The sequence below is a fragment of the Rhizobium mesoamericanum STM3625 genome (genome assembly GCF_000312665.1).
GTDB classification, from domain to species: Bacteria; Pseudomonadota; Alphaproteobacteria; order Rhizobiales; family Rhizobiaceae; genus Rhizobium; species Rhizobium mesoamericanum.
Genome location: NZ_HF536772.1, coordinates 395,264 through 446,885, shown reverse-complemented (window position 1 = coordinate 446,885; position 51,622 = coordinate 395,264). Strand labels below are relative to the sequence as shown.

The window sequence follows — 51,622 nt, the reverse complement described above, 5'->3', positions numbered from 1 at the left end:
CGATCGTCTGCAGACCGCCATCGACCTCGCGTGTCACCTGGGCTTTGCCGTCACCGATCTCGATCTTCGAGGCGAAGGTCGCCTGGGCGGATCCGAGCAGTGCTGCCAGCATCTGGCCGGTCTGGTTCGAGTCGTCATCGATCGCCTGCTTGCCGACGATGATCAATCCCGGCTTTTCCGCATCGGCGACGCCCTTGAGGATCTTGGCGACGGCGAGCGGTTCGACAGCATCGTCGGTCTCGACCAGGATCGCCCGGTCGGCACCCATGGCAAGCGCCGTGCGCAGCGTCTCCTCCGCCTTGGCCGGGCCGATCGAGACGACCACCACCTCCTCGGCTTTGCCGGCTTCCTTCAGCCGCAGCGCTTCCTCGACGGAAATCTCGTCGAACGGGTTCATCGACATCTTCACATTCGCGAGCTCGACGCCTGTGCCATCCGGCTTCACGCGGATCTTCACGTTGTAATCAACCACCCGCTTCACGGGGACGAGAATTTTCATGGGGGTCCTTCCTTCAACTCTTTCGCCAAGAAAATGCGCGTTTCGGCGCTGCTCCGATTGTCGAATGGCGACATGGATACGCGTTTTTCCTCCAAACACAACGCTTCCATGACGCAGATAGGCAAATTGGGCTCGTCAATATATAACGTTTACGTTCACGTCAACATTGCGTTATTACCTCCTCCAGGGAAGGCGCGTGCGTAACTGCTGGTCAGGTGCCACGGCCATCGCAGGGTTCGGCGTCGACCGGACCCTGACTGCCCTTGGAGTAACAACTTCCCGATCGAATAAAGGCACGCCATGGCGGCGCATAACGAGGACCAGCAGGCCACCGGCGACGATGCCGCCGACATGGGCGCCCCAGGAGATGCTGCCATCCGGTTCCAGGACCAGCATCAGGAATTGCTGGCCTACCCAGAGAAGGAGCGGGACGAAGGCCGGCAATGGCAGTGGCACGCGCATCAATACCAGCACCCAGACCTTCACGCGAGGATGCAAGACGACGTAGGCCATGACCACACCCGAAATCGCGCCGGAGGCTCCTACAAGGGGTGCTTCCGAAGTTGTCCCCACGAGACCATGGACGAGAGCGCCTGCCGCCGCGCAGAGCAAATAGAAGAAAAGAAAGCGGAGGTGCCCCATCGCGTCCTCGACATTATCGCCGAAGACCCAAAGGAAGAGCATGTTCGGCGCAAGATGCCAGAAACCGGAATGCACGAAGGAGTAGGTGACGTAGGTGAGCGGTTCCGGGACGAGGGCCAACGCCGGTTCCAGCCTCGCGTGGTGAAAGGCAACCGCGGGAATGTAACCCAGGCCGACAATTGTCGCCTGCGACACGGATTGGCTGGCAACAACCCCGGTGAACAACCAAACCGCAAGATCCACCGCGATCAGCCCTATGGTGACCCATTGGACCTTGATATGCTTCAGCGTATTGGCGTCATGCAGCGGTATGAACATGAAGCCTGCCCTGGCGTTCGCGTCACATGGTTGAGGAGGAATCTACCTGTTTTTCCCGGGAACCCAAAGCACATCGGCATGGCCGCGGTCATTGGCGTGACGGGCGGCGACGAAAAGGAAGTCCGAAACCCGATTGACGTATTTCAATGCGGCGTCGCTGACGACCTCACCATCTGCCCGGGCAAGCTCGACCATCAGTCGCTCGGCGCGGCGTGCGATCGTGCGGGCGAGATGAAGGTGAGCAGCGGCTGAGTGCCCTCCGGGAAGCACGAAGGATTTCAAGGGCTGAAGATCAGCGTTCAACTCGTCAATGTCGCTCTCGATCCGCGCGACCTGGCTATCGACGATGCGCAGCGGCTCGTGTGTCGGCGGCTTACCGTCATCGGGCGTCGCAAGATCGGCGCCGAGGTCGAAGAGGTCATTTTGGATGAGCGTCAGCATCCTCTCGAGAACGGGCATGCCCTGCATATGAAGCCGCGCGACGCCAATGGCGGAGTTGGCTTCGTCGATCGTGCCATAGGCCTCGACGCGCAGATCGTATTTCAGCCGACGTGGCCCGGAAACGAGTGCGGTTGTGCCGTCGTCGCCGGTTTTCGTGTAGATCTTGTTGAGCCTGACCATACCTGCCCTCTCTCTTCCCCGTCTTAGCTAGGGCGGCCGCCGCCAGTCAACCAGAGCGTCAGCATGATCAGAAGCACGGCGATCGCCTGCAGCAGGACGCGCAACTGCATCAGCTTGTTGGAAAGGTTCGGGTTGCCGCCCTTCATCATGTTGAAAAGGCCGCGGATCAGCACCAGGGCGACGACGCCCATGACGATGATCGCGAGGATGTAGGTGACCGTGGACATGCTGGCTTGGCTTTCCTGATTAGTCGACCCAGCGCATCAGGCGGTAGAAAAGGTCCGCGGGCAGCAGCCTTTTCAGCACCATGCCCTGCTTTGCCGGCGTGGTTACGGGGTAATGTGGTTTCGGACTGTTTGAGTTCAATGCGTGCTTCAGCACGGCATAGACAGCGTCCGGACCGAGCTTATGTCGATTGGGACGGCCAGATCCGTCAAGCCGCGCAAGCTGACGGCGGTAATCTGCGGCATGCACCGAGTTCTTTATGTCGATATGCTCGTTGATCTTTACGAGCGCGTTTGCGGTGAAGCGGGAGGTAATCGGACCCGGCTCGATCAGGCTTACGTGGATGCCACTACCCTGAAGCTCCATGCGAAGGCTGATGCTTAGACCTTCGAGAGCGAATTTGGAGGCGGTATAGGCACCGCGGAAACGGTACGGCACGACACCGAGGATCGACGAGCACTGGACGATCCGACCATGGCCGCGCTTGCGCATCAGTGGCACGACCTGCCGCGTCAGTTCGTGCCAACCGAAGACGTTCGTTTCGAACTGAGCGCGCAGAGCGTCGGTAGGAAGGTCCTCAACCGCGCCGGGTTGCCCGTAGGCGCCGTTGTTGAACAGCGCGTCGATCCGTCCGCCTGTCAGTGCGGCCACATCCCGCACGAAGTCAGAGATTGTGTCGGGGCGGGTATAGTCCATACGGAAAACTTCGATGCCGTCGGCTTCGAGTGGTGCCAGATCATCAAATTTGCGTACTGTGGCAAAGACCCGCCAGCCGTCGGCCTTCAGCGCTCGGGCGCAATGCGCGCCGATCCCGGAGGAGCATCCGGTCACCATGATTGTGCGCTGATCCGACATAGAATGATTCCTGTACAAAATGGGAGTGGTTTCCCATATTCGAACGGGCGACACAACGACCAAAGCCGGGAGACGGAATGCCGAAGATAATGCGCATCTTCTATGATGTGGCCTACGATGCTGTCTGCCACCTTATTGAAGACGACGGCTTCGCGATGGCGAGCCACGTCGCATTGTCCACCCTGCTTGCGGTCTTTCCGTTTCTGATCTTCGGGACCACACTCGCCACGTTTCTCGGTGCCGACCAGTTCTCTTCCACCGCAATTCACCTGATATTCGATACCTGGCCGGAGGTAATCGCCAAGCCGCTTGCCGACCAGGTCTTGGAAGTTCTGACGATTCCACGCGGCGGACTCCTAACTGTCTCGGTGCTGGCAGCCGCCTACTTCGCGTCCAACGGCGTAGAGGCGTTGCGCATCTCGCTCAACCGTGCTTACCGCGTCCAGGAGACCCGGCCTTGGTATATCACACGCCTGGTCAGCCTCGGTTATGTACTTATCGCGGTTGGGGTGTTTGCCGCCATAAGCATCGTGCTGGTTTCAGGGATACCGCTCGCGCTGGACTATGCGCGCGCATGGTCGCCGCTGATTGCGGGCATACTCGACGTTGTGTTTAGCTGGCGTGTCTACGGCACACTCTTTGTCCTAACCGTGGCGCTGTTCGTTGTGCATCTCTGGCTGCCGGCAGGCCGACGGCGCGTTCTAGATGTCGTACCCGGCGTGTTCCTGACACTGATGCTTTGGTTGGGCGGAGCGCTCATCTTCGCCTACTATCTTTCGACTTTCGCCAACTACACGGCGACCTATGCGGGTCTGGCGTCCGTGATGATCGTTCTAATCTTTCTGTATATGGTTGGCGTTATCTTCATCGTCGGCGCCGAGATCAATGCCGCTCTTTTGAAGTTTCGCGTGCGCGCGATATTCAAGAACAATTTTCTGGGCGGCGGGCCGGGCAAGACCCTAAAGCCCGACAAGACGAAGGATATCCGCCGGTAGCAGACCGCGTTCGCGAAGCTCGGCAAGTCCTGTGTCGCTTCGACTTTTCGAAAGCTTGCGGCCGTCCTCGTCGGTAATCAAACGATGGTGGTGGTAGACGGGCGCGGGTAGGCCAAGAAGGGTCTGGAGCAATCGATGCACCGACGTCGAATGAAAGAGATCGAGCCCGCGGACCACATGGGTGACCTCCTGCAGGGCATCATCGAGGACGACCGAGAGATGGTAGCTCGAGGGCGCATCCGATCGCGAGAGGATTACATCTCCCCAGGCCTGGGGATTTGCGGCGATCAGGCCACGGTTGCCGTCGCCGGTTTCCACCCAAGAAAGAGGGGTGCCCGCTGCCTCCAAGGCCTTTCCCATGTCGAGACGCCAAGCGTGCTTTACGCCCGATGCAAGCAGTTTCTGCCGGTCGGATTCGGCGCGCTCGCGATCATCTGGAGGATAAACCGGCGAGCCATCGGGGTCTCGCGGCCAGGGGACGCCATTTGCTTCGGCGGCGACAACCCGTGTTTTTGTCTCACCTCGCGTCATGAACGCGGGATAGGCGAGGCCGAGCCCGATCAACCGCTGAAGGGCTGCCTGGTAATCCGCGAAATGCTCCGACTGCCGTCGTACGGGTCGTTCCCATTCTATGGCAAGCCATTCGAGGTCGACATAAATGCCGGCCTCGAATTCGGGTGTACAGCGTGTCAGGTCGATGTCTTCGATGCGCAGCAGAAAGCGTCCCCCCGCCGATGCCGCCATGTCCCGGTTTAGAATGGCTGAGAGCGCGTGGCCGAGATGGAGCGGGCCATTGGGGCTCGGCGCAAAACGAAAGACAGTCTTTTGACGAGGAATCGCGATCATGCTTTCTTCTGCCACGGATTCGTTGGGATCGCGAGGAAGCGTGTTGATCATTCGCAGCGATGATGATGTGACGGAAGGGTTGGAGAACCTGCTTCGATTAGACCCGCGGCTTGCTGCCATTGCAGCTGAAACCGGACCGCTTCCCTTGCGGCTGCGTGAACCGGGTTTCGAGGGGCTTGCCCACATTATCGTGTCGCAAATGGTATCGCGCGCCAGCGCCGAAGCAATCTGGAGACGGATGCAGCCGGCCGAAGGATTGCTGACGGCGGAGAACTATGTGCTCCTCCATCCCGAGGCTTGGCGAGAGTTTGGCCTGTCACGTGCCAAGGCGGACACGCTCTCGCGCATCGCCGAAGCTGTTGCCTCAAGTCGCCTCGATCTTCTGGCGCTCTGCGCGCTGCCACCCGAGGAGGCGCTGGCTGAGCTTACGGCACTCAAGGGTGTCGGTCCCTGGACAGCCGAGGTTTATCTGATGTTCTGTGGTGGCCACGCGGACGTCTTTCCTTCCGGTGACGTTGCGCTACAAAACGCGGTAGCTGCGGCATTCGGTCTCGCTACTCGCCCGCAAGCGCGCGAACTAGCGTCCTTGGCCGGCGCTTGGTCGCCGTGGCGGTCGATCGCGGCCAGGCTTTTCTGGGCCTACTACGCCGTCAAGCTCGGACGTGGCATGCTGCCGATCGACTAGGCAGCAGTGCCGTAAATAACTGGATTGATGCCTGAATTTATTAGACTTCACAATGCCGTCACAACCGGCCTAATATAAGAGGGCAGATGCCGAATCGATCAGGAGAGTCCCTTGACGATTGCAGTCTCCCCACAGGCCCTGCCAGCGCTCGTCCTGAACGCTGACTATAGGCCCCTGAGTTACTATCCCTTGTCGCTGTGGTCCTGGCAGGACGCGATCAAGGCGGTGTTTCTCGACCGCGTGAATATCATTGCTGAATACGAACATTCGGTATCTTCACCGAGCTTTTCAATGCGGCTTCCAAGTGTTGTCTGCCTGAAGACATACGTCCAGCCTTCCCGCAATCCGGCCTTTACCCGCTTCAACGTATTCCTGCGTGACAAGTTCGAATGCCAGTATTGCGGCGAGCATGATGATCTGACCTTCGACCATGTCATTCCACGGGCCCATGGGGGAGAGACAACATGGGAAAACGTCGTTGCGGCCTGCTCTCCCTGCAATCTCAGAAAAGGCAGCAAGCTACCGAAGCAGGCTGGCATGTTCCCCAATCAGAAACCTTACCAGCCGACGGTGCAGGACCTGCACAACAACGGCCGGCTTTTCCCGCCGAACTATCTGCACGACAGCTGGCTCGACTATCTTTACTGGGATAGCGAACTGCAGCCCTGATCAGGCCGTCTTGCGGACGCCGATAAAGGCGAAGACCGCGAGGACAAGGCTTGTGATGACGTTCCAGCCGGCGAAGGACAGGCCGAGGACGCGCAGCGCCGCGTCGGTGCAGGACGGCCCCTTGATGGTGTTCAATTCACTCAGCAGGTCGCCGGCATTCTGCGTCATGCTGCCGGCTGTTGTCGAGCAGGTCGCCGGCCCTTCCCAGAAATGCCACTCGACACCTGCATGATAGACACCCATGCCGGCACCGACGACCATCAGGATGCCGGCGGCGAGCAGGAATGCGCGGCCGATCCAGCTGGGGAGGCCGACTGCGGAAGCGACCGCGCCGATGAGCGCGATCGGAATGCCATAATAGTAGGGCTGGCGCTGCAGCAGGCAAAGGGCGCAGGGGATGTAGCCCCCAAGATACTGGAAGCCGAGCGCGGTGCCGACTACCACCGCCATGCCTAAGGCGAGCACCAGCGAATAACCGACGACCGGGCGAGCAATGGAAAACGAGGCAGGCATGAACGGACTCCGCGCAGATGGCTCAGTGGGCAAGTAGTTTATAGGCAATCCCGAGGGCGATCGCGACGGCGGCAACTATGCCCGCCACCTGCCCGAGGCGCTTTTCGATGAAATGACGAATCGACTCGCCGTAACGGCGCAGCAACCAGGCCAGGAAGAAGAAGCGCGCGCCGCGGGCCACGATCGCCGAGATGATGAAGAAGCCGAGACTCATGTGAATGACGCCGGCAAGGATCGTTACGACCTTGATCGGCGGCAGATGCGCCAGGCCTGAGGTCACGAGCAGCAGCAGCAGGATTTCCCACTCGTCGTGGATATAAAGCCTGAGCTGCTCGAAGGCGTCGAGCTTTCCGTAGAATTCCAGAACCGGGCGGGCGATCGCGTCATAGGCGTAATAGCCGAGCATCCAACCGGCGATGCCACCGAGGACGGAAGCAACGGTCGCGATCAGCGCGTAGCGGTAGGCGCGCTCTGGCTTTGCGAGCGCCATCGGTAGGTAGAGAACGTCGGCGGGAACGAGAAAGATGGAACTTTCGACGAAGGCGATAACGGCGAGCCAGACTTCGGCCGATTTCCGGCCCGCGAGAGACATGGTCCAGTCGTAGAGTCTGCGGAGCATTCCAATCCTTTCGCGTCGAGCGCATGAGCTTTATGGGGCGTCGGTGCGGCTGTAAATGGTCGCTGTGTCCTTCGTAGGGTGACGCGCCAAAAAATCTTCGTGATCAAACCGAGCGCGGCGCTCACGAGTCGACGCTGGAAGGCTGGTCGTGTTTTTGCCGCATGACATTCATTTCCGTTCGTTCGCGCGCCATTTCGCTCACGGCCTGGCGCAGAACGGGATGCTTTGCCGTGAACATGTTGAAATCGCGCCGTTCCAGCACAAAGAACTGACAGAAATCCACAGCGACGACGTCTGCCGTGCGGCGCCCGCCGCTAAGGAGCGCCATCTCGCCAAAAAAGGCACCGGGCTCCAGACGGATCGGTTCGCCCGGTAGCTGTACTTCCACCGCTCCTGACGACAGGAAATACATGCCATCGCCTCGGCCGCCCTTGCGGACAACGCGTTCGCCGGGCAAGGCGGTTTTCGGCCGAAAGAGGAGCAGCAATTCCTCCTGAGAATCTTCGTCTACCTTAGCAAACAATGGAAAGGTTTCGATAAGCTCCTGCATCTCAAGCTGGTGCTTGCGCTCGCGTGCTTCGTTGATCGCCCGAATTTTCTCAAGCTCGCGGCCGAGTACCTCATGCCGGCGGCGACCGAAGTGATTGCTGAGCGTCGGCCATCTGGCGTGGACCTCGGTGTGCAGCGCTTCGGCACCCATGCAGACGAGTGGATTGAGGGTGATCGAGATAATAGCTGACGCCAGGATGATATCCTGCCCGTCCTCCGGCAGTAATCCGAGAGAAATGCCGAGACTGGCAAGAATGAACGAGAATTCGCCGATCTGTGCCAGTCCACCCGAGACGGTCAGGGCCATTCCGACCGGATAGCGGAGCATGACCACGATGAGGAAGGAAATGATCGTCTTGCCGACGATGATCAGCGCCAACGCGCTGATTACGGCCATCGGCTGGCGCACCAGGATCGAAGGGTCAAACAGCATGCCGACGGATACGAAGAACAGCACCGAAAAGGCGTTCTGAAGCGGGAGCGAATCGGCAGCCGCCCGATGGCTGAGGTTGGATTCGCTCATCACGACGCCGGCGAAAAAGGCACCGAGAGCGAAGGAGACGCCGAAGATTTTCGCCGAGCCGAACGCGATGCCAAGGGCTATGGCGAGGACCGTCAGGGTGAAGAGTTCGCGTGAACCGGTTCGGGCGACCAACGTCAAAAGCCATGGGACTATCTTTGGTCCAAGAAAGACAGCCATGACTGCGAACGCGCCAACTTTGAGCAACGTCAGCACGATTGTCAGGGGGAGCGAAAGCCCGGCGCTTTGTGCAAGGCCGCCGCTGGCCGCATGACCGCCGAGCAATTCGGCGAGGGCGGGAAGAAGCACCAATGCCAGAACCGTGGCAAGGTCTTCGACGATCAGCCAGCCAACGGCCACACGGCCGCTGGCCGAGTTGAGCAGGTTCCGCTCCTCCAAGGCTTTCAACAGCACAACCGTGCTCGCGACCGATAGGCTGAGGCCGAAGACGATCCCCGCGCCAAGCCCCCAGCCCCACCATTGGACGAGGAGGACACCGAGCAGGGTAACGATGACGATGCGCGCGATTGCGCCTGGCACGGCGATGCCGCGCACCGCGAGCAGATCGGCGGTGGAAAAATGCAAGCCAACGCCAAACATCAGCAGGATGACGCCCATCTCTGCCAATTGACTGGCAAGCCCGGCGTCGGCAACGAAGCCGGGTGTCATCGGCCCCATGGCGATACCAGCCAACAAATATCCGACAAGCGGCGGCAGACGGACTCGATCGGCGAGATAGCCGAGTATCGCCGCACCGACGAAACTCACGGCAACTGTAGCAATAAGCGATACTTCCTGATGCACGCGTGCGCTTTCCCTATTGGCGGGCGCAGTTTGGCCGAAACAGCCAAGAAATTAAACAGTTGATTTGTAACGTCCAGCCAATCGCTGGAGCACGATTGAGGCACCAATGCCGTAACTCCAGACGGGCAAGCGTTGCGCTGACGCAACACTTGCCTTCGGAAGAATGCTGGCAAGTCCTCGAAACTGCACGTGAGGCGCTATACAGTCTGTCAGAGGAACTGCATATTTCCCTTGCTGAATTTCCGTCCAATCCGAGCGAGTGTGGGTTCCGAATTGACTGATACTGCCAATGGTTCATACGTTTCCATCCGGCGCGACCCGCGGCTGAACGCGCTCCTGCCGGTACTTTTGCTGTCAACATATTTCACTGCCAGCTTCATTCTTAGGCTCTTGCGTGGCGGTGATCTGGCGTCCGACGAGGCGCAACAGGTTGCGTTCTCGCACGCGCTGCAGCTCGGCTATGGGAACCAGCCGCCGCTCTACAATTGGCTGTTTTACTGTTTCAGCAGGCTCTTTGGCGTGTCAGTCGCTACACTTGCCTTCGTGAAGAATGCCACGCTGCTGGCGACCTGTATCTTTCTCGGATTGGCGGCCCGCAAAATCGTAACGGAGCGCGAAACCGCCTGGATCTCTGTCCTCGGTTTCCTCAGCCTGCCTGCGGTCTTTCTGCTGTCTCAGCGGGATTTGACTCACAGCGTTGGTGCCTTCGCCGTCGTTGCGATCTTCCTGTACGTGCTGGTGCTGATGGCAGAACGCCCATCGAGCGGCAGCTATGCGCTTCTCGGAGCCGTAGCCGGTATGGGATTCCTTGCAAAGTACAACTTCGCGATCATTCCTTTCGCAACCGCTGTTGCGCTTCTGCTCGAACCCGGGCTTCGGCGATTGGTTCTCAACTGGCGGCTGGCCGTTACCATTGCAGTTGGTCTGATCGTCGCCGGTCCGCATGTCTATTGGGCCACAACCCATCTGGATGCAGCGACTGGCAATACGTTGATGGAGATGCGGGCTGCAGCGAGAAGCGCGATTCCCGGCCAGCTGAACGCTGCCTGGCAGTTGGTCGCATCGATTATCAAATGCTCCGCATTGACGCTTGCCATTTTTGCCGCCGCCTATCGGGGGCATATCCGCACGATCTTTAGCGCGAGCAGCGAATGGACACGGGTTATCGGCCGAATGCTCGTCATCAGCATGATTCTGGTCTTCGTGATCATGCTCTCCCTTGATGCCACGTTGATGCGCCCGAAGTGGATCTCAATCTTTTTTGTGGCTTTCCCACTCTATCTGGCATTGAAGGTCGATGCGGCAGGGATTCACGTCCCCGAGGCAATCACGAGGTTTACCATGGTCGTGGGGACGGTGATTTTTATCTCACTAGGCGTCGTGTTCGCTGGAAGTTTTCACTGAGGGCTCCATGTGACGCCCCTATCCCAGCTGAAGGAGTGAAAACGCGATCAGATCGGGGATGCTGTCGGTGGTGCCCCATGCCGGAGTCGAACCAGCACTTCTTTCGAAACTCGATTTTGAGTCGAGCGCGTCTACCAATTCCGCCAATGGGGCAACGGATACCGACGAGGCGGGTGTCTAGCATGCGTTCGCCCGCGCGCGCAAGACGGCGGACGAAGTTCTCGGTTTGATTTATTGGAGTTTCCGGCAGGAGGCTGCTGCCGGAGAACGACATCAATGTGCAGTGGCGGTGGCGGGCTGGTGGAGGCCGGACTTCTTCAACGTGATCGCGAGGATCGAGGCGAGCAGGCAGAAGGCGCCAGCGATGAAGAAGGCCGGTAGATAGCTCTGGAGTTCCGTGCGCGACCAACCGGCGCCATACGCTGCGGTCGCAGCTCCAAGCTGATGGCCGGCGAAGACCCAGCCAAAGACGAGGCCGGCCTTTTCGCGGCCGAAGCGATCGGCGGCGATCTTGACGGTCGGCGGCACGGTGGCAATCCAATCAAGGCCATAGAAAACCGCGAAGATCGATAGGCCGTAGAAGCTGAAATTGCTGAAAGGCAGGAACAGTAGTGAGAGGCCACGCAGACCATAGTACCAGAAGAGCAGCCAGCGATTATCGAAGCGATCCGAAAGCCAGCCGGAGCCAATCGTGCCAAAGAAATCGAAAATGCCCATAACGGCAAGGACGCTCGCGGCAGCCACAGGCACAATGCCGAAATCGCCGCAGAGTGTGACGAAATGCGTCTGAATCAGGCCATTGGTACTAAGGCCACAGATGAAGAAGGTGGCAAACAGGATCCAGAAGGTCGAGGTCGTAGCGATTTCCTTGAGAACCGTGATTGGGGTTGCCAGCATTGCCAGCAGGCCACCTTGGGGCGGCAGGTGCGGCGTGACATGTTCGTCGCCGAAGGCCGGCAGGTTGAGGTCGGAGGGACGGTCCCGCATGAAGGCGAGCACCAATAGCGCGGCAAGCATGATCATGCCGCAGACGAAAAATACCGTTCCGCGCCATCCGTAGCGTTCAGTCAGTTCCGCCATCAGCGGCAGGAAGACCAACTGCCCGGTCGCCGAGCTCGCCGATAGCATGCCGACCACAAGGCCACGATGCTTGGTGAACCAGCGGGCCGACACAGTCGCGGCAAGCACCATGGCGGTCAGCCCAGTGCCGAAGCCGACGACAATGCCCCAGAGCAGAAGCAACTGCCAGAGCTCGGTCATGAAGAGAGAACCGACGAAGCCGCTACCGATCAGGGCCATGGCGAAGACGATGACCTTGCGAACGCCGAAATAGTTCATGAAAGCGGCCGAGAACGGTCCCATGAGCCCGAAGAGAATCAGTCGGACGGCAAGTGCGGAGGATATTTGTGAGGTCTCCCAGCCGAACTCGTCCTGAAGCGGCCTGATAAGGACGCCGGGGGCACCCATGGCACCGGCGGTCACCAGCATGGTGAGGAAGGTTGTCGCGACGACCACCCATCCGTAATGGATGTTGCGCCGCGCGAGCGATGAGGCAAGTACAGTCGATACCATGGGGACCCGTTCCGTGTGGGGGGTTGTCGCAGACTATCGGAGGCTTTTAGATGATAACCATCATAATTATTGCGTATTGATGATGGACGTCATATAATTTGTCAAGCTACCAATTGCGGAGAAGCGAATGCGGGTCAGCCGAGAAAAATTTGCGGAAAATCGCGAGAAGATTCTGCAGGTCGCCGGTGTATTGTTTCGCGAAAGGGGCTTCGACGGCATAGGCGTCGCCGAGATCATGAAGGCCGCCGGAATGACACATGGCGGGTTCTATGGGCACTTCGAATCTAAGGAAGAATTGGCGCTGGAAGTAAGCCGCGCCCTGATCGAGAAGGTCAAGATCCGCTGGAATGAGATCATAGCTTCGGCGCCGGAGCGGCCGCTCGATGCGTTGCTCGATCATTATCTGTCGCGCTGCAGCGTCGATGATCCCGGCGGTAGTTGCGTCTTTGCCTCGCTTGCCCAGGAAGTCAGCCGCAGCCACGGAGCAGTGCGCGAAACCTTCAACGATGGGTTGTCGATGCTTGTCGATATTCTGTCGGAGATCGTTCGCGGAGAAACTCCAGAAGAGCGACGCGAGAAGGGATTTTCAACGCTTTCGGCGATGATGGGTGCGGTGATACTGGCGCGCGCCGTCGAGAATCGCGAGCTCTCCGATAGCTTTCTCTATACGACGCGCGATGTGCTTTCCCCTGCGAACAGAACCAATGGTTAGCCTCTCCGAGCGATTAGACCGCCGATCTCCACCACCTCCGCGAAGGTGCCCTCGGGCGAAAGCGCAAGGAGGGTGTCCCGAAGGGCTGTTTCGAAGGCAATTGCTCTTTGGCCGAGCGCCAGGGGCGATGTCACTGAGGTTGAGAAGGCGCGCCCGACGATATCGTCGAGGCTGAGCATGCGGTCCCTGATAACCGAGATCCTCTCCAGATCGCTGAAGGGAGAGCGAAGCAGGATGCTTTCGTGCTCGACCCAATCTGGCCCATTTCGTCGTTCGCGATCGGCGTTGCGCTCCGGCGAGAAAGTTTCGGCAAGCTTGTTAACAGCCTGTCGCCAATCGGGCGTCGAGGAGATATGGCGGTCGCCGAACAGCACGATACAGCCGTCGGGAACGGTTATCTCGTCCAGAGCCTTCAACGTTGCCGGGCGATCCATCCAATGGAAGGAGCGCCCCATGACCGTCATTTTGAGTGGCGCGACGTGCGGACCGAGATCGTATGACGACCCTTTAGCGAACGTAATATCGACACCAGCAGCGGCCGCATCGGCACGCGCGGCGTCCAGCATTTCCGGCTCGGGATCGAGCCCCGTGACATCAACGCCGGCCAGTCGTGCAAGGGCGATGCCGAGTTGACCCGGCCCGCAGCCTAGGTCAAGCACGCGTTCACCGGCCGTGAGCCCCGCGCGGGCAGCGACCCGCGCAATGAGTTCATTAGGGTAGGGGACGCGATAGCGCGTGTAATAGGCCGCCGTGGACTGAAAGCGGCGAGCCTCGAAGGGAATGGTCATCATGGCAAGATCCTTGAGGGGAGCGAATGGCCGTCGGCGTTCATGCAAGCGAGCTTGGAGCTCCAAATGGTCGCGTTACTTGAAACCTTCAACGCGATGGGGGACATAAGGCCCCTCGAGTGTGGCAACATCTTCCGCCGTCAGCTTGACGGCGAGTGCCGCAACCGAGTCGGCCAGGTGGTTGGCTTTCGACGCGCCGATGATCGGCGCCGTCACCGCGCTTTTCTGCAGGATCCAGGCCGTCGCGATCTGGGCGCGGGAAACGCCATACTTCTTGGCCAGCTTGCCGACGACGCCAATAATGGTGCGGTCAGCGTCTTCCGCTTGCCTATAGAGCGTCTTGCCGAATTCGTCTGTCTCGCTGCGTGTCGTCTTTTCATCCCAATCCCGCGTCAGCCGGCCGCGAGCGAGCGGACTCCAGGGAATCACGGCGATTTTCTGATCCTGGCAGAAGGGCAGCATTTCGCGCTCTTCCTCGCGGTAAAGCAGGTTGAGATGGTTCTGCATGCTGACAAAGGGTGTCCAGCCGTTGGCACGTGCGATGTAGAGCATCTTGGCGAATTGCCAGGCATACATGGAGGACGCGCCGATATAGCGCGCTTTGCCTGCCTTCACGACATCATGCAGCGCTTCAAGCGTTTCCTCGATTGGTGTCGTATAGTCAAAACGGTGGATCTGGTAGAGGTCGACATAGTCAGTGCCGAGGCGACGCAGGCTGTTGTCGATCTCATCGAAGATCGCCTTGCGCGACAGGCCGGCGCCGTTCGGGCCGGGGCGCATGCGATTGAAGACCTTGGTCGCGAGTACGATGTCGTCGCGCTTTGAAAAATCCTTAATAGCTCGCCCGACGATCTCCTCCGAGGAGCCATCCGAATAGGTATTGGCGGTATCGAGAAAGTTGATACCGAGATCCAGTGCCTGCTTGATCAGTGCACGGCTGTCCTCTTCACCGAGCGTCCAGCTGTGGTTGCCGCGGCCGGGCTCGCCGAAGGTCATGCAGCCAAGGCAGATCTTCGACACTTCCAAGCCAGTGCCGCCGAATTTGACGTAGTCCATGAAATCGCTCCCAATATCGAGTCGCTACCCAGCGCGCCCTTTGATCTAGCGCGGCAAACGCGAAAGTGTCTGCCACTCACACAAAAAGTTTTGTGACCGAACAGGGTGCCTCCTTTGCTCTCGCGCTTGCGTAAAAGGAGCTCTGGGTGTTAGCTGCTGCAGCATTTGACTGGATTTCCGCCGATGAGACTGCCGCAACGCGATCGCTATGAAGACCTTTACCGCGATTTTGCGTGGGACATTCCGGAGGATTTCAATATTGGCCGTGCGGTCAGCGACGACTGGGCCGAGCGGGCGCCGGAGCGGGTTTGCCTTGAGCACTTCAGTCCTGACGGCGACCACCTCTCAATGACGTATCGCGAGCTGGCCGACCGCTCGTCGTCGCTCGCCAATGCTTTGGTGTCGCTGGGGGTGAAGAAGGGCGATCGTGTCGCGCTGCTTCTGCCTCAGTCCTTCGAGACGGTCGTTGCCCATGTCGCGATCTACAAGATGGGCGCGATCGCGCTGCCGCTGGCATTGCTCTTCGGTGTCGAGGCGCTTGAATATCGGCTGCGAACGGCAGGCGCTTGTACAGTTATCACCAACACATTCGGGCTTGACCGCGTCAGCCAAATCCGTCGTCGGCTCGCTGATCTGACCGAGGTCATCAGCGTCGATGGCGATGGCCAAGGCGCACGATCATTTGCCTCGCTGGTGGCGGGCCATCCGCCGGTCTTCGAGGTCGCGAAGACGGCGCCCGATGACCCGGCATTGATGATCTTCACGTCGGGAACCACCGGTCCGCCGAAGGGCGCCCTTCACGGTCATCGGGTGCTGGTCGGGCACATACCGGGGATGCAATTCGCCCATGAGGGCTTCCCGCTGCCGGGCGACAAGGTCTGGACGCCGTCGGACTGGGCCTGGGCTGGCGGCCTGTTGAATGCGCTGCTGCCAAGCCTGCTGCTCGGCATCCCTGTCGTCTCGTCGCCGGCGCAGAAATTCGATGCCGACACGGCCTTTCGCATCATGTCTGAGATGAAGGTGCGCAACGGCTTCATTCCGCCGACAGCGCTCCGGCTGCTGAAATCGGTGCCCGACCCACGCTCCAAGTATGACCTCGTGCTGCGCACGATCGGCGCGGCGGGCGAGTCCCTTGGTGCCGAAACGCTGGAGTGGGCCAAGCGGACGCTTGGGATTACCGTCAACGAGTTCTACGGGCAGACGGAGTGCAATTTCGTGCTGTCGTCGAGCGCAGCGATCGGTATCAGCCGTCCCGGTGCGATCGGTCGGCCCGTGCCCGGGCATGGCGTGGCTATCGTCAGCGAATCTGGAGAGGAGCTTCCCGTTGGTGAAACCGGGCAGATCGCCATCCGTCGGCCGGATCCCGTCATGTTTCTCGGTTATTGGAATGACGCAGCCGCAACCGAACGGAAGTTTGCGGGCGATTGGCTGCTGACGGGCGATATCGGGCGCCAGGATGCAGACGGCTACGTCACCTTCTTTGGCCGGGATGACGATGTCATCACTTCTTCGGGTTATCGCATTGGGCCAGCGGAAATCGAGGATTGTCTCAGCGGCCATCCGGCCGTGCAGCTCGCCGCAGCAGTCGGCAAGCCCGATCCCGTTCGTACCGAGATCGTCAAGGCCTATATCGTGCTGGCGCCGGGGTTCGAGCCAAGCGATTGCTTGGCCTCCGATATCAGCGACTGGGTGAAGATGCGGCTTTCGATGCACGAATATCCACGCGAGGTGGAATTCGTCTCGGAATTGCCGCTAACGACAACAGGCAAGGTGATTCGCCGCCTTCTCAGAGAGCGGGCAAGCACGGGCTGAGACGTTTGCCTCGAGGAGCTCACTGAGGAGACTTGCCGCGCCGGGCGAGAGACACGATCTTCTGGCGCAGCAACTTCGCAACGTTGCGGGTGCTGCTGTACATGTGAAGTTGGGCCGCCACCTGGCGCACGTCGCGGTCTCCATTCTGGTGAAGCCCGATCACCATGGTCCCCATGTCCTCCCGCTCCTTCCAAAAGCGGTTGATCATCGGGTGATCGGGGGCGGCGCAGGAATCGGAGCGTGCGATGTTGGCGTCGTCGAGGTGCCATTCCGTTAACTCGCCCATCAGCAGCTTGCCTGGCGAATAGCGCGCATAGGCTTCGTTGTAGGCCGTCTTCCAGGTATAGGCCTCGCTGCCCATCATCAAGATCACCATCGAGGCGATCGCCTTCCCGTTGAGGTCGATCGTATGAATGCGTACTGCATCGACCGCAGCAAGATTGGAGACGGCCTCTCGGGCAAACGCGGTGTGGTAGCGGTCGGTCACCAACGCGGTACGCTTCTTGCCCTTCCAGCCGCCTGCCTCAAGGGCAAGGAATTCCTCGAAACGTACGTGGATTTCGCGGGGCTGGCGGGCAACGCTGTAGACCACCGTGCCCAACTCTTCGAGCAGACGCCATTGACGGCGCATCTCCTTCAGATGCGATGAAGAAATCGCATTGCGCAGATAGGCGGCCGCATCCTCATCACTCTGTAACATCGCACGCTGATAGGGGCTGGTGATCGTGATCGGCAGATTGCGGCTGATGGCGACTGCCCTTACCATTCGTGCAAAGATGCCGTTCAGCCTGACATCCGGCAGCACGAGGATCGGCGGCAGGCGCAGATCCCGATGAGTGAGGCCGTCAAAGAGATTGTCCAGCGTCTCGCCTGCATCCTCGGCATCGATCAGCGGCGTGCCAAGCGGGGCGAAGCTGTTCGACCAGACACGCACGATGGAGGGGCCGACGGCGAAGCCGGGCTTTTCGACGGAGAACGGCATAAGGAAACGCATCCGGCTTCGCGTGTCGCTCTGGTCCCGCAACAGGGCGAATTTCACCTGTCGGTCATCTAGCCGCGGCATGGCCGGCGCGAGAAAGCGCCCAGTGAAGAAGACATTCGGCTCCATCGCCCGGTTAGACAGGAAATCGAGCTCCTCCTGCAGCTCGTAGCCCAACTTGCCTGAGTAAAGGCAGAGTTCGCGACCCCGCCGGCCGACTTCAACGCGCGCATCCGCCTGCGGTGCGTCGAAATCAAGAGCCGCGAGCTCGTGAACCATGCGGTTCGTCGTGACGTCGGTTGCTTCGCTGGCTGGAGGAATGCGCACCATTCTATCAAGTTTCCATGTCTGTCTTGACGGGGCAAGGCGTGGCAAATGCGAAGAGCGCGATGCCAAGCGCGCGCCGGACGGCAAAATGCAGGAGGACGGCTTCCACGCCCATGGCCGAAGCCGTGGCGATTGCCGCGCCCTCGATGCCCAGTCTGGGGATGAGGAGCAGGTTGAGGCTGATATTCGCGCCAAGCGCTACGGCATAAAGCAGAACACAGACGTTCTGTTTGCCAGCCATCATCAGCAGCGTTTCTGCCGGTCCGACCAGCGCCTTGGCAAGAATGCCCGCCAGCAGGATCGCCATCACGATGTAGCCGGCCGTGAAAGCACCACCAAACAGCGAGAGGAGTAAGTGACCGGCGGCGACGACGGTAAGGCCGATGACAAGTGCAGGCCAGAAGGTCCATTTTGCGGCGTCGATTGCCGCCGAGGCGAGTTGCTGGCGCGTGCTCTCAGCGATCAGGCTTGAAAAGCGCGGACCGGCGGCTGCCTTCACCGAAAAATTGATGAAGTGAACCAGCGCCATCGTTTTCGCGGCGGCAAAGTAGATCGCCACATCCTGCGGTCCGAGGAAGACGCCGACCACGACGACATCAGAATTGGTCAAGAGGAAGCTGACGCCCTCAATGAGAAAAATCGGGAAGGCGACACCGAGCCAACCGAGGAAATCGACCTCGCGCGGACCTTCCTGGTAGTGGCGGCGCAACCGCAGAAGAGTTGCGACGTACTGCCCGACGGCGGTCACATAGGTGGCGGCGAGCGCCGCCTGCATCGCCGTCACCGCCGTATGCGGCGCGCCGATGGCGATCGCTGTCAGCATGAAGAGAATGATGAGAACAGGCCGGATGATGTAGGCGGGGCTCAAGGCCATGACAGGCCAGTGGTTGGCGCGCGATGTGCCTTCCAGAATATCGCCGAGGGCGATCATCGGCATGGCAATCAGGCCGAGGAAGATCGGTATGACGTAGTAGCTCTCGATCCTGGCGCAGAAGGCATGCAGAGCGATCATGCCGATCGAAAGCGCGGCCGTCCCGGACAGCAATCCGAAGATTCGGGCGGTGCCGGTCAGTCCGCGGATTTTCTCGATCGCGCCTGTTGCCTTGTATTGCGGCAGGAAGCGGACGATGGCGGTGTGGAAGCCGAAGCAGGAGAGATCGCCGAAGAGGACGATTAGAACCCAGACGAATACAAAGATCCCGTACTCGTATTCGCCCATCAGTCGGGCCAGGACGATCTGTGACAGAAAGGCGAGTGCGGCGCTGACAATGCGGATCGAGAAAGCGGTCAACGCCATGCGTTGCGCGACAGCCTTGTCGCCCCGCGCGGTCAAAACGGCAGCGAGCGAGCGCAGCATACGACGACCAGCGGGGCGCAGACCCGCAGGCAGCATCTTTTCCGCCGTCTCAATGACTGCCATCGCAAACACGCAAAACCCTTGAGGCATCCCAGCGGAAGTCTTGGCAGAACGGCGTTAAGAAACGGTTGTAGCAACGGCTAGGCGCTTAAAGGGAAACGCGATTCCCACAAAAGAAAATGCCGCCGGGAGGCGGCATTTTCGAAGCGTTGGCGCGGCTCGGACTCAAGCTTGTGCGAAGGCACCATGACAATGCTTGAACTTCTTGCCGGAGCCGCAGGGACAGGCCTCGTTGCGGCCAACATGGCCCCAGGTGGAGGGATCGGCCGGATTGCGGTTTTCGGGCGCAACAACAACTTCCGAAGCCAGGTAGGCAGGCGCGAAATCGTCCTCGCCAGTATTCGGATCGAGATGGTGCGCCTGCATGAATGGCGGTTCCGGCTCGGACGGCGCCTGTTGGACGAGTTCGACGCGCATCAGCTGTGCGGTGACTGCTTCGCGCAGGTTGTTTAGCAGCGAGGTGAAGAGCTCGAAGGCTTCCGACTTGTATTCCTGCAGCGGATCGCGCTGTGCGTAGCCGCGGAAGCCAATGACGGAGCGCAGGTGGTCGAGGTTGACGATATGCTCGCGCCACAGGTGGTCGAGCGTCTGCATCACGACCGAGCGCTCAACGTAATGCATGATGTCGGGACCGAAGCGCTCGGTCTTCTCGGCAAAGGCCGCATTCGACGCTTCCGTCAGGCGATCGCGAATGGTGTCCTCGCCAATGCCTTCTTCCTTCACCCAGTCTTCGATCGGCAAATCGAGATTGAGTAGAGCAGCCGTGCGCTCCTTCAAACCGACGGCATCCCACTGCTCGGCATAGGCGCGTTCCGGAATATGCTTCTCGACGAGGTCTTCGATGACCTCGCGGCGCATGTCAGAAACAGTTTCGGTGATGCTCGGTGATTCCATCAACTCGAGGCGCTGCTCGAAGATCACCTTGCGCTGGTCGTTCAGAACGTCGTCATACTTCAAAAGGTTCTTACGGATATCGAAGTTGCGGGCTTCGACCTTCTTTTGCGCACGCTCGAGAGCCTTGTTGATCCAGGGATGGACGATCGCTTCGCCTTCCTTGAGACCGAGCTTCTGCAGCATGCCGTCCATTCGGTCGGAGCCGAAAATGCGCATCAGGTCGTCCTGAAGCGACAGGTAGAACTTCGAGCGGCCCGGGTCGCCCTGACGACCGGAACGGCCGCGCAGCTGATTGTCGATGCGGCGGCTTTCGTGGCGCTCGGTCGCGATCACATAGAGGCCACCGGCGGCGAGGGCCTTTTCCTTGAGCTTCTTGATCTCTTCGCGGATCGCTTCGGCTTTTGCGTCGCGTTCCGGACCGGGCTCCACTTCGCCAAGCTCGCGCTCGATACGCATTTCGGGGTTGCCGCCGAGCTGAATATCGGTACCGCGGCCTGCCATGTTGGTGGCAATCGTCACGGCACCCGGCACCCCGGCCTGCGCTACGATATAGGCTTCCTGCTCATGGTAGCGGGCGTTTAGAACCTGGAAGTCCTTGAAGCCCTGCTTGCGCATCAGATCGGCCAGAAATTCGGACTTTTCGATCGAGGTCGTGCCGACGAGAACCGGCTGGCCGCGCTTCTGCGCGTCCGCAATCTCGGCGATGATCGCCTTGTACTTCTCTTCGAAGGTCCGGTAGACCTCGTCGTCCTCGTCGATACGCTTGATCGGTAGGTTGGTGGGCACCTCGACGACGTCGAGGCCGTAGATGTTGCCGAATTCTTCCGCTTCCGTCTGCGCCGTACCTGTCATACCGGCGAGCTTGTCATACATGCGGAAGTAGTTCTGGAAGGTGATCTGGGCCAGAGTCTGGTTTTCCGGCTGGATCTGCACCTTTTCCTTGGCTTCGAGCGCCTGATGCTGACCTTCCGAGTAACGGCGACCCGGCATCATGCGGCCGGTGAACTCGTCGATGATGACAATCTCGTCGTTGCGGACGATGTAGTCCTTGTCTCGCTGGAACAGCTTGTGGGCTTTGAGCGCGTTATTGACGTGATGGACGATCGCCACGTTCTCGATGTCGTAGAGTGACTGACCCTTCAGCAGCCCGGCCTGACGAAGCAGGTTCTCCAGCTTTTCCGTGCCTTCCTCGGAGAAGTTAGCCGAGCGTTGTTTTTCGTCGATCTCGTAGTCGCCCTCCGAGAGAAGCGGAATGAAGGCGTCGATCGTGTTGTAGAGATCGGAGCGGTCGTCGAGCGGACCAGAGATAATCAGCGGCGTACGCGCTTCATCGACGAGGATCGAATCCACTTCGTCGACGATCGCGAAGTTATGGCCGCGCTGGACCATCTGGCTCTTCTCGTACTTCATGTTGTCGCGCAGATAATCGAAGCCGAGTTCGTTGTTGGTTGCGTAGGTGATATCGCAATTATAGGCGGCAGCGCGCTCTTCGTCCGACAGGCCGTGGACAATGACGCCCGTGGTCAGACCAAGGAAGCCGTAGATCTTGCCCATGGTGGCCGCGTCTCGGCGGGCAAGGTAGTCGTTCACGGTGACGACATGCACGCCCTTGCCGGCGAGAGCGTTCAGATAGACCGGCAGCGTAGCGACGAGCGTCTTGCCCTCGCCGGTCTTCATTTCCGCGATGTCGCCGTCATGAAGGATCATGCCGCCGATCAGCTGTACGTCAAAAGGTCGCAGGCCGAGGACCCGGCGCGACGCCTCGCGCACAACGGCGAAAGCGGGCACAAGAATATCGTCCAGCGTCTTGCCGTCTGCCAGCATCTTGCGGAATTCGACGGTCTGGGCAGCCAGCTGTTCGTCGCTCAGTGCCTTCGTTTTCTCTTCGATGGCATTGATGGCTGCGACGTTCGGCTGGAAAGACCGCACGCGGCGATCATTGGCAGAGCCAAATATTTTGCGGGCTATACCGCCAAAGCTGACCATATGACTGGTCCTTTCTCAATAATATTCCCCGGCTTTTCTTATCCGCTGCCCGGCCGAATTTCAGGCACACGTCTCGAAACACCAGGAAACTGTTCTGGACGCGAGGTTGCGTGACAGATAAGAGGGGGGTCGAATGATGTCAACGGATTTGGCTGATATAGAAAGGCCACAATCCGGTGTTGATGGCTGTTTCAGGCTGGATTCACGACGTTGAAGCCGGTGGGTTTAACTGTGAAGGGTTATTTGATGTTGAACTACAACAAAATCGCTGTGATGGCGTTCGCAACTTTCGTTGCGTTCCAGGCGCCTGTCCGTGCGGAAGACAAGCCGGATGCCGTCATTGCCAAGGTTGGCGATGTCGAGATTCATCAGTCTGATCTCGATCTGGCCGTCGCCAATCTCGACCCGCAGCTCGCGCAGCTGCCAGACGACCAGAAGAAGATCGCCGCGCTGTCCGCCGCGATTGACGTCAAGCTGCTGGCGCAGGACGCAATTGCCGAAAAGCTCGACCAGACCGCCGAATTCAAGAAGCGCATGCAGTATCTCGCCGATCGCGAGCTGCACAATGCTTATTTCAAGAAGCAAGTCGTCGACACGGTTACCGATGAAGAAGTCAAGGCCCGCTACGACAAGGAAGTCGCTGCTCTGCCGAAGCAGGAAGAGGTGCACGCCCGCCATATCCTCGTGAAGACCGAGGACGAGGCCAAGGACGTCATCAAGCAGCTTGACGCCGGCAAGAACTTTGCGGACCTAGCCAAGGAAAAGTCCACCGATCCGAACAAGGCTGACGGTGGTGATCTCGGCTATTTCACCAAGGGCCGCATGGTCAAGGAATTCGAAGAGGCCGCCTTCGCGCTTGAAAAGGGCACCTACACCAAGACACCGGTGAAGACCGACTTCGGCTATCACGTGATCCTCGTCGAGGATAAGCGCGATGCCGCTCCGCCGGCCTTCGATCAGGTCAAGGACCAAGTTCGCCAGCTAGTGATGCGCGACAAGTATCTCGCGCTTCTTGCGGGCGCCAAGGAAAAGTCCAAGGTCGACATCACCGACGAGACGCTGCGCAAGGGCTATGAGGATGCCAACAAGCAGCCGCAGCCGGGCGATGCACCCGCGCAGCAGCCTCAGCAGTAAGATCTAGCACGTCGGGCCCGGTTCTTCCGGGCCCTTCACTATATCGTTGTCGTATTTCCGCTGAGCGAGCTGGCTTATACTTCGCCCGGGAATCCATCCATCAGGTCGATCGCCATGTCCGGTTCCGTTTCCCCGCTCGCTCCGAAAACCTATGCCACCTTGCCCGCTTTGCGTGGCGTGCGGATGGCGACTGCATCAGCCGGCATCAAGTACAAGAACCGCACCGATGTGCTGATGATGGTCTTCGACAAGCCGGCGTCAGCCGCTGGCGTCTTTACCCGCTCGAAGTGCCCCTCGGCGCCCGTCGATTTCTGCCGCGCAAACCTGCCGCATGGCGTAGCACGAGCCGTCGTCGTCAACTCCGGAAATGCGAATGCCTTCACGGGTCTCAAGGGCCGCGAGGCCACGGCCCTGACCGCAAGGTCGGCCGCGGCTGCCGTTGGCTGCGGCGAGAACGAAGTTTACCTCGCGTCCACCGGCGTTATCGGGGAACCGCTGGACGCCACCAAGTTTTCTGGCGTTCTCGATCAGATGCACAAGGAGGCGACCGGCGACTTCTGGTTTGAGGCGGCCAAGGCGATCATGACCACCGATACCTATCCGAAGGTCGCGACTCGCACTGCCGAAATCGGCGGCGTGAAGGTGACGATCAACGGGATTGCAAAGGGCGCAGGCATGATTGCGCCCGACATGGCGACCATGCTCTCTTTCGTCGTCACCGATGCTGATATCGCTCCCGCTGCCCTGCAGTCGCTCCTGTCCAAGGGTGTCGATCCGACGTTCAATTCTATGACGGTCGATAGCGATACTTCGACGTCGGACACGCTGATGTTGTTTGCAACGGGTGCGACCGCCGAAGACGGTCAGGTTCGTGTAGACAAGGCGGACGACCAGCGCCTCGGCTCGTTCCGCGCTGCTCTCAACGATCTCCTCAAGGATCTTGCGCTGCAGGTTGTTCGAGATGGCGAGGGCGCGACCAAGATGCTTGAGATCACTGTGACTGGCGCCGAGAGCGACGTCGCGGCCAAGAAAATCGCGTTGTCGATTGCTAATTCGCCGCTCGTCAAGACAGCGGCCGCCGGCGAGGATGCTAACTGGGGCCGTATCGTCATGGCGGTCGGCAAATCGGGCGAAATGGCCGACCGCGACCGGCTCGCCATCTGGTTCGGCGACGTGCGGGTCGCCGTCAATGGCGAGCGCGATGCAGGCTATTCCGAGGAAGCTGCAACAAACGTGATGAGACAGCAGGATATTCCTGTAAGGGTCGACATCGGTCTCGGAAACGGCACCGCGACGGTCTGGACGTGCGATCTCACAAAGGAGTATGTCGCCATCAACGGTGACTACCGGAGCTGATTTTCCATTGACTGAATCATTATCCAAGAAGGCAAATCTGCCGCTCGTGCGCAGGCTGGAAGCCGTCGGCTTTCGGGCTTGGCCCGCCTCGTCCGTTCAGTATGACGGTAGTTGGCAGGTACGCCTGACGGCGGGACATCCGTCCAATCGGCTGAATTCGATCGTGCCGCTCGATCCCTCGGATCATCGCGACGTCGAGATCCGCCTTGCGAAGGCAAGCCGCAAGTTCGAAGCCTATGGCCGCCCCGCCGTTCTGCGTCAGACGCCGCTCGCCTCGCCAGTGCTAATCGATCTCGTGCGGCAGCAGCAGTGGGTGCCCTTCGACGAGACGGTCGTGATGACATGCGATCTTGCCCACGCGGAGCTTCCGGATACGCTAGATCACCTGCCGACGCACGATATTGGCCGCTTTGTGGATGCCAATCTTACAACCGACGGGGTGTCGTCCAAGCTGAAGCCAGCGCTCGCCGAGATCATCAATGCGATAAAGCCGCCCTCGGGGCTCTTCATGATCGAAGACGCGCAGACGGGACCGCTCGCGACTGTTCTTTGCGTCCAGGATAATGATCTTGCCGGCATCATGTCGCTTTCCGTGGCAAAGGAGCGCCGACGCGAGGGACTTGGCATAGAAATCCTGACCTCCGCCCTGCGCTGGGCGAGGATGCGCAGTGCCCGCTCCGCCTGGTTGCAGGTGAAGGTCACGAACGCTCCAGCCTTGGCGCTGTACGGTCGGCTCGGCTTCCATGAGGCTTACCGCTATTCCTATTGGCGGCAGGAGCCGCCGCGATGAGCGAGACAGCCCGAAGCATTCTTCTTGTTGCCGCTTGTGCCCTGATCGATTCTGACGGGCGCATCTTGCTGGCCCAGCGCCCCCAGGGAAAGTCGCTTGCCGGACTTTGGGAATTTCCCGGCGGCAAGGTCGAACCGGGCGAGACGCCTGAGGAATCGCTGGTGCGCGAGCTTCACGAGGAGCTTGGGATCACGACCAAGGTCGCCTGTCTGGCGCCGCTAAGCTTCGCGAGCCATTCATATGAGAAGTTTCATCTTCTGATGCCGCTCTATGTTTGCCGGCGCTATGAAGGAATTCCGCACGGAAAAGAAGGACAGGCGCTGAAATGGGTGAAGCCGCAAACGCTGCGCGACTACCCGATGCCGCCGGCTGACGAGCCGCTTATTCCGATATTGCAGGATCTACTTTAGGAACTTCTGATTATTATCCTCCAAGCGTCCAATTTGGGTGTGGATATTAATCGATCGTTTAACACCTTCTGCCAAATATCGGCCTCAATCAAGCAACTGGCGTGTGTGTAGAAAGCTTGACGCATGGACGATGATTTCTGGAAAGCCGTAAGAGAGAAAGAACAGGCCTCGACTGCCTCGAGCACAACGGGAGTGCTAAACATCGCGCTGCTGTTTGGCACGGCTGTTGTTGCGCTGACTTTGATCTTGACTCCTATGCTTGCCGACAAGTCCAAGTCTAGCGTCTTTGCGAGCGCACCGTCTGAATTCGATACTATGGCAACTGGCTCGATTCCGAAGACCGAGAATGGCAAGCGCTATACGATCCGCCGGAGCATCCTTCAGGAAACACCGGGCTCGGTTTGCGTAGTGCAAGGCTATGGAAGCGGGGCCGGCTGCTGATGGGAGCGTTGCTGTAGCGGCATCTGCAACGCAATCGACGACTGCCGCTCCAGCGCCGAGGTGGGCAATGCGAGTAGTAAAGGCATTTCTGGCTGACATCAGTGGCGCAACCGCGATCGAATACGGTCTCATTGCGGCTATCATATCAATCGCCTTAATTGGCGGTGCGCAGGCACTTGGCGGTCGTATCAACGGCCTCTTCGATACCATCTCAAACCAGTTCCCCAACTAGGCAGATGGCTACTGCTTCAGCTTGTGCTCCTCGACTTTCAGTGCATCAGCAAGTCTGACTTTTGCGGATCCCGGTCGTAGCGGTTTCTGCTGGCTCTCGTGAGGCGCCCATCCCGAAACATAAATGATGGAAAACGTTGCTTTGATTCGACCATCCGGATCGGCATAGCGCTCCGCGTAGATCTCAGCCGCCCGTAGGAAGAAGGCGCGGGTCAAGGGCTTGCGGCTGCGTGCGACGAGCGGATTGGACATCCCCATCGCCCGCAGATCCTTCATCAACGGAAAGATCGAGTCGTAACGCACCGTATAGGTCTCCGCATCAATCACCGGCAGCGCAAAGCCGGCACGCTGCATCAGACCGCCGACATCGCGCACGTCAGCGAAGGGGATCACCCGCGGGCTCGCGCCTCCGGTCATCTCGATTTCTGTCGTCAGCAGCACCTCACGTAACTCCTGCAACGTGCCCGCCCCGGGAAGAGCCGCAAGAAAGAGGCCATCGGGTTTCAATGCACGGCGGATCTGGATGAAGACGCCCGGTGTGTCGTTGGTCAAATGAAGGCTAAGCGGTGCCAGAAGGAGGTTGGTCGACCGCGGCTCCAAGGGGACCTCTTCCAGCGCGGCCTCGACAAAGTGCTCGTCCGCTTCCGCGTAGGCTTGCTCGCTCTCGACTCGGGTCAGGTGCTGGATCTTGCCGGTCGCGATCGCGGCGCGGGCCGCCGCGCCCGTGGCGCCGTGCAACTCGACCGCGTGCTCGAATGTCCGTTCGACTACGGCAAGGCGTTCGCCCAGTTCCTTTGCGGCGATGTCAAGGAGGAAGGTCGCGTTGGGATCGTGATGGCGAAGCGCGCGATGGCGGTTTGCAGCAATCCGTGCCTGGTCAAAAATCATATCCATGGAGCAGTGCATAGTCCCGCGGAACGGGTGCTGCAAGGCGATTTTCCTCGGAGGCGAAATCCGTTGATCTTCCACGAAGCGGTCGAGATGAAATGGGATTGATGAGACTATGATTGCCTATTCAAACTAAAAGCGTCGCTGCTGATGCTCCTTCGGGCTGTTAGTCACCTTCTCTGGCGAGGTTCTGGGCATCCCCTTCTCGCATGATCGTCTGTCTGGCGTTCTCAGTGTAGAGGCGATAGCCAATCCCCTGCCTTTCGACCGGCTGCGGCCTTCGTCACGAGCCGGTGCGCCCGCTGGTGCACGGCCTGAGATAGGGCAGGAGCGGCGGACATAATGGTTTTGACCTTTGCAAGGGCTCGTTCAGAAACTATATGACAAAAAGATAACTGAATTGTCTGGAGTCCTCATGGCACCCGTCACCATCTATACGCGCCAAGCCTGCGGCTATTGTACGCGCGCCAAATCGCTGTTGGCCGAAAAGGGCGTCGATTTCGTCGAGCACGATGCCACCTCTGCGCCGGAGATTCGCCAGGAGATGATCGGCAAGTCCAACGGTCGCACGACCTTCCCGCAGATTTTCATTGGTGAGCAGCATGTCGGCGGATGCGATGATCTCTATGCGCTGGATCGTGCCGGTGGGCTTGATCCTCTTCTTGCTGCATAAGGAAGAACGATGACGTTTACGGCCGCCGCAATCCAGATGTGTTCCGGCGTCGATCCCGAGAGGAACGCTGCTACGATGGCACGCCTTGTTCGCGAGGCTGTGGGCAAAGGCGCGACATATGTGCAGACACCTGAGATGACCGGCATGTTGCAGCGTGATCGGGCTGCTGCCAAGACGCTGCTACGGGACGAAACCAGCGATGTCGTCGTCCGTACCGGTTCGGAGTTGGCTCGGGACCTTGGCATCTTCATGCATGTCGGTTCGACCGCAATCGCCCTTAGTGATGGAAAGCTTGCCAATCGCGGCTATCTCTTCGGACCGGACGGAACGATTCTGAACCGCTACGACAAGATCCACATGTTCGATGTTGATCTGGACAACGGTGAGAGCTGGCGCGAAAGCGCGGCGTACCGCCCGGGGTCAGAGGCGCGCGTGTTGTCGCTGCCCTTTGCCGAAATGGGTTTTGCGATTTGCTATGACGTTCGCTTCCCCACACTTTTCCGCGCCCAAGCTATCGCCGGTGCCGAAGTGATGACAGTTCCGGCCGCCTTCACAAAACAAACCGGCGAGGCGCATTGGGAAATCCTGCTGCGGGCGCGCGCCATCGAGAATGGCATTTTTGTGATTGCTGCTGCTCAGGCCGGGCGTCACGAGGATGGGCGTGAGACATATGGTCACTCGATGATCGTCGATCCGTGGGGTAGGATTCTGGCTTCGGCCGGTCCGGAAGGCGAAGCCATCATCGTTGCCGACATCGACACTGCTGCGGTCAAAGCCGCGCACGACAAGATTCCGAACCTGAAAAACGGTCGTGATTTCTCCATCGAGAGGGTCGTAAGGGCAGTCGCGGGAGGCGTCGCCGCTTGATCCGCTATTCCTTGCGTTGTGAAAATGCCCATGAATTCGAAGGCTGGTTTTCCGAAAGTGCAGATTTCGATCGCCAGGTCGCGTCAGGCTTTCTCACCTGCCCGGTCTGCAATTCTACGTCTATCTCCAAGCTCCTGATGGCTCCGTCCGTCTCGACGGCGCGCAAGAAAGATGAAATGCAAACGCTCGCGATGGACACGATGCGACGCGAGGCGTTCCAGAAACTCAAAGAAGCCGTCGCGACGATCAAGGCCAACTCCGAGGATGTCGGAACACGGTTTCCCGAGGAAGCGCGCAAGATCCATTACGGAGAGAGCGACGCCCGCGGCATCATCGGGCAGACCACAGTCGACGAGGCGCAGGCGCTTCTCGACGAAGGCATCGAAATTGCCGCGCTACCCGTTCTACCCGACGATGTGAACTAGCCTATAGCCTAAGCCTAGTGCGCGCTATAGGCTCCGTCCACGAGATGGTAGCTACCAGTTATGAAGCTTGCTTGCTCAGACAACAGAAAGCATACAAGTGCCGCCACTTCTTGCGGTGTGCCGCGCCGGCCCATCGGTTGCAATGCTTCCATGCGCCGGCTGCTCGCAATGTCGCGATGTTCTGACGAAAGCGGTGTTTCAATCCAGCCGGGGCCGACCGCGTTGATGCGAATGCCAAGGCGCGCATACTCTATCGCCGCCGCCTTTGTTAGTCCGACGACGCCATGTTTGGCCGCCGTATATGCGCATGCAATCGGTAATGCGACGGCACCGAGCACGGACGACACGTTGACAATCGCGCCGCCGCCACCCGCCAACATCGCCCCGATCTCGTATTTCATGCAGTAGAAGACGCTATTGAGATTGACATCCAGGAGTTTGTGCCAGTTGTCGAGCGGGTAATCCCCCGTCGCCCTGCGCACACCGTCGACGCCGGCGTTGTTGACCGCAAGATGCAGACCGCCGCACGTTTCCCCTATTGTTGCAACCAGCTTTTCAACCGCGGCTGCATCCGTAACATCGATGGCAAAGTGGCGAGATTTGCCGCCTTTTTCGCAAATCTCCGCTGCAACACGCTCCGCCGCCTCGGCATTGATATCAGCAAGAACAACCTCCGCGCCTTCCTCAGCCAATTGCCGAGAGATGGCCGCGCCGATGCCGGAGCCGGCGCCAGTGACAATCGCTACCTTTCCTTCGAAGCCAAGATTCATCGTTTTTGCTATCGCCCCCTTCGACCAGATCAACCCAATCGCTCCAACCTAGCTTTGCGGCACGTGTTGCCGCAAGAGGCGCCCTCTAGCAGGCCGACATTATGAAGGACTTATACAACGACAGGGAGGTTTCTGCACAGAAGAGCGCTGGTGCGATCCGACGATGGCTTGGCCTGAAAACAACAGAATGCTAAAGGAAAGCGATAGGGCTCACCAATATCAGCAGGTAACGATGGATAACGACCATATTACGCGCCGTGGCCTAGTCTTGGGCTGTGTGGCTTTGATGACCTCTGGATGCGCCACAGCGAGTTGGCCAATAGGGAATCCCTTCTCTTCGACGGGTTCCCCTATCCGGCGCCGCGAGGTCGCATATTCGGGCAGCGAGGGGCCGGGCAGCATCGTCGTGAACACCTACGAACGTTACCTTTACTACGTCGAGGATGAGGGCCGCGCGACACGCTACGGCGTTGCGGTTGGTGAGGAAGGTCTTACTCTGAAGGGCAATGCCGTGGTCGGACGAAAGGCCGAGTGGCCGTCTTGGACACCGACTGCGAGCATGATCGAGCGCAAGCCGCGGTTGGCTCAATACGCAGGGGGCGTTCCCGGCGGGGAAAACAATCCACTCGGTGCAGCGGCGCTTTATCTCTACCGTGGCGGGCAGGATACCTACTTTCGTATTCACGGAACAAATGAACCGTGGTTGATCGGACAGGCGGTGTCGAATGGTTGCATCCGCATGACCAACGAAGACATCATGCACCTTTACGGCCGAGCGCCGGTGGGGACCAGCGTTTTGGTCATATGATACTTACATTTTGTATCGATATTGCCACCCTCTGTTAGCATTGCGCGTCGCTTGCGTGACGCGAGTGCCGCACTGTGCCCTTTCTGCACTTGGCTTGGGGCTATTTTACCGCTATTAGTAGAATCGTTGCCTTCGATAACCTATTCCATGCTAACGGAGAGGACTACTTGATGAGCAGAATCCTAATCATGTGCCTTGTTGCGTTGTTTTCTGTTTCGAGCCTGACGGCTTGCGGAGCAGTTGGTAAGGGCAAGGGCAAAGCCCCGCCGCCAGTAGCAGAGGCCCCAATCACAAAATAACATCTGACCTTTGAGTAAGGGGGAGGGACTCGTGGCCCCTCCCCCGAATCGTTGGCGGAGCCAGACGCCTACGTGCAGATGCGCAACCCTAGGCTGGCATTATGCATGAGTGTCTGTGCTCATCGATCTCGGAGATGAAGCGTAGTTATGACGCTTGCAAAAGGCCACCTTTCCATACTTGTTCTCACTGCTCTCGCTCTTACATCCTGTCAATCGGACGACAAGCCACCGCAACCGAGGTTCACTTCGGATGCCCGTGGCGCGCAAGTCGGCAAGGCTGCTCAGCGAGAGGGCCAGTATTTCATCGAATTCCGTTCCCGCTACGCGCTGACTTATGGCCACACCTATGCAGTCTTCGGGCGGCTGAATAAGGCCGGGGGGATGGTCAATCCGCAGGTTGCCGGGCTTGCTCCAGCTTCTCCAGATGCCGCGCCCTACGTTCTCGGGCACTTCATTCCCGTCCCGGCCACAACCGGGGCCACGGACGGGGACCTTGAGGAAGCCTATCGCTCGGCAAGTTGGCGCATTTTGCTTACCGAGGCAGAGTACAACAAAACAGTCGCGTTCATTCGCCAATTGCAGGCAAAATCGAAGTTGTGGCAGGCCACGGTGGACAATTGCAACAATTTCGTCGGCGAAATCGCAAGTTCCATGGGATACAAGACGCCCAGCATCTGGCTTCGTCCGCAAGAGTTCGTTACAAAACTTCGAGAGATGAATACGTGAACTGCGGAACGAGCCCGTCGGGTCATAGCGTTCGCATGATGACAAAGGGCTCGGGTGAACTGAATTGAGCGTTGCTCTCATTGGTAAAGTCGTCTGGGTGCTTGGCATCGTTGCCTGGTACGCAATTCGCTATCCTTCGGAACGTCGCGCCAGGCGAACGAGGGTCGTCAGCGATCGTCGCTCGACCACGGAGGCGGTCGGCCTTTCGGCCGCCCTTCTGGGGCTCGCGTTTGTTCCCGGTTTCTATGTCGCGACGGGGAAGCCTGAGGCTGCCGATTATACGGCGCATCTGTGGGCGGTGATCCTCGGCGCAATACTGTTCTGCATGGCAATGTGGGTCTTCCGCAGAACTCATAAGACGCTCGGCCGCAACTGGTCCATTTCGCTGCAGATTCGCGAGAAACACGAGCTGATTTCTCACGGGCCCTACGCCCTCGTGCGCCACCCGATGTATACGTCCTTCCTGCTCATGGCGCTCGGCCAGGCGTTCCTGCTGGCAAATTGGGTGGTCGGCCTGGCGGGTGTCATCGGCTTTGCGGTTCTCTTCTTTCTGCGGGTGGACAAGGAGGAGCGCATGATGCTGGAGATTTTCGGTCCTGAGTATCGCGCCTACATGGACCGGACAAAGCGAATTATCCCCTACATCTACTAGAGGACGCCTGATGCGGGGACGTGCCATCAAGCTTTCGCCATCGCGGCGTCTGGTCGGAGACCTCATGCGGTTTTCAATCGGCGTGCCGCGCGTAACGGTGCAGCGACAGATGAACCTTAAGCCGTTGCAACAAGCGAGGATGGCGCAGCAGCGCAAGACGTCTTGGACCGTGTTGTTTCTAAAGGGCTATGCGCTTCTTAGCCAGGACGTACCGGAACTGCGGCGGGCCTACGTGAAGCTACCCCGGCCGCAGCTCTATGAATATCCGGTCAGCATCGCCTCCGTCGCTCACGAGCGCGAGTATGAGGGCGAGCGGATTGTTCTGCTAAGCACGATCAAGGACCCGGAGCATCGCCCGATAGGCGAGATCGAGGAACTGTTTCTAGCCGCCAGGTCCAAGCCGGTTCAGGAGGTCAAGCAGTTTCGCAAGGCCCTGAGATTCGCGCGCGCGCCTGGCCCGATTCGTTGGCTGCTCATGTGGCTGGGGCTCAACCTCGGGCGGCAGCGCGGACGCCGTTTCGGCACCTTCCAGCTGTCGGTCTATTCGGGCCTCGGGGCAGAATCATTGAACCCCCTCACACCACTGACCACCATTTTCAACTATGGCTCGATTTCCGAAGACGGTACGGTGACGGTCCGCATCCACTATGACCACCGCGTGATGGATGGAGCCAATGTTGCCCGCGCGTTGATTCGCTTCGAAAACATCCTGAATGGAGCAATCACCGAGGAAGTCCAAGGTATGGCTTCTCGCGAAGCGATCATGGGCGAGGCTGCGTCTGGAAAAGTGTCATGACAGATGAACAGGGTGAATCTTTGCGCCCCGCGGTGGTCGTGGTCGGCGCCTCCCGCGGCATCGGTCGGGCGATTGCCAAGGTTGCCGCGCGGGAAGGAGCGACCGTCGTCCTAGTGGCGCGGTCATCGGATGGATTGAGTGCGGCCGCGAACGACGTGAAGGCGGCCGGCGGCCAAGCATTCACTTTCTCGCTCGACCTTCTTGCGACTGATGCCTCAAGGCGACTGCAGGACTTTCTTACGGCCAATAGTCTGGTCTGCGACGTTCTAGTCAACAGTGCTGGCTACGGATTGCGAGGCCCGGCGACTACGCTTCCGATTGCCGACCAGCTCGGTATAGTCGACGTCAACGTCCGTGCACTGACGGATATGACGCTGCATTTCCTACCGGGAATGGTGGCACGCGGACGGGGCGGCGTTCTCAACCTCGGTTCCATTGCCGGTTTCACGCCGGGGCCGAACATGGCGCTGTACTATGCTAGTAAGGCTTTCGTCCGTTCATTTTCAGAGGCTTTGCATCAAGAGGTCAAGTCGACCGGTGTGGCTGTGACCTGCGTCGCGCCTGGGCCGGTTGCGACAGAGTTCCTGGAGAAATCGGGCGCTGGTCGGGCTGCCTTGTTCAAGATCTTGCCGAAGCTCAGCTCCGACTATGTGGCCGAGCGCGCCTGGAGCGGGTTCAAATCCAGCCGTCGCCTGGTGGTGCCCGGTCTTTCGGCAAAGCTGGCGGCCTTCGTCGCATCATCTCTACCGGCGACGGTGAAGGTCCGCTTGATTGGTCGCCTGCAACGGCGCAGTCGCGACCTGTGTCCTTGTGGCTCCGGCAAACCGTTCAAAGAATGCTGCGGCTCAAGGAAGGCCCGTCGGGGAGGCATCTGAGCCAGGCGCTATCGGCGAGAGCGTTTCGCTAGCATCATGTAATTCACGTCCATATCCTTCGACAGATTCCACTGGTTTGACAGCGGATTGAAGAAGACGCCGGTGCGATCGATGATCGAGAGGCCGTTTGCCGTCACAGGTTTTTCGATTTCTTCCGGGCGGACAAGCTTCTCGTACTGATGCGTGCCGCGTGGCAGCCATCGCAGGATGTTCTCTGCAGCAAAGATGGCGAGTGCGGCGGCCTTCATTGTCCGGTTGATGGTCGCGACGAACATCAGGCCATCCGGGCGAACCATCTTGGCGCAGGTAGCCAGGAAGAAGTCGACGTCGGCGACGTGTTCCACGACTTCCATGTTGAGAACGATATCGAATGTCTCGCCGCCTTCCGCGAGCTGCTCGGCCGTCACAGCTCGGTAATCGACAGGCACGCCAGAAGCCTTCGCATGGGTCGAGGCGATGCCAATATTCTTCTCTGACGGATCGGCACCGACGACGCTTGCGCCCATTCGTGCAACGGGCTCTGAAAGCAGACCGCCGCCGCATCCGATATCCAGGACGCGAAGACCTTCCAGTGGCCTTGCGCCGCGGATGTCTCGGCCGAAGTTTTCCGCTGCTTTGTCGCGGATATAGGCTAGCCGCACGGGATTGAATTTGTGAAGCGGCTTGAACTTGCCTGTGGGGCTCCACCATTCGGCCGCCATGGCGGAAAAGCGGTCCACCTCTTGCTGGTCGATCGTGCTTTTTGCCGCTTCACTCATGTTTTCGCTCCTCGCATTCGTTCTGAGTGAAGTCGGCCGAAGCCGCGTGGAAGTCAAGAGCGGCCGGAGGACGCGGTGTCGCAAGCAACTTTCAAATAAGGCGAACTGCGACGCTGCCTACACCAAGAAGATGAGGAGACGTTAAAGTTAACAATATGCTAATATACTGAAAGTTTGTCGGGGGTCGATTATGTCTCGCTTCTGTGGTGCTGTCGCTGCAGGCCTATTTGCTGCGTTGCTTGGGCCGATGCAGGCGTTTTCAGCCGAGCCGGTGGGGCAGGCGACATTGATTCGGACGGAGGTGACGGGCGAGGCCGGTCCACTGGTCGTCCGATCGCCGGTACACCGCGACGAGCGCATTCGAACCTCAACATCCGGTCTTGGACAATTCGTATTCAAGGATGGCACGAAACTCGCGGTCGGGGCAGGCTCTACAGTCGTTATCGATAAGTTCGTCTATGATGATTCCGATTCCGTAAAACGGCTATCGATCAAGGCAGCGAAGGGCACGTTCCGCTGGATCAGCGGCAATTCGGCGTCCTCGGCCTATTCGATCGTAACACCGGCCGGGACGATTGGGGTGCGCGGCACGGCCTTCGACTTTTACGTCGGCCCCAACGGCACGACGGCGATCGTATTGCTCAATGGTTCGGCGAGCTTCTGCGGGCCGGGCGGCTGCAGGCAACTGCGGCAGCAGTGCGATTGTGTGGTTGCAACCAGGGGCGGAAGGATGACTGATCCCAGCCAGGTCGACCGTCGTACGCTCCAGACACTGAGCAATCCACGAGCATTGCCGTTCCTCTCCGGAGATCAGCAGCTTTCCGGGGCACTTGGCGGCATTCGCACCAGTTGTGGGTTAGCATCGTTGCGCCAAGACCGCCAGGACCGGCCGCAGCGGCAACAGCGACAGGAGCAGCCATCGCCGCAGGCACCTCAGCAGGCCCCCCAGGCACCGCAAGCTCCACAGCAGACGCCGCAACAGGCGCCGGACACGCCGGACAAACCGGATAAGCCTGATCATCACCATGATTGGGATCATCATGACTGGGATCATCATGACTGGGATCACGGTGGTCGAGACCACCATGATCGTGATCACCGCGGCCATGACAGGGATGATGACGATCATGACCGCGACGGACACAATGGTCACCGGAGCGACAATTAAGGATCGAGGTGAAGCTTGGCTTCATGCGACAGATCCGTGCCCCTGGGGCCAACGTCATGGACAGGATTGTCTCGAAAGTGATCGGCCCTGCGCCCGAGGCGACTGTAGAATTGGGGCAGGGTCGCTGTTAGTTCGGCTGCCTTGAGCTTGGCGATGTTGAGCATCTTCCGGCTCTCCGGCGAATGGGCGTGTAGGGCCGCGACAAGCTCCGAATGAATGCGCTGTAAGTCAGCAAAGGCGCTGGAGCCACGAACCTCTTCACCACCGACCACCGCGTAGAGGCGCGCCTTGCTGGTCTTGCCCTTCAGCCCAAGTCGGCCGGCATCGAGGAGTGCGACATGCGGCAGTTCGCCGGCCGTGTTCTCCGAGACGAGGATGTCGAAGCCGACTTCCTTGCAGGCGGATTCGATACGTGCGGCGACGTTGACGGCATCGCCGACGGCGGAGTAGTTGAAGCGTGACTCGGCCCCCATGTTGCCGACACAAGCAAGCCCCGTGTGAATGCCGATTCCGATACCCACCTGATGATCTGGGCCGAAGCCGAAGGCATCAGATGCGTTGAGGGAGGCAAGCGTCTCACGCATCGCAAGGGCGGCGCGAACCGCCTTGGCAGGATGGTTCGTGACGTCCACGGGGGCGTTCCAGAAGGCCATGATCGAGTCCCCGATAAACTTGTCGAGCGTGCCTTCATTGGCAGTCACGTGACGGCTCAGGGCATCGAGCAGCGTGTTCAAGAAGCGGACAACCTCGGCCGGCTGCAGCCGTTCACTGAGTTCGGTGAAACCACGAACATCGACGAACATTACCGTCAGTTCGCGGTCATCGCCCCCGAGCCGCATCGCATTGCGGGTGTGCTCGATCCGATAAAGCAGTGATGGCGAGAGATACTGCCCGAAGGCGCGGCGAACTTCGCGGCGCTCGCGGTCGATGATGAGGATGCGAAACGATGTCGCCGCGAAATGGGTAATCGAGCCGGCAATAATCGGTGCGAGCGGATCCAACAGCAGGCCCCAGGTGAAGAAGGCAAACCAGGATGCCGCAACTGCCAGCATCGTTATGCAGAGCCCGCAGGCGAGCGCCACGGCCGGGCTCACAAAGGTCGTTAGCACCACCAGGATCGTGCCTAGCGTGGCAACCGCAAGGATTTCCATTCCATCCGCCCAATCGGGCCGGGATAGAAAATGACCGGTCAGGATCTGCTCGACAGTCTGGGCATGCATGGAAACACCCGGAACGTTCTGCCCGAGAGCTGTCGTGCGGATATCCTGCAGGCCCGCCGAGGACGTGCCGACGAAAAGGATGCTTCCCTCAATGGCGGCGGCGACCTGTGGATCAACCCCCTGCGGCGCAAGGATTTTGCTGGCGGAGATATAGCGTTCCGCAACATCAGGACTGGTATACAGCCACAGCTCCCCGCTCGCTGTTACTGGCACGACGAACTCGCCGATCTTGACCGATGTCAGCGTGTCCGGGGACTCGGGAGCCGCCGCCAGAACGTAGGTTGAGGCACCTTGCGCGACGCGGAGAGCTTCGATCGCCAAATTTGGATAGAGCTGCTCGCCGTCCGTCAAGAAGAGCGGCACCTTGCGGACGACGGCTGACGGATTGCCGGGGTTTAGGCTGACATGGCCAAGGCCCGCAGCGTTGATCTGCAGTTGTGGGCGCACCGGCGTCGCCGCATCGAGACGGGGAGGAGCGTTGATCGGGCTTTCGCCGGTGAAGGCGAAGCCCGCCTTGACCGGTGGCCGGTAGTTGCCCTCCGTCGTCAGGCCGAAGCCGAGTACCACGGGGCGTCCGGCAATCGCCTCGGCGAAAAGTTCATCATTGTCAGGCAGCCGGCTTATCAGCGTTGGGTCAACGCCGGCGACATCACGCATGATGCTGCGTGGCGAGAGACGGTCGGGCTCGGCAAAAAGCACGTCGAATGCGATCGCAGCTGCCCCCAGATCCGATAGCCGCTGCACGAGAAGGGCCAGCCGGTCGCGCGGCCAGGGCCATTGGCCAAATTCCCTGAGCGAGGCCTCGTCGATGTCGACAACGCGAACCGGCGTCGGCTCGAAAGGGCGCGGTGAAATGCGCTGGTACTCGTCAAAGGTAATGTCGCGCAGTTGCCGCAGCAGCGGGGGGTCGCTTGCCCGCAGCATCGTGAAGGCCGCGACGATAGCAAGGCCGATGGTAACGCCGATTTGCTGCGCACGGGTCATTTGCGATCGGAGCCCTCGTGCCGGGGAATCAGGTGGCGCCGACGAGAACAGAGTTTCCGGGGCGCAGCTAGGCTGCCCGTTTCCGGAGCGGGATGCAACTGCGCCTTTCGAGCAACCGGCAACGCTGTTCTGGCAGTTCGGCGCTTCACGGACTTCAGTACGTCCGCCGCGCGGGAAGAGGGACTTCCGACACAACAGCATCAGGCATTGCTGGCGATTAAGGGTCATCGTGGCGAGAGGGCGATGACCGTTGGAATGCTTGCCGAACGATTGCCGATAGCGCCGCATGCGGCGACGGAACTGGTCGGTCGGCTGGCTACCGCCGGCTATGTGTTGGTCGCGCCGATCCGAACGACAAACGTCGGCAAACATTGGAACTCACCGACAAGGCCGAGGGTGTGTTGACGCGTTTGACTGCAATTCACCTGACGGAGATCGGGAATGGCTTTGCAGCTCATTAACACGCTCAACAGGCTGCAAGGTGAAATCGAACCTTTGACTGAAGCCCCAGTGACGACAACGCGTTGGAAGAGGGTAGCCTTAGATCTCACAGGCGTGACAGCATCCGTGCATATCATCTCCTTGGCGTCAGCATCATCGCTCGGCCAATCTCCTTTCGGCACCTTGCCACCCCCCCACAAACTCGCTAAGAGACGCGGCAACTTGGGCCCCTGGGGCGCAGGCTTAAGAAGGGTTCCAGAAACTCCCAATTCCTGGGTCTTCAGCCGTGCGGCTCCATGAAGGGGGCTCGTGATGCCGGGTCTGGCTTTGGTCTCTCTTGGCACTAGGTTGTGGTAGAGGCATATGGCACGCATCGTAATGAAATTCGGCGGAACCTCCGTCGCTGATCTGGACCGCATCAAAAACGTTGCCCGCCATGTGAAACGTGAAGTCGATGCCGGCCATGAAGTGGCGGTCGTCGTCTCCGCCATGTCCGGCAAGACCAATGAACTGGTCGGATGGGTGCAGGGCACGCCGAAGGTCGTTGGCGCCAATTCACCGTTTTACGATGCGCGAGAATATGATGCCGTTGTCGCATCCGGCGAGCAGGTAACCTCCGGGTTGCTCGCGATCGCGCTGCAGGCGATGGACATCAACGCCCGCTCATGGCAGGGCTGGCAGATCCCGATCCGCACCGACAACGCGCATGGCGCCGCCCGCATTCTCGAGATCGACGGCTCCGACATCATCAAGCGTATGGGCGAAGGCCAGGTTGCCGTCATCGCCGGTTTTCAGGGTCTTGGACCCGACAACCGCATTGCGACGCTTGGCCGCGGTGGTTCGGATACGTCAGCAGTTGCCATTGCGGCTGCGGTGAAGGCCGACCGTTGCGATATATATACCGATGTGGATGGCGTCTACACGACGGACCCGCGCATCGTGCCGCAGGCACGGCGCCTGAAGAAAATCGCCTTCGAGGAAATGCTCGAAATGGCCTCGCTAGGTGCCAAGGTTCTGCAGGTTCGTTCTGTCGAGCTTGCCATGGTACACAAGGTCCGAACCTTTGTGCGCTCCTCTTTCGAAGATCCCGATGCTCCGGGCATGGGTGACCTTTTGAATCCGCCCGGAACGCTGATTTGTGACGAGGATGAAATCGTGGAACAGGAAGTAGTCACCGGCATCGCCTATGCCAAGGATGAGGCTCAGATCTCGCTTCGCCGTCTTGCAGACCGGCCGGGCGTTTCCGCCGCGATCTTTGGACCGCTGGCCGAAAGCCACATCAACGTCGACATGATCGTCCAGAACATCTCCGAAGACGGCTCGAAGACCGACATGACCTTCACGGTCCCGTCGGGCGACGTCGACAAGGCGATCAAGGTTCTCGGCGAGAACAAGGAAAAGATCGGTTATGATGTCGTTCAGAACGAATCGGGCCTCGTGAAGGTGTCCGTCATCGGAATCGGCATGCGCAGCCATGCCGGCGTTGCCGCCACGGCATTCAAGGCGCTGGCCGACAAGGGCATCAATATCAAGGCGATCACGACCTCCGAGATCAAAATTTCGATCCTGATCGATGGTCCGTACGCAGAACTCGCTGTCAGGACTTTGCATTCCTGCTACGGTCTGGATAAGAACTGATTCTGAACAGACTGCCGCGCGTTCAAGTTGAAAAGTCACGCGGCCAATGGCTGTGAGACTTTGATGTTTGTTTTGGAGCTTGAGACGCAATGAGAGACCTTTCGGGCGGTCCGCGCGTGCTGCTCAAGCGGCTGCGCGAGTTGATGGCGGAGCCGCTGGAGCCGCAGGAGCGTCTCGACCGGATCGTTCGCCAGATCGCAGGCAACATGGTGGCGGAGGTCTGCTCCGTCTACGTGCTGCGCGCCGACGGCGTGCTCGAGCTCTATGCAACCGAAGGTCTGAACAAGGAAGCCGTCCACCTGTCCCAACTGAAGATGGGACAGGGCCTTGTCGGTACGATCGCGGCATCGGCTCAGCCGCTCAACCTTTCCGACGCGCAATCGCATCCAGCCTTCCGCTACCTGCCGGAAACCGGCGAAGAGATCTATCATTCCTTCCTCGGCGTGCCGATCCTGCGCACGGGTCGTTCGCTTGGCGTTCTGGTCGTGCAGAACAAGGCAAGCCGCACCTACCGCGAAGAAGAGCTCGAGGCGCTCGAGACGACGGCGATGGTGCTGGCCGAGATGATTGCCACCGGCGAACTCAAAAAGATCACCAAGCCCGGTCTCGAACTCGACCTGACGCGTTCGGTGACCATCGATGGTGACACCTATAATGAAGGTATCGGCCTCGGTTACGTCGTGCTGCACGAGCCGCGCATCGTCGTCACCAACCTGCTGAATGAGGATTCCGAGAAGGAAATCCGTCGTCTGGGTGAGGCGCTCGGGTCGCTGCGCATCTCGATTGATGACCTTCTGTCGCAGCGTGACGTGTCCATGGAAGGCGAACACCGCGAGGTTCTCGAAACCTATCGTATGTTTGCCCACGACCAGGGTTGGGTGCGTAAGCTCGAGGAAGCGATCCGCAACGGTCTGACCGCGGAAGCTGCGGTCGAAAAGGTACAGAGCGACACCAAGGCGCGCATGATCCGCATGACCGATCCCTATCTGCGGGAGCGGATGCACGATTTTGAAGATCTCGCGAACCGGCTGCTGCGGCAGCTGACCGGCTATACCGGCCGCACTGCGGGGGATGGTTTCCCGAGCGACGCTATCATTCTAGCGCGTGCCATGGGCGCCGCCGAATTGCTTGATTATCCGCGTGCAAATGTGCGCGGCCTCGTGCTGGAAGAAGGCGCGGTGACGAGCCATGTGGTGATTGTCGCGCGCGCCATGGGCATTCCCGTGATCGGTCAGGCTGCCGGTGTGGTGGCGCTCGCCGAAAACGGTGATGCCGTCATCATCGATGGCGATGGCGGGCATGTGCATCTTCGCCCCATGCCGGAGCATCAGCGTTCCTATGAGGAAAAGGTGCGGTTCCGAGCCCGTCGGCAGGAGCAGTTCCGGGCGCTGCGCTCAGTCGAGCCGCGCACCAAGGACGGGCAACGCATATCGTTGATGATGAATGCCGGACTGCTGGTTGATTTGCCGCAGCTTTCGGAATCCGGCGCCGAAGGGATCGGTCTGTTCCGCACCGAGCTGCAGTTCATGATTGCTTCGACTATGCCGAAGGCGGAAGAGCAGGAGCTGTTTTATCGCAACGTGCTGAAGCAGGCGGCCGGGCGGGTCGTGACCTTCCGCACACTTGATATCGGCGGCGACAAGGTCGTCCCCTATTTCCGCGGCCATGAGGAAGAAAATCCGGCGCTTGGCTGGCGGGCGATCCGCCTGTCGCTCGATCGTCCGGGTCTGCTGCGCACGCAGTTGCGCGCCATGTTGAAGGCCGCGGCCGGCCTCGAGCTGAAGCTGATGGTGCCGATGGTGACCGAAGTTTCCGAGATCGCTGCGGTGCGTGAGCTTCTGCAGAAGGAGGTTCAACACCTTTCCCGCTTCGGCCACGGCCTGCCGCGCAAGCTGCAGTTTGGCGCGATGCTGGAGGTTCCGGCACTGCTCTGGCAGCTCGACGAGCTGATGGCGGCGGTTGATTTCGTTTCGGTCGGCTCGAACGACCTCTTCCAGTTCTCGATGGCGGTCGATCGCGGCAATGCGCGCGTTTCCGACCGCTTCGATCCGCTTGGCAAACCGTTCCTCAGGATCCTGCGCGACATCGTGCGTGCGGGCGAGCGCAACAATACGCCGGTGACGCTGTGCGGCGAGCTGGCCGGCAAGCCGATCTCGGCAATGGCACTGCTCGGCATCGGCTTCCGTTCTGTATCGATGTCGCCGGCGTCTATTGGTCCCGTCAAGGCGATGTTGCTCGGCCTAGACGCCGAGGCGCTGGCAAAGGTGATGAACGAGGCGCTTGACGATACCAAGTCGGCGACCCCGATGCGCGACGTGCTTGCCCACTTCGCCGACGCTCACAATATTCCTCTTTAGTTGATGACAAGCAGAATCGGAGTGAAGGGTGGCGAAGCTTCCCGTTGAAAAGATGCGCGAGCTGGAACGCCGTTTTGGCGAGATCGAAGCACGCATGTCGGATGGCCCTTCGGCCGATGTCTACGTCAAGCTTGCCTCCGAATATTCCGAGCTGCAGCCCGTCGTCACGAAGATCCGCGCCTACGAGAAGGCGATTGCGGAGCTTGCGGATCTCGAAGTCCTGCTGAACGACAAGTCGGTGGACCGCGAGATGCGTGATCTGGCCGATCTGGAACTCCCTGACGTAAAGGAACGGCTGGAGGCGTTGGAACAGGAAATCCAGATCCTGTTGCTGCCGAAGGACGCAGCAGACGAGAAGAGCGCTATTTTGGAAATCCGTGCCGGCACTGGTGGTTCGGAGGCCGCACTCTTCGCCGGCGATCTGTTCCGGATGTATGAGCGCTATGCAGCCGCTCACGGTTGGAAGGTGGAAGTGCTGTCGTCGAGCGACGGCGAAGCGGGTGGCTTTAAGGAAATCATAGCGACGATCACCGGCAAGGGCGTGTTCGCCAAACTTAAATTTGAATCCGGCGTCCACCGTGTCCAGCGTGTCCCCGAAACGGAAGCCGGCGGCCGCATCCATACCTCGGCCGCCACCGTCGCGGTTTTGCCGGAGGCAGAGGAAATCGACATCGAGATCCGGCCGGAGGACATCCGCATCGATACGATGCGCTCCTCCGGCGCCGGCGGCCAGCACGTCAATACCACTGACTCTGCCGTTCGTATTACGCACCTGCCGACCGGCATCGTCGTCACCAGCTCCGAGAAATCGCAGCACCAGAACCGCGCCAAGGCGATGCAGGTTCTGCGCTCACGTCTTTACGACGCCGAGCGCCAGCGCGCCGAAAGCGAGCGTTCCGCCGACCGCAAGAGCCAGGTCGGATCCGGTGATCGTTCCGAACGTATCCGCACCTACAACTTCCCGCAGGGGCGGGTTACGGACCATCGCATCAATCTGACGCTCTACAAGCTCGACCGGATGATGGTCGGCGAAATTGACGAGGTGGTCGACGCGTTGATGGCCGATTATCAGGCGAGCCAGCTGGCGCAGCTCGGCGAGCAGCAATGAGCATGAGCGGGAAACAGGCCGTGCCTACGGTTTCTCAGATACTGGCCGAGGCTCGTCGTCGGTTCACAGAAGCCGGTGTCGACAGCGCCGCCGCGGATGCTCGTGTGCTAATCGCGGGACTGCTTGGACTTTCGACGACTGACATCGTGACACGCGGCGGCGAGACCATCAGCACGGAAAAGGTGGGGGTCATCGCGAAAGCGATCGAACGCCGGCTGGCGCACGAGCCGGTTCACCGCATTCTCGGCGAACGCGAGTTCTACGGCTTGCCACTGTCGCTGTCTGCGGAAACCCTTGAGCCCAGGCCAGATACCGAAATCCTCGTCGACACGATGCTTCCTTATCTGCGTCATCTTGCAAATACCGAGGGCCATATCCATATCCTTGACTTGGGAACCGGAACCGGGGCGATATGCCTTGCGCTATTGAGCGAATGTCCGGAAGCGTCGGGCGTCGGCAGCGATGTATCGCCCGATGCGTTGAGGACGGCACAATCAAATGCGGAAAGAAACGGATTGCGGGATCGCTTTGAAGTCATTCAATCCAGTTGGTTTGAAAATATCCACGGCGCGTTTCATGCAATTGTCTCAAATCCGCCCTATATCGCATCTAAAGTCGTTCACACTCTCGCTCCCGAAGTGACGAAATTTGATCCCCATGCCGCACTGGATGGCGGCCAGGATGGACTTGACGCCTACAGAACCATCGCCAAGGATGCGGCAAGGTTCATGAAGCCGAATGGCGTTGTGGGACTTGAGATCGGCTACGACCAGCGAAACGACGTGATAGAGGTTTTCGAGGCTGAGGGCTTCAAGCTTCTGGAATCCGTAAGCGATTACGGCCAGAATGACCGGGCGCTTGTGTTCGCGCTCAAGTGATGCGTGACAACTTAATGCATCGAACAGGACATCGGTGCCATTGCGAAGAAAAGGCTTGGATTTCCACGGGAAGCAATATAGGTTGACCCCACGCGTTGGAGAGATAGGACAGAACGGTGAGTCGTTCGAGACTAGCTCGGCCTCGGGGTCCGCTCTTTTAAACGAGAGCTTCAAAGGTTGAACACGACCCAATGCGTGAATCAGTCAAACTGACTTGAGAACAAGCGGCAGGTTGGCGCGAAGGCGCAGTATGCTTGCGGCACGAGGGCCCTGAGCCGGTGAACCGGCCACGGCGGTTGGTGCCATAACTCCACAACAAACAGAGAATTCAGGTGAACGATCTATGAGGCCAGGACAGCAGAACAAGCGCGGTCGCGGGCGTGGCAACAACGGCGGCGGCGGCGGAAATAACAATAACAACAACTTCAATCGCAAGGGCGGCAACCCGCTGACGCGGACCTACGACAGTTCCGGCCCTGACGTTAAGATCCGTGGTACCGCGCAGCATATCGCTGAAAAGTACGCGCAGCTCGCTCGCGACGCGCAGAGCTCGGGTGACCGTGTCATCGCCGAAAACTACCTGCAGCATGCCGAACACTATAACCGCATCATTGCAGCCGCACAGGCGCAGATGCAGGAGCGCTTCCAGCGCGACGAGCGCAATGAATTCAGTGAAGGCGTCGAGCGCGAGGGCGACGACGTCGAGGGCATCGATAACGACGATGTCGTCATCGTCCAACCGCCGCGTCACCAGCACGAGCACCAGCAGCGTCGTTCGGACGAGCAGTCGCAACGTCGCCGCGATGAGCAGCCGCGTCGCAATGACGAGCAACCGCGCCAGCCGCCTCGGCGTCAGGAACAACAGGCTGCTCCGGTTGAAGCGGTAGCTGCAGCAGCGCAGCCCGAAGTCATGGATGGTAGCGGTCCGCAGCCAGAGATCGAAGGTATCCCGGCCGAGGTTTCGATGGACGAGGAAAGCGCCGCGGGTCAGCCGCGCGAGCGCCAGCCGCGTCGCCGCGCCGCCGGCAGCCGCCCGCGTCGTCCGCGTCGCGCTGCAGAGGGTGAGGCTGCGGCCGAGGGCGAAGCCGATTCCGGCGAACCGCCCGTCCTTGTGGACGTCACCTCAGAATAAAGGATGCACTAGCCCTCAGGGAGAAGTGGGGATGAATGAGAGGCCGTCCCGCGACGGCCTCTTTTTTATGTGTACTCGCCTTTACGGTGTCGACATTGCGTCTGGCACCTTTGCCAGTCTCCGGCCACCGCCCGATCAGCTCGCAGCGCGCATCTCCGTCTCCGGCTTCACATTCTGGTTCATCCTAAAAAGGTTCTGCGGATCGTAGTGCTGCTTGATCGCCTTTAAGCGCCCGTAATTGGCACCATAGGCCGCTTCGACACGATCGGCCTCATCCTCCGGCATGAAGTTGATGTAGGCAGTGCCAATGGCATTCGCCTTGGTCGCCTCAAAGAGCGCCCGCGCCCAACTGATACAAGTGTCATCCATCGACTTCTCACGCCACCGGGCATGAACGTTCATGACGAAATGCGACTTTCGCTGCGGGAAGGCCGTGGCCTCCACGGGGATTCGGCCGGCCGCGCCGCCTACATGTCCAATGAAGATTTCGCATTCCGGACCGGGAAGCTTGCGGACGGCGTCAAGGAGTATCGCGATCGTCGCGTCCGAAATCTCTGCGAAGTCTTGGCTCTTCCAGTAGTTGCGGGCGCCAGGTGTCAGCAGTGGATCGAAGGCCTGCTGCCAGGCAGCGAAGGACATCGGAGCGACGACATCGGCGATTGGGCGACCGATGGCGCGAAGCCCGGCGGTTGCTGCTTTTCCCTTTTCGAGGTCACCGCAATAGCACATGGCGAGCACCACGATTTCCTTGCCATGCCACTCGGCTGGCAGGAAGGGAAGCGGTGGTGCCCTGCGCATGACGACCCAGCATGTCAGTTCGTCAGGCGCGGTTTCGAGTGCCTGGCGATACTGCTTGAGCACGGCCTCCGCGTCGGCGAAGGGATGAACGACCAGTCCGGCGAGGACATCTCCGGGCAGGTCGTGAAGTCGGAATTCGAAGGAGGTCACCACACCGAAGTTGCCGCCACCGCCGCGCAAAGCCCAGAAAAGGTCCGGCTCCTCGCGTTCACTAGCCCGCATGAACTTCCCTTCGGCTGTTACGACATCCATCGAAATAAGGTTGTCGATCGTCAGTCCAAATTTGCGGGTTAGCCATCCAAAGCCTCCACCCAGTGTCAATCCCGCGATGCCGGTTGTGGAGTTGATGCCGGTGGGCAGGGCCAGACCGAAAGCTTGTGTCTCGCCATCCACGTCAGCGAGTGTCGCGCCCGGCTCGACGCGCAGACGTCTCGTGCCTGGGTCAACTCTTACCGATTTCATGGGCGATAGATCTATGACGATGCCACCTTCGCAGATGGCGTTGCCGGCGATGTTGTGCCCCCCACCGCGAACGGCCAACAGGAGTCCATTGTTGCGAGCAAACCGAACTGTTCTCATGACATCGGCTGCGCCAGCGCACTGCGCGATTAAGCCGGGGCGCCTGTCGACCATGGCATTCCATATAGCCCGCGCCGCGTCGTACTCTGAATCCTTTCCGCTTAGCAACTTGCCGCGCAACCCTGCCGCAAGGCCTTCGATGTCCACGTCCTTTACCAACGCTTGGCCCTTTTTGAGGGTCGTGAGATTCAGGTCGTCCATGATTTCCTCCCCAAGGCGAGATAGCGAATTTCCGCCGCGGCATCTTGCGCCCCACGTCCTCCTTGCACAAGTGATCGCTAATATGTTCTCGACAGAGAAGGGCCGGACAACCAGGCACCGGCGTTTAACGTGGAGGTTTTTCCCCCCGTGGCCTCTTTAAACTTTTAAAAACCTCCACCATATCCAGGCAAGTTCGTTCGGCGCAAATTCCATACGCGGCGAAGAAAGGGGTTCGCCTTTTAAGGGAGCTCAATCTCAGTCATCGGCCTGTGCCTTATGAGGGCAGGGCGATTCATGGAGGTATAATATGAATATTGAAAAATACTCCGAGCGGGTGCGCGGTTTCATTCAATCGGCCCAGACCTATGCGCTTGCGCAGGGGCACCAGCAATTCACGCCGGAACATGTTCTGAAAGTGCTGCTGGATGACGACCAGGGCATGGCCGCTTCGTTGATCGAGCGCGCAGGCGGTGATCCCAAAGCTGCGCGTCTCGCCAACGATGCCGCACTTGCCAAGCTGCCGAAGGTTTCCGGCGGCAACGGTCAGATCTATCTGGCGCAGCCGCTTGCCAAGGTTCTTTCGACTGCTGAAGAGGCATCCAAGAAGGCCGGCGACAGTTTCGTCACGGTCGAGCGCCTGCTGCAGGCACTGGCGATCGAGTCTTCGGCCTCAACGTCCACGACGCTGAAGAATGCCGGTGTGACCGCGCTCGCGCTCAACCAGGTCATCAATGAGATCCGCAAGGGACGCACCGCCGACAGTTCGAATGCCGAACAGGGCTTCGACTCGCTGAAAAAATACGCCCGCGACCTAACGGGCGAGGCTCGTGAGGGCAAGCTCGATCCTGTCATCGGCCGCGACGACGAAATCCGCCGCACGATCCAGGTTCTCTCCCGCCGTACCAAAAACAATCCGGTGCTGATCGGCGAGCCCGGCGTCGGCAAGACTGCCATCGTCGAAGGCCTCGCGCTGCGTATCGTCAACGGCGACGTGCCTGAGTCACTTAAGGACAAGAAGCTGATGGCGCTCGACATGGGCGCGTTGATTGCCGGCGCGAAGTATCGCGGCGAGTTCGAAGAGCGCCTGAAGGCCGTGCTCAACGAAGTACAGGCCGAAAATGGAGAGATCATCCTCTTCATCGATGAAATGCACACGCTGGTCGGTGCCGGCAAGGCGGATGGGGCGATGGACGCCTCAAACCTCTTGAAGCCTGCGCTCGCGCGCGGCGAGTTGCACTGCGTCGGCGCGACCACGCTCGACGAATATCGCAAGCACGTCGAAAAGGATCCCGCGCTTGCCCGCCGCTTCCAGCCCGTGATGGTCGAGGAGCCGACGGTCGAGGACACGATCTCGATCCTGCGCGGTCTCAAGGAAAAATACGAGCAGCATCACAAGGTTCGCATCTCGGATTCGGCGCTGGTGGCGGCTGCGACGCTTTCCAACCGTTATATCACTGACCGCTTTCTGCCCGACAAGGCGATCGACCTGATGGATGAAGCGGCTGCGCGGCTGCGCATGCAGGTGGATTCCAAGCCTGAAGAGCTCGACGAACTTGATCGCCGTATCATGCAGCTAAAGATCGAACGCGAGGCCCTGAAGAAGGAAACCGACTCGGCGTCTGCCGACCGACTGACGCGGCTTGAAGCCGAGCTCACCGGCCTCGAGGAAGAAGCCGACGCGCTGACGGCCCGCTGGCAGGCGGAAAAGCAGAAGCTCGGCTTGGCCGCGGACCTGAAGAAGCAGCTGGATGAGGCGCGCAACGAACTGGCGATCGCACAGCGCAAGGGCGAGTTCCAGCGCGCCGGCGAGCTGACCTACGGCGTCATTCCGGAACTGGAAAAGAAGCTCACGGAGGCCGAACAGCAGGACAGCGATCGCAGCGCGATGGTGCAGGAGGTCGTAATCCCCGACAACATCGCACACGTCGTCTCTCGATGGACCGGCATTCCTGTCGACAAGATGCTGGAAGGAGAACGCGACAAGCTGCTCCGGATGGAAGACGAGCTGGCGAAATCGGTGATCGGCCAGGGGGATGCGGTTCAGGCCGTCTCGCGTGCCGTTCGCCGTGCGCGTGCCGGTCTGCAGGATCCGAATCGGCCGATCGGCTCGTTCATCTTCCTGGGCCCGACGGGCGTCGGCAAGACGGAGCTGACCAAGGCGCTTGCCCGCTTCCTCTTCGACGACGAAACGGCGATGGTCCGCATGGATATGTCCGAGTACATGGAGAAGCACTCCGTCGCCCGGCTGATCGGCGCCCCTCCCGGCTATGTCGGCTATGACGAAGGGGGGGCTCTGACGGAAGCTGTTCGGCGTCGGCCGTATCAGGTCGTGCTGTTCGACGAGATCGAGAAGGCTCATCCCGACGTTTTCAATATCCTGTTGCAGGTTCTGGACGATGGTCGCCTAACGGATGGACAGGGTCGAACGGTCGATTTCCGCAACACGATGATCATCATGACGTCGAACCTCGGCGCCGAGTACCTGACCCAGCTCAAGGAAGGGGACGACAGCGAGATGGTTCGCGAGCAGGTGATGGAGGTCGTGCGCAGCCACTTCCGACCGGAGTTCCTGAATCGTATCGACGAAATCATTCTGTTCCACCGCCTGAAGCGTGAGGAGATGGGTGCGATCGTCGATATTCAGCTGAAGCGCCTGGTATCACTGCTCTCCGAGCGCAAGATCACGCTCGAACTCGACGACGACGCCCGCAACTGGCTCGCCAACAAAGGTTACGATCCGGTCTATGGCGCGCGTCCCCTGAAGCGGGTGATCCAGAAGTACGTGCAGGATCCGCTTGCCGAGCAGATCCTTTCCGGTCAGGTGCCGGATGGATCGACGGTGAAAATCACCAGCGGTTCGGATCGGCTGTTGTTCAGCACTCGGAATTCTGCGGTCAACGAAGCGGCTTAAGGTCGTTCGATAGATTGTAAAGGAAATGGCGGCCTCGGCCGCCATTTTTGTTGAATGCCATCACTTGCTTGCCACCTGCGGCGGCGGCTGATTGCCGAGTAGTGTATCGATGCGCTGCCGTTCGTCCTCGAACTTTGCCAGCGCGTCGCCCTTCAACGACTTGCCTCCCGGCAAGCGCACGCGCAGCGGATCGACCTTGGTGCCGTTAACGATCATCTCGTAGTGCAGGTGCGGGCCGGTGGATTCACCCGTCGTGCCGACCCAGCCGATCACCTGGCCTTGCCGCACCTTGGCACCGGGAACGACACCCTTGGCGATGGCGCTCTGGTGGTTGTATGAAGATTCGTAACCGTTGGCGTGGCGGACAATCGTCTGGTTGCCATAGCCGCCGGAATCCCAGCCTGCCTTTTCGACGGTGCCGTTGCCGACAGCGATGATCGCCGTGCCGCGCGGCGCCGCCCAGTCGACGCCAGTATGCATGCGAGCAAAGCCAAGGATCGGGTGCCGGCGCATGCCGAAGCCGGATTTGAATATCCCGTTTGGGACCGGATTGCGCAGCAGGAATTGCCGAATGCTCTTGCCGTCCTGGTCGAAGTAGTCGATCGAACCGTCTTCCGGATCTTGGAAGCGGTAGAAGGTGGTCTGCGTGTCGCCGAAGCGGGCATTCACATAGAGAAGCTCGGAATCGGCCGTTGCCTGACCATTGGAGTCAGCGACTGAGAAGAAGGCTTCTAGCGTATCGGTCGGGCGCAGTTCGGCCTGAAAATCGACGCTGCTCGCCAGCAACTTGATGATCAGCGCGGTCATGTCCTTGGTCATACCGTAGGAGAGTGCGGCACGATAGATGCCGTCATATACGCGTGGCAGGTTCTGATTGGACGGGACGGAGGTCGAGTTGTCGTCGAAGGCGGTGGTGACCGCGTCGATCTGCGGCGGCTCGCGGCCGGCGACGAAACGATCGTGGTCGTCAAGCGCCACGGTGACGAGATGACGCGCACCGC

49 protein-coding genes, 1 tRNA gene and 2 pseudogenes (1 of these 52 only partly in view) are annotated in these 51,622 nt (G+C 59.7%); 30 read left to right on the top strand and 22 right to left on the bottom strand.

The annotated features are described in order from the left end of the window. From BN77_RS02170 to BN77_RS02150, 5 genes are all read right to left on the bottom strand, one after another. On the bottom strand, positions 1–499 hold a 499-nt coding region (locus BN77_RS02170), incomplete at its 3' end, for an electron transfer flavoprotein subunit beta/FixA family protein (protein WP_040676617.1). 174 nt (positions 500–673) lie between these two features. After that, positions 674–1,459, bottom strand: a complete 786-nt coding sequence (locus BN77_RS02165) for a rhomboid family intramembrane serine protease (protein WP_007528000.1) — start codon at positions 1,457–1,459, stop codon at positions 674–676. A 42-nt stretch (positions 1,460–1,501) separates the two neighbouring features. Continuing rightward, positions 1,502–2,080 (bottom strand): cob(I)yrinic acid a,c-diamide adenosyltransferase, encoded by a 579-nt coding sequence (locus BN77_RS02160; RefSeq protein ID WP_007527998.1) that lies wholly within the window; start codon positions 2,078–2,080, stop codon positions 1,502–1,504. A gap of 23 nt (positions 2,081–2,103) precedes the next feature. Further along, positions 2,104–2,307, bottom strand: coding sequence for a twin transmembrane helix small protein (locus BN77_RS02155; RefSeq protein WP_007527996.1), 204 nt, complete (start codon positions 2,305–2,307; stop codon positions 2,104–2,106). Positions 2,308–2,326: 19 nt separating this feature from the next. Further along, positions 2,327–3,160 carry an SDR family oxidoreductase gene (locus BN77_RS02150; protein ID WP_007527994.1) on the bottom strand — a complete coding sequence of 278 codons (834 nt, stop codon included), beginning with the start codon at positions 3,158–3,160 and terminating at the stop codon, positions 2,327–2,329. A 77-nt stretch (positions 3,161–3,237) separates the two neighbouring features. On the opposite strand from BN77_RS02150, the gene BN77_RS02145 reads away from it, so the two are divergent. Continuing rightward, a complete protein-coding gene (locus BN77_RS02145; protein ID WP_007527991.1) occupies positions 3,238–4,155 on the top strand; it encodes a YihY/virulence factor BrkB family protein in 918 nt (305 codons plus the stop codon). Here the strand turns inward: BN77_RS02145 and gluQRS are convergent. Next, positions 4,120–5,001, bottom strand: coding sequence for a tRNA glutamyl-Q(34) synthetase GluQRS (gene gluQRS, locus BN77_RS02140; RefSeq protein ID WP_007527989.1), 882 nt, complete (start codon positions 4,999–5,001; stop codon positions 4,120–4,122). The genes BN77_RS02145 and gluQRS overlap by 36 nt on opposite strands. On the opposite strand from gluQRS, the gene BN77_RS02135 reads away from it, so the two are divergent. Together BN77_RS02135 and BN77_RS02130 are read left to right on the top strand one after the other, a co-directional pair. After that, positions 5,000–5,686 (top strand): DNA-3-methyladenine glycosylase family protein, encoded by a 687-nt coding sequence (locus BN77_RS02135; protein ID WP_028749572.1) that lies wholly within the window; start codon positions 5,000–5,002, stop codon positions 5,684–5,686. The genes gluQRS and BN77_RS02135 overlap by 2 nt on opposite strands. A gap of 111 nt (positions 5,687–5,797) precedes the next feature. Further along, on the top strand, positions 5,798–6,355 hold the full coding sequence (locus BN77_RS02130) for an HNH endonuclease (protein ID WP_007527985.1): 558 nt from the start codon (positions 5,798–5,800) through the stop codon (positions 6,353–6,355). On the opposite strand, the gene BN77_RS02125 is transcribed toward BN77_RS02130, so the two are convergent. The 3 genes from BN77_RS02125 to BN77_RS02115 all read right to left on the bottom strand — a co-directional run bounded on the left by BN77_RS02125 (position 6,356) and on the right by BN77_RS02115 (position 9,360). After that, complete coding sequence (locus BN77_RS02125) at positions 6,356–6,868, bottom strand: disulfide bond formation protein B (RefSeq protein ID WP_007527983.1); 513 nt, start codon at positions 6,866–6,868, stop codon at positions 6,356–6,358. It abuts the gene before it with no gap. A gap of 22 nt (positions 6,869–6,890) precedes the next feature. Beyond that, entirely contained in the window at positions 6,891–7,487 is a 597-nt protein-coding gene (locus BN77_RS02120) for a YqaA family protein (RefSeq protein ID WP_007527981.1), read from the bottom strand. A gap of 121 nt (positions 7,488–7,608) precedes the next feature. Further along, positions 7,609–9,360: a cation:proton antiporter domain-containing protein gene (locus BN77_RS02115; RefSeq protein ID WP_007527979.1), complete on the bottom strand. Its 1,752-nt coding sequence runs from the start codon at positions 9,358–9,360 to the stop codon at positions 7,609–7,611. A gap of 273 nt (positions 9,361–9,633) precedes the next feature. Here BN77_RS02115 and BN77_RS02110 point away from each other — a divergent pair, with 273 nt between their 5' ends. Continuing rightward, positions 9,634–10,764 (top strand): ArnT family glycosyltransferase, encoded by a 1,131-nt coding sequence (locus BN77_RS02110; RefSeq protein ID WP_157224427.1) that lies wholly within the window; start codon positions 9,634–9,636, stop codon positions 10,762–10,764. Positions 10,765–10,832: 68 nt separating this feature from the next. On the opposite strand, the gene BN77_RS02105 is transcribed toward BN77_RS02110, so the two are convergent. Then, a tRNA-Leu gene (locus BN77_RS02105) sits at positions 10,833–10,917 on the bottom strand. 120 nt (positions 10,918–11,037) lie between these two features. Further along, positions 11,038–12,336 (bottom strand): MFS transporter, encoded by a 1,299-nt coding sequence (locus BN77_RS02100; protein WP_007527975.1) that lies wholly within the window; start codon positions 12,334–12,336, stop codon positions 11,038–11,040. Between the two features lie 127 nt (positions 12,337–12,463). On the opposite strand from BN77_RS02100, the gene BN77_RS02095 reads away from it, so the two are divergent. Further along, entirely contained in the window at positions 12,464–13,048 is a 585-nt protein-coding gene (locus tag BN77_RS02095; RefSeq protein ID WP_007527973.1) for a TetR/AcrR family transcriptional regulator, read from the top strand. Here BN77_RS02095 and BN77_RS02090 read toward each other — a convergent pair. Beyond that, the gene (locus tag BN77_RS02090; protein WP_007527971.1) at positions 13,045–13,839 is read right to left on the bottom strand and encodes a class I SAM-dependent methyltransferase; all 795 of its coding nucleotides are present in this window, start codon (positions 13,837–13,839) and stop codon (positions 13,045–13,047) included. The two genes, BN77_RS02095 and BN77_RS02090, sit on opposite strands and share 4 nt — an antisense overlap. A 72-nt stretch (positions 13,840–13,911) precedes the next feature. Continuing rightward, on the bottom strand, positions 13,912–14,892 hold the full coding sequence (locus BN77_RS02085; RefSeq protein WP_007527969.1) for an aldo/keto reductase: 981 nt from the start codon (positions 14,890–14,892) through the stop codon (positions 13,912–13,914). A 183-nt stretch (positions 14,893–15,075) separates the two neighbouring features. Between BN77_RS02085 and BN77_RS02080 the strand changes: the two genes are divergently transcribed. Then, positions 15,076–16,704, top strand: coding sequence for an AMP-binding protein (locus BN77_RS02080; RefSeq protein WP_007527967.1), 1,629 nt, complete (start codon positions 15,076–15,078; stop codon positions 16,702–16,704). Between the two features lie 19 nt (positions 16,705–16,723). Here the strand turns inward: BN77_RS02080 and BN77_RS02075 are convergent, their stop codons facing one another. From BN77_RS02075 to secA, 3 genes are all read right to left on the bottom strand, one after another. Then, entirely contained in the window at positions 16,724–18,013 is a 1,290-nt protein-coding gene (locus BN77_RS02075; RefSeq protein WP_007527965.1) for a GNAT family N-acetyltransferase, read from the bottom strand. A 4-nt stretch (positions 18,014–18,017) separates the two neighbouring features. Beyond that, a complete protein-coding gene (locus tag BN77_RS02070) occupies positions 18,018–19,430 on the bottom strand; it encodes an oligosaccharide flippase family protein (RefSeq protein ID WP_007527962.1) in 1,413 nt (470 codons plus the stop codon). 162 nt (positions 19,431–19,592) lie between these two features. After that, entirely contained in the window at positions 19,593–22,307 is a 2,715-nt protein-coding gene (gene secA, locus BN77_RS02065; protein WP_007527961.1) for a preprotein translocase subunit SecA, read from the bottom strand. A 246-nt stretch (positions 22,308–22,553) separates the two neighbouring features. Between secA and BN77_RS02060 the strand changes: the two genes are divergently transcribed. The 6 genes from BN77_RS02060 (at position 22,554) to BN77_RS02035 (ending at position 26,670) form a co-directional block, all read left to right on the top strand. Continuing rightward, positions 22,554–23,441, top strand: a complete 888-nt coding sequence (locus BN77_RS02060; protein ID WP_007527959.1) for a peptidylprolyl isomerase — start codon at positions 22,554–22,556, stop codon at positions 23,439–23,441. A gap of 114 nt (positions 23,442–23,555) precedes the next feature. After that, complete coding sequence (argJ, locus tag BN77_RS02055) at positions 23,556–24,797, top strand: bifunctional glutamate N-acetyltransferase/amino-acid acetyltransferase ArgJ (protein ID WP_040676613.1); 1,242 nt, start codon at positions 23,556–23,558, stop codon at positions 24,795–24,797. Further along, complete coding sequence (locus BN77_RS02050) at positions 24,766–25,587, top strand: GNAT family N-acetyltransferase (protein WP_051177082.1); 822 nt, start codon at positions 24,766–24,768, stop codon at positions 25,585–25,587. Before argJ ends, BN77_RS02050 begins: the two co-directional genes overlap by 32 nt. Beyond that, a complete protein-coding gene (mutT, locus tag BN77_RS02045; RefSeq protein ID WP_007527953.1) occupies positions 25,584–25,997 on the top strand; it encodes an 8-oxo-dGTP diphosphatase MutT in 414 nt (137 codons plus the stop codon). Before BN77_RS02050 ends, mutT begins: the two co-directional genes overlap by 4 nt. A 123-nt stretch (positions 25,998–26,120) precedes the next feature. After that, entirely contained in the window at positions 26,121–26,438 is a 318-nt protein-coding gene (locus tag BN77_RS02040) for a hypothetical protein (RefSeq protein ID WP_007527951.1), read from the top strand. A 67-nt stretch (positions 26,439–26,505) separates the two neighbouring features. Beyond that, a complete protein-coding gene (locus BN77_RS02035) occupies positions 26,506–26,670 on the top strand; it encodes a Flp family type IVb pilin (RefSeq protein WP_007527949.1) in 165 nt (54 codons plus the stop codon). Between the two features lie 8 nt (positions 26,671–26,678). On the opposite strand, the gene BN77_RS02030 is transcribed toward BN77_RS02035, so the two are convergent. Next, complete coding sequence (locus BN77_RS02030) at positions 26,679–27,563, bottom strand: methyltransferase domain-containing protein (RefSeq protein ID WP_007527947.1); 885 nt, start codon at positions 27,561–27,563, stop codon at positions 26,679–26,681. 178 nt (positions 27,564–27,741) lie between these two features. On the opposite strand from BN77_RS02030, the pseudogene BN77_RS34610 reads away from it, so the two are divergent. The 4 genes and pseudogenes from BN77_RS34610 to BN77_RS02015 all read left to right on the top strand — a co-directional run. Further along, positions 27,742–27,877 (top strand): annotated as a pseudogene (locus tag BN77_RS34610) (ComF family protein); the annotation flags it as partial. A gap of 95 nt (positions 27,878–27,972) precedes the next feature. Then, complete coding sequence (grxC, locus tag BN77_RS02025) at positions 27,973–28,230, top strand: glutaredoxin 3 (protein ID WP_007527945.1); 258 nt, start codon at positions 27,973–27,975, stop codon at positions 28,228–28,230. A 9-nt stretch (positions 28,231–28,239) separates the two neighbouring features. Beyond that, positions 28,240–29,097 (top strand): carbon-nitrogen hydrolase family protein, encoded by an 858-nt coding sequence (locus BN77_RS02020; RefSeq protein ID WP_007527942.1) that lies wholly within the window; start codon positions 28,240–28,242, stop codon positions 29,095–29,097. Continuing rightward, positions 29,094–29,522: a DUF1178 family protein gene (locus BN77_RS02015; RefSeq protein ID WP_007527940.1), complete on the top strand. Its 429-nt coding sequence runs from the start codon at positions 29,094–29,096 to the stop codon at positions 29,520–29,522. Before BN77_RS02020 ends, BN77_RS02015 begins: the two co-directional genes overlap by 4 nt. 14 nt (positions 29,523–29,536) lie before the next feature. On the opposite strand, the gene BN77_RS02010 is transcribed toward BN77_RS02015, so the two are convergent. Then, entirely contained in the window at positions 29,537–30,292 is a 756-nt protein-coding gene (locus tag BN77_RS02010) for an SDR family NAD(P)-dependent oxidoreductase (protein WP_007527938.1), read from the bottom strand. A 232-nt stretch (positions 30,293–30,524) separates the two neighbouring features. Between BN77_RS02010 and BN77_RS02005 the strand changes: the two genes are divergently transcribed. From BN77_RS02005 to BN77_RS01985, 6 genes are all read left to right on the top strand, one after another. Next, complete coding sequence (locus tag BN77_RS02005) at positions 30,525–31,100, top strand: L,D-transpeptidase (protein ID WP_007527936.1); 576 nt, start codon at positions 30,525–30,527, stop codon at positions 31,098–31,100. Between the two features lie 170 nt (positions 31,101–31,270). Next, positions 31,271–31,399: a hypothetical protein gene (locus tag BN77_RS34605; protein WP_037075964.1), complete on the top strand. Its 129-nt coding sequence runs from the start codon at positions 31,271–31,273 to the stop codon at positions 31,397–31,399. Between the two features lie 147 nt (positions 31,400–31,546). Beyond that, complete coding sequence (locus tag BN77_RS02000) at positions 31,547–32,125, top strand: hypothetical protein (protein ID WP_007527933.1); 579 nt, start codon at positions 31,547–31,549, stop codon at positions 32,123–32,125. A 64-nt stretch (positions 32,126–32,189) separates the two neighbouring features. Next, the gene (locus BN77_RS01995) at positions 32,190–32,777 is read left to right on the top strand and encodes a protein-S-isoprenylcysteine O-methyltransferase (RefSeq protein WP_007527931.1); all 588 of its coding nucleotides are present in this window, start codon (positions 32,190–32,192) and stop codon (positions 32,775–32,777) included. Positions 32,778–32,787: 10 nt separating this feature from the next. Beyond that, positions 32,788–33,573 carry a hypothetical protein gene (locus BN77_RS01990; protein WP_007527929.1) on the top strand — a complete coding sequence of 262 codons (786 nt, stop codon included), beginning with the start codon at positions 32,788–32,790 and terminating at the stop codon, positions 33,571–33,573. Further along, complete coding sequence (locus tag BN77_RS01985; RefSeq protein WP_007527927.1) at positions 33,570–34,448, top strand: SDR family NAD(P)-dependent oxidoreductase; 879 nt, start codon at positions 33,570–33,572, stop codon at positions 34,446–34,448. The genes BN77_RS01990 and BN77_RS01985 overlap by 4 nt, the downstream gene beginning before the upstream one ends. An 8-nt stretch (positions 34,449–34,456) precedes the next feature. Here the strand turns inward: BN77_RS01985 and ubiG are convergent, their stop codons facing one another. After that, a complete protein-coding gene (gene ubiG, locus BN77_RS01980) occupies positions 34,457–35,206 on the bottom strand; it encodes a bifunctional 2-polyprenyl-6-hydroxyphenol methylase/3-demethylubiquinol 3-O-methyltransferase UbiG (RefSeq protein WP_007527924.1) in 750 nt (249 codons plus the stop codon). Positions 35,207–35,396: 190 nt separating this feature from the next. On the opposite strand from ubiG, the gene BN77_RS01975 reads away from it, so the two are divergent. After that, entirely contained in the window at positions 35,397–36,374 is a 978-nt protein-coding gene (locus BN77_RS01975) for a FecR family protein (RefSeq protein WP_007527922.1), read from the top strand. Here the strand turns inward: BN77_RS01975 and BN77_RS01970 are convergent. Next, positions 36,371–38,578 (bottom strand): CHASE2 domain-containing protein, encoded by a 2,208-nt coding sequence (locus BN77_RS01970; RefSeq protein WP_007527921.1) that lies wholly within the window; start codon positions 38,576–38,578, stop codon positions 36,371–36,373. The genes BN77_RS01975 and BN77_RS01970 overlap by 4 nt on opposite strands. 129 nt (positions 38,579–38,707) lie before the next feature. Between BN77_RS01970 and BN77_RS31835 the strand changes: the two are divergent. The 6 genes and pseudogenes from BN77_RS31835 to BN77_RS01940 form a co-directional block, all read left to right on the top strand. Next, a pseudogene (locus BN77_RS31835) lies at positions 38,708–39,015 on the top strand (MarR family winged helix-turn-helix transcriptional regulator); the annotation flags it as partial. A gap of 367 nt (positions 39,016–39,382) precedes the next feature. Beyond that, complete coding sequence (locus BN77_RS01960; RefSeq protein ID WP_007527917.1) at positions 39,383–40,657, top strand: aspartate kinase; 1,275 nt, start codon at positions 39,383–39,385, stop codon at positions 40,655–40,657. An 89-nt stretch (positions 40,658–40,746) separates the two neighbouring features. After that, positions 40,747–43,014, top strand: coding sequence for a phosphoenolpyruvate--protein phosphotransferase (gene ptsP, locus BN77_RS01955; RefSeq protein WP_007527916.1), 2,268 nt, complete (start codon positions 40,747–40,749; stop codon positions 43,012–43,014). A gap of 28 nt (positions 43,015–43,042) precedes the next feature. Further along, positions 43,043–44,122 carry a peptide chain release factor 1 gene (gene prfA / locus BN77_RS01950; RefSeq protein WP_007527914.1) on the top strand — a complete coding sequence of 360 codons (1,080 nt, stop codon included), beginning with the start codon at positions 43,043–43,045 and terminating at the stop codon, positions 44,120–44,122. Beyond that, positions 44,119–45,000, top strand: a complete 882-nt coding sequence (prmC, locus tag BN77_RS01945; RefSeq protein ID WP_007527912.1) for a peptide chain release factor N(5)-glutamine methyltransferase — start codon at positions 44,119–44,121, stop codon at positions 44,998–45,000. The genes prfA and prmC overlap by 4 nt, the downstream gene beginning before the upstream one ends. Before the next feature lie 343 nt (positions 45,001–45,343). Further along, positions 45,344–46,132 (top strand): DUF4167 domain-containing protein, encoded by a 789-nt coding sequence (locus BN77_RS01940; RefSeq protein WP_007527909.1) that lies wholly within the window; start codon positions 45,344–45,346, stop codon positions 46,130–46,132. A 135-nt stretch (positions 46,133–46,267) separates the two neighbouring features. Here the strand turns inward: BN77_RS01940 and BN77_RS01935 are convergent, their stop codons facing one another. Next, positions 46,268–47,710: an FAD-binding oxidoreductase gene (locus BN77_RS01935; protein ID WP_007527906.1), complete on the bottom strand. Its 1,443-nt coding sequence runs from the start codon at positions 47,708–47,710 to the stop codon at positions 46,268–46,270. A 307-nt stretch (positions 47,711–48,017) separates the two neighbouring features. Between BN77_RS01935 and clpB the strand changes: the two genes are divergently transcribed. Further along, positions 48,018–50,621 (top strand): ATP-dependent chaperone ClpB, encoded by a 2,604-nt coding sequence (gene clpB / locus BN77_RS01930; protein WP_007527904.1) that lies wholly within the window; start codon positions 48,018–48,020, stop codon positions 50,619–50,621. A gap of 60 nt (positions 50,622–50,681) precedes the next feature. On the opposite strand, the gene BN77_RS01925 is transcribed toward clpB, so the two are convergent. After that, positions 50,682–51,622 carry the 3' portion of a M23 family metallopeptidase gene (locus BN77_RS01925; protein WP_040676605.1) on the bottom strand. The gene runs 1,000 nt beyond the window's last position, so the window shows 941 of its 1,941 coding nt (coding positions 1,001–1,941); the start codon falls outside the window, past its right edge; the stop codon is at positions 50,682–50,684.

Coding starts and splice junctions, on each gene's coding strand:
- BN77_RS02125 (WP_007527983.1), bottom strand. CDS start 6,868: ATGCCTGCCTCGTTTTCCATTGCTCGCCCGGTCGTCGGTTATTCGCTG.
- BN77_RS02000 (WP_007527933.1), top strand. CDS start 31,547: ATGACGCTTGCAAAAGGCCACCTTTCCATACTTGTTCTCACTGCTCTC.
- grxC (WP_007527945.1), top strand. CDS start 27,973: ATGGCACCCGTCACCATCTATACGCGCCAAGCCTGCGGCTATTGTACG.
- gluQRS (WP_007527989.1), bottom strand. CDS start 5,001: ATGATCGCGATTCCTCGTCAAAAGACTGTCTTTCGTTTTGCGCCGAGC.
- BN77_RS02050 (WP_051177082.1), top strand. CDS start 24,766: ATGTCGCCATCAACGGTGACTACCGGAGCTGATTTTCCATTGACTGAA.
- BN77_RS02165 (WP_007528000.1), bottom strand. CDS start 1,459: ATGTTCATACCGCTGCATGACGCCAATACGCTGAAGCATATCAAGGTC.
- BN77_RS02075 (WP_007527965.1), bottom strand. CDS start 18,013: ATGGTGCGCATTCCTCCAGCCAGCGAAGCAACCGACGTCACGACGAAC.
- BN77_RS01990 (WP_007527929.1), top strand. CDS start 32,788: ATGCGGGGACGTGCCATCAAGCTTTCGCCATCGCGGCGTCTGGTCGGA.
- BN77_RS02155 (WP_007527996.1), bottom strand. CDS start 2,307: ATGTCCACGGTCACCTACATCCTCGCGATCATCGTCATGGGCGTCGTC.
- ptsP (WP_007527916.1), top strand. CDS start 40,747: ATGAGAGACCTTTCGGGCGGTCCGCGCGTGCTGCTCAAGCGGCTGCGC.
- BN77_RS02030 (WP_007527947.1), bottom strand. CDS start 27,563: ATGGATATGATTTTTGACCAGGCACGGATTGCTGCAAACCGCCATCGC.
- BN77_RS02020 (WP_007527942.1), top strand. CDS start 28,240: ATGACGTTTACGGCCGCCGCAATCCAGATGTGTTCCGGCGTCGATCCC.
- BN77_RS02150 (WP_007527994.1), bottom strand. CDS start 3,160: ATGTCGGATCAGCGCACAATCATGGTGACCGGATGCTCCTCCGGGATC.
- BN77_RS02010 (WP_007527938.1), bottom strand. CDS start 30,292: ATGAATCTTGGCTTCGAAGGAAAGGTAGCGATTGTCACTGGCGCCGGC.
- BN77_RS01935 (WP_007527906.1), bottom strand. CDS start 47,710: ATGGACGACCTGAATCTCACGACCCTCAAAAAGGGCCAAGCGTTGGTA.
- BN77_RS01960 (WP_007527917.1), top strand. CDS start 39,383: ATGGCACGCATCGTAATGAAATTCGGCGGAACCTCCGTCGCTGATCTG.
- BN77_RS01940 (WP_007527909.1), top strand. CDS start 45,344: ATGAGGCCAGGACAGCAGAACAAGCGCGGTCGCGGGCGTGGCAACAAC.
- BN77_RS02070 (WP_007527962.1), bottom strand. CDS start 19,430: ATGGCAGTCATTGAGACGGCGGAAAAGATGCTGCCTGCGGGTCTGCGC.
- BN77_RS01970 (WP_007527921.1), bottom strand. CDS start 38,578: ATGACCCGTGCGCAGCAAATCGGCGTTACCATCGGCCTTGCTATCGTC.
- clpB (WP_007527904.1), top strand. CDS start 48,018: ATGAATATTGAAAAATACTCCGAGCGGGTGCGCGGTTTCATTCAATCG.
- BN77_RS01975 (WP_007527922.1), top strand. CDS start 35,397: ATGTCTCGCTTCTGTGGTGCTGTCGCTGCAGGCCTATTTGCTGCGTTG.
- BN77_RS02035 (WP_007527949.1), top strand. CDS start 26,506: ATGCGAGTAGTAAAGGCATTTCTGGCTGACATCAGTGGCGCAACCGCG.
- BN77_RS02120 (WP_007527981.1), bottom strand. CDS start 7,487: ATGCTCCGCAGACTCTACGACTGGACCATGTCTCTCGCGGGCCGGAAA.
- BN77_RS02090 (WP_007527971.1), bottom strand. CDS start 13,839: ATGATGACCATTCCCTTCGAGGCTCGCCGCTTTCAGTCCACGGCGGCC.
- BN77_RS34605 (WP_037075964.1), top strand. CDS start 31,271: ATGAGCAGAATCCTAATCATGTGCCTTGTTGCGTTGTTTTCTGTTTCG.
- prmC (WP_007527912.1), top strand. CDS start 44,119: ATGAGCATGAGCGGGAAACAGGCCGTGCCTACGGTTTCTCAGATACTG.
- secA (WP_007527961.1), bottom strand. CDS start 22,307: ATGGTCAGCTTTGGCGGTATAGCCCGCAAAATATTTGGCTCTGCCAAT.
- BN77_RS01985 (WP_007527927.1), top strand. CDS start 33,570: ATGACAGATGAACAGGGTGAATCTTTGCGCCCCGCGGTGGTCGTGGTC.
- BN77_RS02100 (WP_007527975.1), bottom strand. CDS start 12,336: ATGGTATCGACTGTACTTGCCTCATCGCTCGCGCGGCGCAACATCCAT.
- BN77_RS02060 (WP_007527959.1), top strand. CDS start 22,554: ATGTTGAACTACAACAAAATCGCTGTGATGGCGTTCGCAACTTTCGTT.
- BN77_RS02095 (WP_007527973.1), top strand. CDS start 12,464: ATGCGGGTCAGCCGAGAAAAATTTGCGGAAAATCGCGAGAAGATTCTG.
- BN77_RS02005 (WP_007527936.1), top strand. CDS start 30,525: ATGGATAACGACCATATTACGCGCCGTGGCCTAGTCTTGGGCTGTGTG.
- mutT (WP_007527953.1), top strand. CDS start 25,584: ATGAGCGAGACAGCCCGAAGCATTCTTCTTGTTGCCGCTTGTGCCCTG.
- BN77_RS02145 (WP_007527991.1), top strand. CDS start 3,238: ATGCCGAAGATAATGCGCATCTTCTATGATGTGGCCTACGATGCTGTC.
- BN77_RS02085 (WP_007527969.1), bottom strand. CDS start 14,892: ATGGACTACGTCAAATTCGGCGGCACTGGCTTGGAAGTGTCGAAGATC.
- BN77_RS02080 (WP_007527967.1), top strand. CDS start 15,076: ATGAGACTGCCGCAACGCGATCGCTATGAAGACCTTTACCGCGATTTT.
- ubiG (WP_007527924.1), bottom strand. CDS start 35,206: ATGAGTGAAGCGGCAAAAAGCACGATCGACCAGCAAGAGGTGGACCGC.
- BN77_RS02040 (WP_007527951.1), top strand. CDS start 26,121: ATGGACGATGATTTCTGGAAAGCCGTAAGAGAGAAAGAACAGGCCTCG.
- BN77_RS02160 (WP_007527998.1), bottom strand. CDS start 2,080: ATGGTCAGGCTCAACAAGATCTACACGAAAACCGGCGACGACGGCACA.
- argJ (WP_040676613.1), top strand. CDS start 23,556: ATGTCCGGTTCCGTTTCCCCGCTCGCTCCGAAAACCTATGCCACCTTG.
- BN77_RS02135 (WP_028749572.1), top strand. CDS start 5,000: ATGCTTTCTTCTGCCACGGATTCGTTGGGATCGCGAGGAAGCGTGTTG.